General features: G+C 65.9%; 55 protein-coding genes, 1 tRNA gene and 1 pseudogene (2 of these 57 only partly in view). 28 read left to right on the top strand and 29 right to left on the bottom strand.

Annotation, left to right across the window (positions count from 1 at the left end):
• Window positions 1-717 carry the 3' portion of a helix-turn-helix domain-containing protein gene (locus BFL28_RS16590; protein WP_069321618.1) on the top strand. The gene continues 666 nt to the left of window position 1, outside the view, so 717 of the gene's 1,383 nt are visible here — the last part of the coding sequence; its start codon lies beyond the left edge, outside the window; the stop codon is at window positions 715-717.
• 271 nt (window positions 718-988) lie between these two features.
• On the top strand, window positions 989-1,228 hold the full coding sequence (locus tag BFL28_RS21195; RefSeq protein WP_119184632.1) for a hypothetical protein: 240 nt from the start codon (window positions 989-991) through the stop codon (window positions 1,226-1,228).
• A gap of 50 nt (window positions 1,229-1,278) precedes the next feature.
• Here the strand turns inward: BFL28_RS21195 and BFL28_RS16585 are convergent, their stop codons facing one another.
• From BFL28_RS16585 to BFL28_RS16580, 3 genes are read right to left on the bottom strand one after another with little or no spacing between them, the layout of a single operon-like run.
• Window positions 1,279-2,214: an aldo/keto reductase gene (locus tag BFL28_RS16585; RefSeq protein WP_069321660.1), complete on the bottom strand. Its 936-nt coding sequence runs from the start codon at window positions 2,212-2,214 to the stop codon at window positions 1,279-1,281.
• Between the two features lie 2 nt (window positions 2,215-2,216).
• Window positions 2,217-2,375 (bottom strand): hypothetical protein, encoded by a 159-nt coding sequence (locus BFL28_RS21005; protein WP_158011671.1) that lies wholly within the window; start codon window positions 2,373-2,375, stop codon window positions 2,217-2,219.
• A gap of 45 nt (window positions 2,376-2,420) precedes the next feature.
• Window positions 2,421-2,729, bottom strand: a complete 309-nt coding sequence (locus tag BFL28_RS16580; protein ID WP_069321617.1) for a hypothetical protein — start codon at window positions 2,727-2,729, stop codon at window positions 2,421-2,423.
• A gap of 140 nt (window positions 2,730-2,869) precedes the next feature.
• On the opposite strand from BFL28_RS16580, the gene BFL28_RS16575 reads away from it, so the two are divergent.
• From BFL28_RS16575 to BFL28_RS16550, 6 genes are all read left to right on the top strand, one after another.
• Entirely contained in the window at window positions 2,870-3,826 is a 957-nt protein-coding gene (locus BFL28_RS16575; protein WP_069321616.1) for an ArsR/SmtB family transcription factor, read from the top strand.
• A complete protein-coding gene (gene metF, locus BFL28_RS16570; RefSeq protein ID WP_069321615.1) occupies window positions 3,823-4,740 on the top strand; it encodes a methylenetetrahydrofolate reductase in 918 nt (305 codons plus the stop codon). Before BFL28_RS16575 ends, metF begins: the two co-directional genes overlap by 4 nt.
• 129 nt (window positions 4,741-4,869) lie before the next feature.
• On the top strand, window positions 4,870-5,916 hold the full coding sequence (locus BFL28_RS16565) for a homocysteine S-methyltransferase family protein (protein WP_069321614.1): 1,047 nt from the start codon (window positions 4,870-4,872) through the stop codon (window positions 5,914-5,916).
• Window positions 5,917-5,992: 76 nt separating this feature from the next.
• Window positions 5,993-8,623 (top strand): methionine synthase, encoded by a 2,631-nt coding sequence (gene metH / locus BFL28_RS16560; RefSeq protein ID WP_277621012.1) that lies wholly within the window; start codon window positions 5,993-5,995, stop codon window positions 8,621-8,623.
• Window positions 8,624-8,729: 106 nt separating this feature from the next.
• Window positions 8,730-9,167 carry a hypothetical protein gene (locus BFL28_RS16555; RefSeq protein ID WP_069321613.1) on the top strand — a complete coding sequence of 146 codons (438 nt, stop codon included), beginning with the start codon at window positions 8,730-8,732 and terminating at the stop codon, window positions 9,165-9,167.
• 7 nt (window positions 9,168-9,174) lie between these two features.
• Window positions 9,175-9,900, top strand: a complete 726-nt coding sequence (locus BFL28_RS16550; RefSeq protein WP_206599137.1) for a TorF family putative porin — start codon at window positions 9,175-9,177, stop codon at window positions 9,898-9,900.
• On the opposite strand, the gene BFL28_RS16545 is transcribed toward BFL28_RS16550, so the two are convergent.
• Window positions 9,890-11,530 (bottom strand): NAD(P)/FAD-dependent oxidoreductase, encoded by a 1,641-nt coding sequence (locus BFL28_RS16545; protein ID WP_069321611.1) that lies wholly within the window; start codon window positions 11,528-11,530, stop codon window positions 9,890-9,892. The genes BFL28_RS16550 and BFL28_RS16545 overlap by 11 nt on opposite strands.
• A 229-nt stretch (window positions 11,531-11,759) precedes the next feature.
• Between BFL28_RS16545 and BFL28_RS16540 the strand changes: the two genes are divergently transcribed.
• The 3 genes from BFL28_RS16540 (at window position 11,760) to BFL28_RS16530 (ending at window position 14,888) form a co-directional block, all read left to right on the top strand.
• Window positions 11,760-13,307, top strand: coding sequence for an MFS transporter (locus tag BFL28_RS16540; RefSeq protein ID WP_069321658.1), 1,548 nt, complete (start codon window positions 11,760-11,762; stop codon window positions 13,305-13,307).
• 35 nt (window positions 13,308-13,342) lie between these two features.
• Complete coding sequence (locus tag BFL28_RS16535; protein WP_069321610.1) at window positions 13,343-14,377, top strand: alanine racemase; 1,035 nt, start codon at window positions 13,343-13,345, stop codon at window positions 14,375-14,377.
• An 85-nt stretch (window positions 14,378-14,462) separates the two neighbouring features.
• Window positions 14,463-14,888 (top strand): hypothetical protein, encoded by a 426-nt coding sequence (locus BFL28_RS16530; protein WP_069321609.1) that lies wholly within the window; start codon window positions 14,463-14,465, stop codon window positions 14,886-14,888.
• Window positions 14,889-15,030: 142 nt separating this feature from the next.
• Here BFL28_RS16530 and BFL28_RS16525 read toward each other — a convergent pair whose 3' ends face one another.
• From BFL28_RS16525 to BFL28_RS16515, 3 genes are all read right to left on the bottom strand, one after another.
• Window positions 15,031-18,285 (bottom strand): TonB-dependent receptor domain-containing protein, encoded by a 3,255-nt coding sequence (locus tag BFL28_RS16525; protein ID WP_079247224.1) that lies wholly within the window; start codon window positions 18,283-18,285, stop codon window positions 15,031-15,033.
• 207 nt (window positions 18,286-18,492) lie between these two features.
• A complete protein-coding gene (locus tag BFL28_RS16520; RefSeq protein WP_069321608.1) occupies window positions 18,493-19,665 on the bottom strand; it encodes an acetyl-CoA C-acetyltransferase in 1,173 nt (390 codons plus the stop codon).
• A gap of 28 nt (window positions 19,666-19,693) precedes the next feature.
• The gene (locus BFL28_RS16515) at window positions 19,694-20,740 is read right to left on the bottom strand and encodes an alpha/beta hydrolase (protein ID WP_069321607.1); all 1,047 of its coding nucleotides are present in this window, start codon (window positions 20,738-20,740) and stop codon (window positions 19,694-19,696) included.
• A gap of 42 nt (window positions 20,741-20,782) precedes the next feature.
• Here BFL28_RS16515 and phaR point away from each other — a divergent pair, with 42 nt between their 5' ends.
• A complete protein-coding gene (phaR, locus tag BFL28_RS16510; RefSeq protein WP_069321606.1) occupies window positions 20,783-21,343 on the top strand; it encodes a polyhydroxyalkanoate synthesis repressor PhaR in 561 nt (186 codons plus the stop codon).
• Window positions 21,344-21,380: 37 nt separating this feature from the next.
• Window positions 21,381-22,676, top strand: coding sequence for a metal-dependent hydrolase family protein (locus tag BFL28_RS16505; protein WP_069321605.1), 1,296 nt, complete (start codon window positions 21,381-21,383; stop codon window positions 22,674-22,676).
• 37 nt (window positions 22,677-22,713) lie between these two features.
• Here BFL28_RS16505 and BFL28_RS16500 read toward each other — a convergent pair whose 3' ends face one another.
• Window positions 22,714-23,526 carry a class I SAM-dependent methyltransferase gene (locus tag BFL28_RS16500; RefSeq protein ID WP_069321604.1) on the bottom strand — a complete coding sequence of 271 codons (813 nt, stop codon included), beginning with the start codon at window positions 23,524-23,526 and terminating at the stop codon, window positions 22,714-22,716.
• Window positions 23,527-23,575: 49 nt separating this feature from the next.
• On the opposite strand from BFL28_RS16500, the gene BFL28_RS16495 reads away from it, so the two are divergent.
• Window positions 23,576-23,761, top strand: coding sequence for a hypothetical protein (locus tag BFL28_RS16495; RefSeq protein ID WP_069321656.1), 186 nt, complete (start codon window positions 23,576-23,578; stop codon window positions 23,759-23,761).
• Between the two features lie 18 nt (window positions 23,762-23,779).
• On the opposite strand, the gene BFL28_RS16490 is transcribed toward BFL28_RS16495, so the two are convergent.
• From BFL28_RS16490 to BFL28_RS16420, 15 genes are all read right to left on the bottom strand, one after another.
• On the bottom strand, window positions 23,780-24,952 hold the full coding sequence (locus BFL28_RS16490) for an aspartyl protease family protein (protein WP_069321603.1): 1,173 nt from the start codon (window positions 24,950-24,952) through the stop codon (window positions 23,780-23,782).
• Window positions 24,953-25,027: 75 nt separating this feature from the next.
• Entirely contained in the window at window positions 25,028-26,575 is a 1,548-nt protein-coding gene (locus BFL28_RS16485) for a TadA family conjugal transfer-associated ATPase (RefSeq protein WP_173655782.1), read from the bottom strand.
• Between the two features lie 255 nt (window positions 26,576-26,830).
• Window positions 26,831-27,088, bottom strand: coding sequence for an ATP synthase F1 subunit epsilon (locus tag BFL28_RS16480; RefSeq protein WP_069321601.1), 258 nt, complete (start codon window positions 27,086-27,088; stop codon window positions 26,831-26,833).
• A 48-nt stretch (window positions 27,089-27,136) separates the two neighbouring features.
• Complete coding sequence (gene atpD / locus BFL28_RS16475) at window positions 27,137-28,663, bottom strand: F0F1 ATP synthase subunit beta (RefSeq protein ID WP_241527367.1); 1,527 nt, start codon at window positions 28,661-28,663, stop codon at window positions 27,137-27,139.
• A gap of 18 nt (window positions 28,664-28,681) precedes the next feature.
• On the bottom strand, window positions 28,682-29,245 hold the full coding sequence (locus BFL28_RS16470) for a hypothetical protein (protein ID WP_069321600.1): 564 nt from the start codon (window positions 29,243-29,245) through the stop codon (window positions 28,682-28,684).
• Between the two features lie 3 nt (window positions 29,246-29,248).
• Complete coding sequence (locus BFL28_RS16465) at window positions 29,249-30,130, bottom strand: F0F1 ATP synthase subunit gamma (RefSeq protein ID WP_069321599.1); 882 nt, start codon at window positions 30,128-30,130, stop codon at window positions 29,249-29,251.
• 96 nt (window positions 30,131-30,226) lie between these two features.
• Entirely contained in the window at window positions 30,227-31,756 is a 1,530-nt protein-coding gene (gene atpA, locus BFL28_RS16460) for a F0F1 ATP synthase subunit alpha (RefSeq protein WP_069321598.1), read from the bottom strand.
• Between the two features lie 11 nt (window positions 31,757-31,767).
• Window positions 31,768-32,322: a F0F1 ATP synthase subunit delta gene (locus BFL28_RS16455; RefSeq protein WP_069321597.1), complete on the bottom strand. Its 555-nt coding sequence runs from the start codon at window positions 32,320-32,322 to the stop codon at window positions 31,768-31,770.
• Between the two features lie 247 nt (window positions 32,323-32,569).
• Window positions 32,570-33,106: a transcription termination/antitermination protein NusG gene (gene nusG, locus BFL28_RS16450; protein ID WP_069321596.1), complete on the bottom strand. Its 537-nt coding sequence runs from the start codon at window positions 33,104-33,106 to the stop codon at window positions 32,570-32,572.
• A 16-nt stretch (window positions 33,107-33,122) separates the two neighbouring features.
• Window positions 33,123-33,320: a preprotein translocase subunit SecE gene (gene secE, locus BFL28_RS16445; protein WP_069321595.1), complete on the bottom strand. Its 198-nt coding sequence runs from the start codon at window positions 33,318-33,320 to the stop codon at window positions 33,123-33,125.
• 261 nt (window positions 33,321-33,581) lie between these two features.
• Complete coding sequence (locus BFL28_RS16440) at window positions 33,582-33,812, bottom strand: hypothetical protein (RefSeq protein WP_069321594.1); 231 nt, start codon at window positions 33,810-33,812, stop codon at window positions 33,582-33,584.
• Window positions 33,813-33,981: 169 nt separating this feature from the next.
• Complete coding sequence (locus BFL28_RS16435; RefSeq protein WP_069321593.1) at window positions 33,982-34,554, bottom strand: YqaA family protein; 573 nt, start codon at window positions 34,552-34,554, stop codon at window positions 33,982-33,984.
• 25 nt (window positions 34,555-34,579) lie between these two features.
• Window positions 34,580-34,656 (bottom strand) — tRNA-Trp (locus BFL28_RS16430).
• 140 nt (window positions 34,657-34,796) lie between these two features.
• Window positions 34,797-37,157: a putative bifunctional diguanylate cyclase/phosphodiesterase gene (locus BFL28_RS16425; RefSeq protein ID WP_069321592.1), complete on the bottom strand. Its 2,361-nt coding sequence runs from the start codon at window positions 37,155-37,157 to the stop codon at window positions 34,797-34,799.
• Window positions 37,158-37,251: 94 nt separating this feature from the next.
• A complete protein-coding gene (locus BFL28_RS16420) occupies window positions 37,252-39,021 on the bottom strand; it encodes a fatty acyl-AMP ligase (protein WP_420911778.1) in 1,770 nt (589 codons plus the stop codon).
• Window positions 39,022-39,149: 128 nt separating this feature from the next.
• Between BFL28_RS16420 and BFL28_RS16415 the strand changes: the two genes are divergently transcribed.
• The 6 genes and pseudogenes from BFL28_RS16415 to BFL28_RS20335 form a co-directional block, all read left to right on the top strand.
• Entirely contained in the window at window positions 39,150-39,719 is a 570-nt protein-coding gene (locus tag BFL28_RS16415; protein ID WP_069321590.1) for a regulatory protein RecX, read from the top strand.
• Between the two features lie 60 nt (window positions 39,720-39,779).
• Complete coding sequence (locus tag BFL28_RS16410; protein WP_079247222.1) at window positions 39,780-40,364, top strand: cold shock domain-containing protein; 585 nt, start codon at window positions 39,780-39,782, stop codon at window positions 40,362-40,364.
• A complete protein-coding gene (locus BFL28_RS16405; protein ID WP_079247221.1) occupies window positions 40,279-40,842 on the top strand; it encodes a DUF192 domain-containing protein in 564 nt (187 codons plus the stop codon). The genes BFL28_RS16410 and BFL28_RS16405 overlap by 86 nt, the downstream gene beginning before the upstream one ends.
• Window positions 40,843-40,849: 7 nt before the next feature.
• Window positions 40,850-41,593: a sulfite exporter TauE/SafE family protein gene (locus BFL28_RS16400; protein WP_069321589.1), complete on the top strand. Its 744-nt coding sequence runs from the start codon at window positions 40,850-40,852 to the stop codon at window positions 41,591-41,593.
• A 53-nt stretch (window positions 41,594-41,646) separates the two neighbouring features.
• Window positions 41,647-42,039, top strand: a complete 393-nt coding sequence (locus BFL28_RS16395; protein WP_069321588.1) for an NADH:ubiquinone oxidoreductase subunit NDUFA12 — start codon at window positions 41,647-41,649, stop codon at window positions 42,037-42,039.
• Window positions 42,040-42,236: 197 nt separating this feature from the next.
• Window positions 42,237-42,470: pseudogene (locus BFL28_RS20335) on the top strand (DUF2155 domain-containing protein); the annotation flags it as partial.
• 35 nt (window positions 42,471-42,505) lie between these two features.
• Here BFL28_RS20335 and aat read toward each other — a convergent pair.
• Window positions 42,506-43,249: a leucyl/phenylalanyl-tRNA--protein transferase gene (aat, locus tag BFL28_RS20330; protein WP_079247229.1), complete on the bottom strand. Its 744-nt coding sequence runs from the start codon at window positions 43,247-43,249 to the stop codon at window positions 42,506-42,508.
• 225 nt (window positions 43,250-43,474) lie between these two features.
• Here aat and BFL28_RS16385 point away from each other — a divergent pair, with 225 nt between their 5' ends.
• A complete protein-coding gene (locus BFL28_RS16385; RefSeq protein WP_069321587.1) occupies window positions 43,475-45,628 on the top strand; it encodes a M3 family metallopeptidase in 2,154 nt (717 codons plus the stop codon).
• Between the two features lie 59 nt (window positions 45,629-45,687).
• Here the strand turns inward: BFL28_RS16385 and BFL28_RS16380 are convergent, their stop codons facing one another.
• The 5 genes from BFL28_RS16380 to BFL28_RS16360 form a co-directional block, all read right to left on the bottom strand.
• Complete coding sequence (locus tag BFL28_RS16380) at window positions 45,688-46,068, bottom strand: hypothetical protein (protein WP_069321651.1); 381 nt, start codon at window positions 46,066-46,068, stop codon at window positions 45,688-45,690.
• 103 nt (window positions 46,069-46,171) lie between these two features.
• A complete protein-coding gene (locus BFL28_RS16375; protein WP_069321586.1) occupies window positions 46,172-47,476 on the bottom strand; it encodes a DNA polymerase Y family protein in 1,305 nt (434 codons plus the stop codon).
• Between the two features lie 156 nt (window positions 47,477-47,632).
• On the bottom strand, window positions 47,633-48,646 hold the full coding sequence (locus BFL28_RS16370; protein WP_069321585.1) for an inorganic phosphate transporter: 1,014 nt from the start codon (window positions 48,644-48,646) through the stop codon (window positions 47,633-47,635).
• A gap of 180 nt (window positions 48,647-48,826) precedes the next feature.
• Window positions 48,827-49,954: a DUF47 family protein gene (locus BFL28_RS16365; RefSeq protein WP_079247228.1), complete on the bottom strand. Its 1,128-nt coding sequence runs from the start codon at window positions 49,952-49,954 to the stop codon at window positions 48,827-48,829.
• Between the two features lie 64 nt (window positions 49,955-50,018).
• Complete coding sequence (locus BFL28_RS16360; protein WP_069321584.1) at window positions 50,019-50,522, bottom strand: DNA-deoxyinosine glycosylase; 504 nt, start codon at window positions 50,520-50,522, stop codon at window positions 50,019-50,021.
• 22 nt (window positions 50,523-50,544) lie between these two features.
• Between BFL28_RS16360 and BFL28_RS16355 the strand changes: the two genes are divergently transcribed.
• The 7 genes from BFL28_RS16355 to BFL28_RS16325 all read left to right on the top strand — a co-directional run.
• Window positions 50,545-50,874 (top strand): Mpo1-like protein, encoded by a 330-nt coding sequence (locus BFL28_RS16355; RefSeq protein ID WP_069321583.1) that lies wholly within the window; start codon window positions 50,545-50,547, stop codon window positions 50,872-50,874.
• 46 nt (window positions 50,875-50,920) lie between these two features.
• A complete protein-coding gene (locus tag BFL28_RS16350) occupies window positions 50,921-51,910 on the top strand; it encodes a cysteine synthase A (RefSeq protein WP_069321582.1) in 990 nt (329 codons plus the stop codon).
• A 57-nt stretch (window positions 51,911-51,967) separates the two neighbouring features.
• Window positions 51,968-52,261, top strand: coding sequence for a hypothetical protein (locus BFL28_RS16345; protein ID WP_241527366.1), 294 nt, complete (start codon window positions 51,968-51,970; stop codon window positions 52,259-52,261).
• Window positions 52,262-52,569: 308 nt separating this feature from the next.
• Window positions 52,570-53,079 (top strand): division/cell wall cluster transcriptional repressor MraZ, encoded by a 510-nt coding sequence (locus BFL28_RS20595; protein WP_131818673.1) that lies wholly within the window; start codon window positions 52,570-52,572, stop codon window positions 53,077-53,079.
• Window positions 53,076-54,026 carry a 16S rRNA (cytosine(1402)-N(4))-methyltransferase RsmH gene (gene rsmH, locus BFL28_RS20590; protein ID WP_069321580.1) on the top strand — a complete coding sequence of 317 codons (951 nt, stop codon included), beginning with the start codon at window positions 53,076-53,078 and terminating at the stop codon, window positions 54,024-54,026. The genes BFL28_RS20595 and rsmH overlap by 4 nt, the downstream gene beginning before the upstream one ends.
• Window positions 54,027-54,036: 10 nt before the next feature.
• Complete coding sequence (locus BFL28_RS16330) at window positions 54,037-54,675, top strand: hypothetical protein (protein WP_069321579.1); 639 nt, start codon at window positions 54,037-54,039, stop codon at window positions 54,673-54,675.
• Window positions 54,672-55,363, top strand: the 5' portion of a protein-coding gene (locus BFL28_RS16325) for a peptidoglycan D,D-transpeptidase FtsI family protein (RefSeq protein ID WP_069321578.1). 1,063 nt of this gene lie beyond the right edge of the window; the window shows 692 of its 1,755 coding nt (coding positions 1-692); its start codon is at window positions 54,672-54,674; its stop codon lies off the right edge, out of view. The genes BFL28_RS16330 and BFL28_RS16325 overlap by 4 nt, the downstream gene beginning before the upstream one ends.

Below are 55,363 nucleotides of genomic sequence, written 5' to 3'. Positions count from 1 at the left end.
CAGTTGGGCGGCGAGGCGAGGGCGGAGATCGACGCGCTGGTGCGCGGGGCGGGCTTTGCCGATCGCGTCGCCGAGCGGCTGTATCGGCGGCACCTGACCGGCTATTTCGCCGCGGCGGGGATGATGCCCTATGCCCGCTTTCTGCGCGCGTGCGAGGCAACCGGCTATGACCTGGAACTGCTGCGCCGCCGCTTCGGCGCGAGTGCCGAGCAGGTTGCGCACCGTTTGACCACGCTGCAGCGGGTCGGCGCGCGGGGGCTGCCGTTCTTCATGCTGCGCACCGATCGAGCGGGGCAGGTGTCGAAGCGTTTTGCCGGCGCGAGCGGGTCTCCCCTGGTGGAATCGGCCGTGCCCTGTCCGTTGCTGGACGCCTATGCGGCGTTCGCGCGCCCTGACGAGCGGATCGTGCAGTTGGTCGAACTGGAGGACGGGAGCCGCTGGTTCACCTCGTCGCGCTGCGTCGCGCCGCCGGGCGGATGGGCTGGCGCGGTGCGGGCGCGGTTCGTCGTGACGCTGGGCCTGGCGGCGAGCGCCGCCAAGGGTTTGACCGCGGCGCGGGGGCTGGATTTCGGCGGCGAGGCGGTGCCGGTGGGCCTGGGTTGCCGCGCCTGCACGCGAGCCGATTGCCCGCAGCGCAGCGCGCCGCCGGCGGGACGGGCGATGCTGGTCAACGAGCGCGAGGCGGGCGCCTCGCCATTCGGGTTTGCGGTGGATTAGGGGGGGGGCATGTCATCCGGGCGATGTGCCGGGATCCACCTGGGCGGCGAGCCATGCGCTTTTTTTACGACGAATTTGTGCGCGGAGCGGTGGATCCCGGCACAAGGCCGGGATGGCGCGGAAAGCGGACTGGCGGCTTACGACCCCATTGCTGACTGAAGAAATGCGCTAGACGGATCGGCAGAGGTGTATTAGGCGACCGATACAGCGAGGCCAGAGGGTTCATAATGCACGTTTATGTTTTCAGCGATGGCGATTATTTGCTGTCGTAATGCTCACTGCGCTGGTTGCCGGGACGGTATCTCGCTTTTGGACGTTACGTAGGATTCGCAAGGCAGATCGAAAAGCGGCGCATATCTCCGCGAGCCAAACAGCATCGGTTGAGCATGAAAACGCTGAACTGCGGGCGCTGGTTGAGCGGCAGGAAAGCCGCATCAGATCGCTCGAGACGATAGCGACCGATCCGGCGGAAAGGACAGCACGAGAGATTGAGATGCTTCGAGATCGCTAATCGCTGTTCGCAGCGGGCGTCAGCTAACCACCCAACAGCAGTCTAGCGCCTTAAACCCCGGCGGCGGTCAGGCGATCGAGCTGCTCCGGCGTTAGCGCCAGTTCCCAGCCGGCGATCAGTTCGTCCAATTGCGCCAGGCTTGTCGCGCTGGCGATCGGGGCGGTGACGCCGGGCTGGGCGGCGAGCCAGGCGAGGGCGATTTGCGATAAGGTGGCGCCGGTTTCCTCGGCGACGCCGTCCATCGCTGCCAGCACCGCCGCGCCCTTTCCGGCGAGCAGTTCGCCCATCTGGCGGCCACGCACACTTTTGCCCAGGTCAGCTTCGCTGCGGTACTTGCCCGTGAGGAAGCCCGAGGCGAGGCCGAAATAAGGCAGCACGCCGAGATTGTGCGTGACACACAGATCCTGAAGCTCCCCCTCGAACGGGTGGCGGCTGACCAGATTATATTCGGGCTGAAGCGCGCGATAATGCGGCAGGCCGCTGCGCGCAGCGATGTCGAGCGCGGATTTGAGGCGCAGCGCGGAGAAGTTGGAGGCCGCGATATGGCGGACCTTGCCCGCATCGATCAGCGTCTGGAAGGCGCCCAGCACGTCTTCCTGCGGCACGTCGGGGTCGTCCTGATGCGCGTAATAGAGATCGATCGTCTCGACGCCGAGCCGCTTGAGCGAGGCGTCGCATGCGGCAGCGATGCGGGCGGGAGCGAGTTTCGCTCCACCCTCACCGGGCAGCATGCCGACCTTCGTGGCGACGCCGATGCGCTTGCCTGACGAGCCAAGCCATTCGCCGATCAGCATTTCGGACTCCCCGCCACGATGGCCGGGGACCCAGGCGGAGTAGGCATCGGCGGTGTCGACCAGCGTGCCGCCGGCATCGGCGAAGCGATCGAGCAAGGCAAAGCTGGTATCGCGGTCGGCGGTCCAGCCGAACACGTTGCCGCCCAGCACCATCGGCGGGGTTTCGAGGTCGGTCGCGCCGATCCTGCGCATGATCACTCCTTCGCCGGCGCGTCGGGTTCGGCCGCGTTGAGGTCGAGCGTTTCGGCAGCGGCGTTCAACCGAGCGGCTTCCTCCTGGCTGACGCCGGTGGAATCGTCGGTCGAGTTGCAGGCTGCGATCAGCAGCAGCGGGGTCAGCAGCAGCGGGCGCATCTTGGCTCCAGGTCGCGGGGCCGCCTGTACGGCGGCCCCGTCAACTCACTTCCTGAGTTCGTCGCCGGCCGCGTCGGCGGCGTTGTCCACGCGGTCAGCGCCACGCTCGACCGCTGCGCCGGTGCGGTCGGCCGTGCCTTCGATCGCTGCGCCAGCCCGGTCGGCGGCGTTCTCGGCGGAATCGATGGCGCCTTCCGTGGCGGCGGACACGTCGTCGGCGGCTTCGCTCATCGTCGCGTTCGCATCGGCGGCGATGGCATTGCCGGCCTCGGCCGTCTCGTTCTGCGCGTTGTTGCTGCAGGCGGCGAGGCCGAGCGCTGCGACGGTGGCCAGCGGAAGCAGAAACTTCTTCATTCAATCATCCCCTCTAAAGGTGGCGAACATCGCGCACATTAGTGCCGCAGCGTAACGGTCTCAACGGCAATGGGTTGCGTTGACCTCATATAAAGATATCTTTATATCATTCGCGAAGCTGTTGGATTAGCCGTTCGCCCATGAAGATCGCCCTCGACATTTTCCGCGCCCTGGCGGACTCGACGCGGCTGCGCATCCTGGCGCTGTTGCGGTCGATGGAGCTGTCGGTCGGCGAACTGGCGCAGGTGCTGGGGCAAAGCCAGCCGCGCGTCAGCCGGCACGTCAAGATCCTGTGCGATGCGGGGCTTGCCGAGCGGCGCAAGGAAGGCAGCTGGGTGTTCGTCGCGCTGGGCGAGGCGGGGCGCGTCGCGCCGATCACCGCCGCGCTGGACGCTTGGGGTGGGCAGGGCGATCACTGGACGGTTGCCGACACGGCGCGGCTGGCCGCGGTGCGCGCGGACCGCGCGGCGGCGGCGGCGGAGTGGTTCGAAGGCCATGCCGGCGAATGGGACGCGATCCGTTCGCTCCATGTCGCCGAGGAACAGGTCGAAGCCGCGATCAGCGCGGCATTGGGCGATGCGCCGGTTCGGCGGCTGATCGACATCGGCACCGGCACCGGCCGCATGCTCGAACTGTTCGCGCCGCGCGCCACCAGCGCGCTGGGGATCGACCGGTCGTCCGAGATGCTGCGGCTGGCGCGGGCGAAGCTGTCCGGGCAGGGGCTGGCGAATACCGAACTGCGTCAGGCCGACCTCTATGCGCTGCCGATGGCGGATGGCGATGCGGACGCAGCGATCCTGCATCACGTCCTGCACTTCGCACAGCAACCCGGCGCGGCGATCCGCGAGGCGGCACGCGTGCTGGGCAGTGGCGGGCGGCTGCTGATCGCGGACTTCGCGCTGCACGACCGCGAGGAACTGCGCAGCCGCGAAGGGCATGCGCGCCTTGGTTTTTCGGACGAGCAGATGCTCGGCTGGTTCGAAGCGGCGGGGCTGGCGCCGGTCCAGACCGATACGCTGGAGGGCGGGGCGCTAACGGTGAAATTGTGGCTGGCGCGCAAGGCCGGCGAAGCATTGAGTAAGGTGAAGGCAGCATGAGTATTGTTCTCGACCCGCAGGCGCCGTTGTTCGCGGACGTGGCGGGCGATATCGACGTGTCGTTCGAATTCTTTCCGCCCAAGACGGAAAAGATGGAAGCGACGCTGTGGGAGTCGATCCAGACGCTCTCGCCGCTTGGGCCCCGCTTCGTCAGCGTGACCTATGGCGCGGGCGGCACGACGCGCGAGCGCACGCACAACACGGTTGCCCGCATCGCGCGCGAGACGCCGATCGCCGCCGCCGCGCACCTGACCTGCGTCGAGGCGACGCGCGAGGAGATCGATGCCGTCGCAAATGAATATTGGGCGGCGGGCGTGCGGCATATCGTGGCCCTGCGCGGCGATCCGCCGACGGCAGGCACGAAGTTTCAGTCGCCGGTCGGCGGATACCAGAATGCAGCCGCGCTGGTCGCGGGGCTGCGCCGTCTGCACCCGTTCGAGATTTCGGTCGCCGCCTATCCCGAATGCCACCCGGACTCGCCCGATGCGGCGCACGATCTGGACAATCTGAAGCGCAAGATCGATGCCGGCGCGAACCGGGCGATCACGCAGTTCTTTTTCGAACCCGACACCTTCTTCCGCTTTCGCGACAAGGCGGCGAAGGCGGGCATCGATGCCGAGATCGTACCCGGCATCATGCCGGTGATGAGCTTTGCGGCCGTGCAGAAGATGTCGGCAATGTGCGGGACCGACGTGCCGGCCTGGATGGCGCGATTGTTCGAGGGCCTGGACGATCGGCCCGCCGCGCGGCAGCTGGTCGCTGCGACGCTGGCGGCCGAATTGTGCCGCAAGCTGTATGCCGGCGGGGTGCGCCAGTTCCACTTCTATACGCTGAACCGGGCGGAGTTAAGTTACGCGATCTGCCATTTGCTGGGCGTGCGGCCGACCGGGGCGGCGCGAGTCGTGGCAGCGTGACCGTCATGCCGGCGGTCTGCGGGGATTGCCGCGCCGCCGGGTGATGGTGGTGATGTTCGTGAACAAAGGGCGAGTTCGACGCTCGCTGCACAGTGGACCCCGGCACAGAGCCGGGGTGACGAGGTAGAAATGACACCACGCGAGAAACTGCTGGCCGAGGCGGCCAAGCGCATCCTGATTACCGACGGCGCGTTCGGGACCGAAATCCAGAACTGGAAGCTGGACGAGGCGGACTATGCCGGGTCGTTGGGGCTCAGCCACGACCAGAAGGGCAATAACGACATCCTCGCGCTGACCAGGCCGGAGGTGCCGTCGAGCATCCACCGCGCCTATTTCGAGGCGGGGGCGGATATCGCAGAGACCAACACGTTCAGCGCCAACCGCATCAGCCAGGCGGACTATGGCGCGGAACATCTGGTGCGCGATATCAATGTCGAGAGTGCGAAGATGGCACGCGCCATCGCCGACGAGTTCGAGGCGAAGGATGGTCGCCCCCGCTTCGTCGCGGGCGCGCTGGGGCCGACCAACAAGACGCTGTCATTGTCGCCCGACGTCAACGATCCGGGCTATCGCGAGATCGATTTCGACACGTTGAAGGACGTGTATCGCGAACAGATCGACGCGCTGGTCGAAGGCGGGATCGATTTCGTGTTGATCGAGACGGTGTTCGACACGCTGAACGCCAAGGCGGCGGTGATGGCGTCGATCGAGGCGGGCGAGGCGCTGGGCCGCGACTTGCCGATCATGCTGTCGATGACGCTGACCGACCTGTCGGGGCGCAACCTGTCGGGCCATACGGTCGAGGCGTTCTGGCACGCGATCCGGCACGCCAAGCCAGTGACGATCGGGCTCAACTGCTCGTTCGGAGCCGAGCAGTTGCGGCCGCATGTGAAGACGATGAGCGCGCTCTGCGACACACTCATCATGGTCTATCCCAATGCCGGGCTGCCTAATGAGCTGGGCGCCTATGACGAGGCGCCGGCGACGACCGCTGCGCTGGTCCGGGAATGGGCCGATCAGGGCCAGGTCAATGTGCTGGGCGGGTGCTGCGGTTCGACGCCCGAGCATATCCGCGCGATTGTCGAGGCGGTGAAGGACCTGCCCCCGCGTGCGATCCCGACGCCGGAGGTGCGCACGCGGCTGGCGGGCCTCGAGCCGTTCGTGATGGCGGCATAGCCCTAGCCCCGGCGAACGCCGGGTCTTGCAGTTTCAGAGCGTGCGATTGCGGCACGAGATCCCGGCTGTCGTCGGGATGACGAGGATCAAGATGACGACCACTTCCACCTCCACCGCCTTCGTCAATATCGGCGAGCGCACGAACGTCACCGGGTCGGCGGCGTTCAAGAAGCTGATCATGGCCGGCGACTATGCCAAGGCGGTCGAGGTCGCGCGGCAACAGGTCGAGAATGGCGCGCAGGTGATCGACGTCAACATGGACGAAGGCCTGCTCGACGCGCACGAGGCGATGACCACGTTCCTGAAGCTGATCGCCGCCGAGCCGGACATCGCGCGCGTGCCGGTGATGATCGATTCATCGAAGTGGGATGTCATCGAGGCGGGGCTGAAATGCGTGTCCGGCAAGCCGATCGTCAACTCGATCAGCATGAAGGAGGGCGTGCCGCAGTTCCTGGAGCATGCCAGGAAATGCATGGCCTATGGCGCGGCAGTGGTCGTCATGGCGTTCGACGAGGTCGGGCAGGCTGACACCAAGGAACGCAAGATCGAGATCTGCGAACGCGCCTACAAGGAACTGATGGGCATCGGCTTTCCGCCCGAGGACATCATCTTCGACCCCAATGTCTTTGCCGTCGCGACGGGCATCGAGGAGCATAACAATTACGGCGTCGACTTCATCGAGGCGGTGAAGGTCATCAAGCAGCGCTGCCCGCATGTGCATTTTTCGGGCGGGCTGTCGAACCTGTCGTTCAGCTTTCGCGGGAATGAGCCGGTGCGCCGCGCGATGCATTCGGTGTTCCTCTATCACGCGATCCCCGCCGGGCTCGACATGGCGATCGTCAATGCGGGGCAGCTGGACGTTTACGACACGATCGACCCCGAGCTGCGCACCGCGTGCGAGGACGTGATCCTCAACCGCGATTCCGAGGCCGGCGATCGCCTCGTCGCGCTGGCCGAGAAGTTTCGCGGCACCGACGCGGTGGCGGAAAAGCAGGCGGCGGAGTGGCGCGGCTGGGCGGTCGAGAAGCGGCTGGAACATGCGCTGGTCAAGGGCATCGACCAGCATGTGGTCGAGGACACCGAGGAATGCCGGCTGAAGGCGGACAAGCCGATCGAGGTGATCGAAGGCCCGCTGATGGACGGCATGAACGTGGTCGGCGACCTGTTCGGGTCCGGCAAGATGTTCCTGCCGCAAGTGGTGAAGAGCGCGCGCGTGATGAAGAAGGCCGTCGCGCACCTGCTGCCTTATATCGAAGCGGCCAAGGAGGCCGACGGTCTCTCTGGCGCGAAGGGCAAGGGCAAGATCATCATGGCGACCGTGAAGGGCGACGTGCATGACATCGGCAAGAACATCGTCGGCGTGGTGTTGCAGTGCAACGGGTTCGAGGTGGTCGACCTGGGCGTGATGGTGCCGTGGTCGAAGATACTGGAAGCGGCGAACGAGAATGATGCCGACATGATCGGGCTGTCGGGGCTGATCACGCCGTCGCTGGACGAGATGGTGACGGTCGCCGAAGAGATGAAGCGCGCGAACATGTCGATGCCGCTGCTGATCGGCGGCGCGACGACGAGCAAGGTGCATACCGCGCTGCGCATTGCGCCGGCTTACGATGGACCGGTGGTGCATGTGCTCGACGCCAGCCGCGCCGTCGGAGTGGCGACGACGCTGGTGAGCGACACGATCCGCGACGATTATGTCGCCAAGGTCGCAGCGGAATATGAAGCGGTGCGGGTCGCGCGCGCGAACAAGGGGCAGAGCGAGTTGCTGCCGATCGAGACGGCGCGCGACAATGCGTTCGAGGCGGACATGAGCCTGAAGCCAGGCAAGCCGCGCATGCCGGGGGTCCACACCTTTCCCGACTGGGATCTGAAGGATCTGCGGCAATATATCGACTGGACGCCGTTCTTCCGCGCATGGGAACTAGCCGGCAATTATCCCGCGATTCTGGAGGACAAGGTGGTCGGCGAGAGCGCGACCAGCCTGTTCGCCGACGCGCAGAAGATGCTCGACAAGCTCATCGACGAGAAATGGCTGAAGGCGCGGGGCGTGGTGGGGCTGTGGCCGTGCCGGCGCAAGGGCGACGACATCATCGTGCATGTCGAGGATGAAAAGCACGTCACCCTGCCCATGCTGCGCCAGCAGATCGCCAAGCGGGAAGGGCGCGCGAACATGTGCCTGGCCGATTTCATCGACCGCGATGGCGACTGGATCGGCGGCTTTGCGGTGTCGATCCACGGCATCGAGCCGCATCTGGCGCGGTTCAAGAATGCGATCGACGATTATTCCGACATCCTGCTGAAGGCGCTGGCCGACCGGCTGGCCGAAGCGTTCGCCGAGCGGCTGCACCATTTCGTGCGGACCGCTTTGTGGGGCTATGCCGAGGGCGAGCAGTTGACCAACGAGGCGCTGATCAAGGAACAGTATCGCGGCATCCGCCCGGCGCCGGGCTATCCGGCGTGCCCGGAGCACAGCCTGAAGCCGATCCTGTTCGACATGCTGAATGCGCACAAGAATACCGGCGTGTCGCTGACCGAAAGCTTTGCGATGCTGCCGACCGCGGCGGTCAGCGGCTTTTACTTCGGGCATCCGCAGGCCGAGTATTTCGGTGTCGCGCGGGTGGGGCGCGACCAGCTGGAGGACTATGCGGCGCGGCGCGGGGTGAGCGTTGAGCAGGCGGGGCGGTGGCTGCGGCCCAACCTGGACTGACGAAGCGAGACTGGCGCGCGATGGGCCGTTCTGGACATCGCTGCCGCATTCCCCGATCTCCCCGGCATCTGCTGGACCTTGGGCCGGCGTTTGGAGAGGAGGACGAATGTTCACGGTGTTTGCGGCCGGGTTGGGCCTGATCATGGCGGGTGCTGTAGCGGGCGAAGGGCTGGTCCATGAGGCCGAAGTCGATCATCGCGGCGAAGCGATGACCGTTCGCTATCTCGCTGACCCCGTGGTGACGCTGCGCGACATCGGCGCGCGGACGCCCAACCGCCCCTCGGCAGCGCGCTGCGTGTGGACTGCGCGGCTGGACGTGCGTCGCGAAGTAGCCGGCGCAGCGGGCACGGTCGCGGCATTTGACAAGACGTTCGAGGGCGGCGAGACCCTCGAAGGCTCGCGTCCGGGAAGCTGCATGACGCTGCGCCGCGCGATTACGGCGGATGCGATGACGCGGCTGGATTCGCCGGGCCGGCTGGCGGCTGCGGCTGCGGCCGACAAGACGCGACTGACCGCCGAACTCGACAGCGTGGGATCGCGCTGAGATGCGGGTGGCGATCGCCGCGCTGACGCTGATCGCCGCCACGCCGGCCTGGGCTCAGCTGGGAGTGGAGACCGACGCGAGCGTCGAGCTGACCACCGACTTGCGCGAGCGAGGGCTGAGCCAGAGCGGTGGCGAAGCGAGCGGTGCGGCGTCGCTGACCGTCAATAGTGGTGCGATCGGCGGCGAGCTGCGGGCGACCGCGCTGCGCGGATCGGCGCGGCATGGCGGGGCGGATGCCGGGGCTGCGGCGTCGCTATGGTATCGCATCGGCAGCGGCGGCTGGCAGTTCGAGGCGGGCGGCACGTATCGCGCGTTCATCGATGGCGCGGGCGAGCTGGACTATGCCGAAGTCCATGGCACCGCGAACTATCTGATCGGGCCGCTGGATGTCGGTGTCGGCGCATATTACGCGCCCGACCAGCGCGCGATCGGTGGCGACAATCTGTATCTGCGCGCGCGGGCGCGGGCGAGCCTGCCGGGCATGCCATGGACGCTGGCGGCGCATGTCGGACGGTCGAGCGGCGCGGTGGACGACTTCGCGAAGGCGGCGCGGCTGCGGCCGGCTGGCAACTATACCGACTGGTCGCTGGGCGTCGAATGGGCGCGCGGGCCGCTTTACGCCGCGGTGCGCTATACCGACACCGATATCGCGCGCGGCGTGACGCTGTCGCCCTTTGCCGATCGCTCCAACAGCGGCGCGCGCGTGATCGGCGCAGTCGGGCTCAGCTTCTAGGCACAGGCGCCGACAGGATCCGCGCCGCCACGGCCTCCGCCGCCTCGATCCCGTCGATCGCGGCGGAGAGGATGCCGCCGGCATAGCCTGCGCCTTCGCCCGCCGGGAAGAGGCCGGGCGTGTCGAGGCTCTGGAAATCCTTGCCGCGCGTGATGCGGACGGGGGAGGAGGTGCGAGTCTCGACCCCGGTCATCATCGCATCGGGATGATCGTATCTCGCGATTTTGCGGCCGAAGACGGGCAATGCCTCACGAAACGCCTCGATCACGAAGCCGGGCAGGCAGCGGGAAAGATCGGTGGGCGTGACGCCTGGCTTGTAGCTGGGGATGACTTCGCCGATCGCGGTCGAGGCGCGACCGGCGAGCAGGTCGCCGACGCGTTGGCCCGGGGCGTGATAGTTCGAGCCGCCGGCGACGAAGGCGGCATCTTCCCACTGCCGCTGGAAGGCGATGCCCGCGAGCGGCCCGCCGGGATAGTCGCGCGCCGGGTCGATCGCGACGACGAGGCCGGAATTGGCGTTGAACTCGGCGCGCGAATATTGGCTCATGCCGTTGGTGACGACGCGGCCCTCCTCGCTGGTTGCCGCCACCACCCGGCCGCCGGGGCACATGCAGAAGCTGTAGACGGTGCGCCCGTTCGAGCAATGATGCGCAAGGCTGTACGCCGCCGCGCCGAGATCGGGATGCTTCGCGCAATTGCCGAAGCGCGCCTGGTCGATCCATCCCTGCGGATGTTCGATGCGAACGCCGATCGAGAAGGGCTTGGCCTCCATGTAGACGCCCCGCGCGTGCAGCATCTCGAACGTTGGGCGGGCACTGTGGCCGACCGCGAGAACGACGTGATCGGTTTCAAGGAAGCTGTCGGTGCCGGTCGCGAGGTCGTGAAGGTGCAGTCCGCGAACATTACGATCGGAGTCGAGTTCGACATCGTCGACGCGCGTCTGCCAACGATATTCCCCGCCCAGTTCCTCGATCGTCGCGCGCAGGCTTTCGACCATTGTGACGAGGCGGAAGGTGCCGATATGCGGATGCGCTTCCCACAGGATGTCGTCGGGCGCGCCGGCCTTCACGAACTCCTCCAGCACCTTGCGGCCGAGGAAGCGCGGATCCTTGACCCGGCAATAGAGCTTGCCATCGGAAAAGGTGCCCGCGCCGCCTTCGCCGAACTGGACGTTGCTGTCCGGGTTCAGCTCGGCGCGTCGCCACAAGCCCCAGGTGTCCTTCGTGCGCTGTCGCACCACCTTGCCGCGATCGAGGATGATCGGGCGAAAGCCCATCTGGGCGAGGATCAGGCCGGCAAACAGCCCGCACGGGCCCGCGCCGATCACGACCGGGCGTTTGCCGGCGAACGCCGGCGGCGCCGCGAACGGGGGGCGGTAGGTCATGTCCGGGGTCGGGCGCACGTCCTTGTCGCCGGCGAACCGGTCCCGGACGGCGGCCTCGTCCCGCACCTCGACATCGAAGGTATAGACCAGCTGGATCGCGTTGCGGCGGCGCGCATCGTTGCCACGACGATAGAGCGTGTAGCCGATGAGGTCGTGCGGTTCGATCCCGAGCCGGCGGCAGATCGCGGGGGCAATCGCGTCGGCAGGATGGTCGAGCGGAAGGTTGAGGCCGGAGAGGCGGAGCATGGCGCGCGATCTAGTCGCAAACCTGCCGTTTTCCAATCGCCCTCACCCTTCCGGCGCTTCGCGCCTCCCTCCCCTCTCCCGGTGGGAGAGGGAGGGGGGGAAGGGCGTGATCGGCCTATTGCCGGTCGCAGGATTGCCGCTACACCTTCTTCCCGACGGGGTTGGGGGATTCTGGGTGGCAGGCTTAGCGGACGAGACGGGCGCGGTGCGCGAGCCGACCAGGCACGAGATGCGGCAAGTGGTGACCGCTTCGTCGCTGGGTACCATCTTCGAATGGTACGACTTTTTCATCTATGGCACGCTCGCGGCGTCGGGGATCATCGGGCGCACCTTCTTCGCGACCGGCAACCCGGTGATGGAGACGCTTTACGCCTGGGCCGGCTTTGCGGTCGGCTTCGGCTTTCGCCCGCTGGGCGCGGTCCTGTTCGGCTATCTCGGCGACAAGCTTGGGCGCAAATACACGTTCCTGGTCACCATCACGCTGATGGGCGTGGCCACGGCCGGGGTGGGTTTCGTGCCATCCTATGCCTCGATCGGCGCCGCCGCCCCGATCATCGTGATCGGGCTGCGCATCCTTCAAGGCCTGGCGCTGGGCGGCGAATATGGCGGGGCGGCGATCTATGTCGCCGAACATGCGCCCAAGGGGCAGGCCGGCTATCACACCAGCTTCATCCAGGCATCGGTATCGGCCGGATTCATCCTGAGCCTGGCGGTGGTGCTGATCTGCCGCTTTGCCGTGCCTGCCGATGCCTGGGACGAATGGGGCTGGCGCCTGCCGTTCCTGTTCTCGATCGCGCTGCTCGCCATCTCTTTGTGGATGCGCGTCAAACTGTCGGAAAGCCCGGTGTTCAAGGCGATGAAGGCCGCGGGTGAACTGGCGCGCAACCCGCTGAAGGAGACATTCACCTATCCCGGCAATGCACGCCGGCTGTTCGTCGCGCTGTTCGGGATCGCCGCCGGATTGACGGTGATCTGGTACACCGCGACCTTTTCAGTCCTGTCGTTCCTGCAGGGGACAATGCGGGTGGAACCGGTGGCGGCGCAGCTGCTTGCCGCCGGCGGCGCGTTGGCGGGCATCTTCTGGTTCACGCTGTTCGGCAAACTGTCCGACCGCATCGGGCGCAAGAAGCCGGTGGTTCTCGGCTATGCCTTCACCCTGCTGATGCTGTTCCCGCTGTTCTGGGCGATGGGCTTCGCCGCCAATCCGGATCTGGCGCAAGCCGCGCGCAAGGCGCCGGTGGTCGTGTCGGGTCCGGCGTGCAGTTATGACCCTGCGGCCAAGCAGCAGGCCGAAAGCTGCGGCCAGCTGATCGATTACCTGTCCAAGAAGGGCATCCCCTATACCACCGTCGTGACGCCATCGGCGTCGGTTTCGGTGGGCGGCATGCCGGTGGTATCGAACATGCCGGCGGATATCGACCGCGCGCTGTCGGATGCGGGCTACAAGCTCGACAAGGTAGTACCGACGATCGACAACATCGTGCTGATCCTGATCGCGATCGTTGCACTGGCGGCGCTGTCGGGCGCGACGTTCGGACCGGTGGCAGCGCTGCTGACCGAATTGTTTCCGGCGCGCATCCGCTATAGCTCGATGTCGATCCCCTATCATATCGGCACTGGCTATTTCGGCGGATTCCTGCCGCTGATCAGCCAGTATATGGTGGCGACCAGCGGCGACCCCTATGCGGGGCTGTGGTACACCTGGGGCGTGGTGGCGATGGCGCTGGTCGTCACCCTGTTCTTCCTCAAGGAAAGCGACCTGAGGCAGGACGCATGATTGCGGGCGCGGGGGATAGCGCCTAACCGGGCGCGATGATCTCCGCTCCGCTCCGCCTGGCTCTGGATGGCGACGCGCTCGTCGCGAACTGGCGCACGCTCGATGCGATGAGCGGCGCCGCCGCGTGCGGCGCGGCGGTCAAGGCGAACGGCTATGGCCTGGGCGCGCGGGACGTGGCGGCAAGGCTGGCTGCGGCTGGGTGCCGCGACTTCTTCGTCGCGACGTGGGGCGAGGCCGCGGCGCTGAGCGAGCTGGGCGTCAGCGTATCGGTGCTGCACGGCGTGCGCGAAGAGGACCTGCCGTTCGCGTTGTCGGCGGGGTTCGCGCGGCCGGTGCTGAACACGGTGCAGCAGGTGCGGCGCTGGCGCGAGGCGGGCGGCGGCCCGTGCGACGTGATGGTCGATACCGGCATGAACCGGCTGGGCGTGACGCCGGAGGATGTGGCGAGCGGGCTGATCGACGGGCTGAACGTCGATACGCTGATGAGCCATCTGGCCAGCGCGGACGAGGATGTGCCGGCCAATGCCGCGCAGCGCGCGCGGTTCGCGGCGCTGGCGGGGCAAGGCGGGGCGCGGCGGATGAGCCTCGCCAACTCGGCCGGGATCCCGCTGGGGGCGGATTATGCGTTCGACCTGACGCGCCCCGGCATCGCCCTGTATGGCGGGGTGCAGGCGCAGGCCTTTGCCGGGCGCATCCGTCAGGTCGTGACGCCGCAAGCCCAGTTGCTGCAACGGCGGCTGGTGCCGGCGGGACAGGCGGTGGGCTATAACGCGACCTGGACCGCGAGCGTGCCGACCGAGGTGGCGATCATCAATCTGGGCTATGCCGACGGCTATCTGCGCTGCTTTTCCGGGCGTGGCATGGCGCGAGCCGGCGATCTGGCGCTGCCGGTGATCGGGCGGGTGTCTATGGACTTGGTGGCGATCGACGTGAGCGCCGCGCCTGACCTGGCGGAGGGCGACTGGGTGTCGATCGACTATGCCTTGCCGCAAACCGCGGCGCTGAGCGGCCTGTCGCAATATGAGCTGCTCACGGGGCTGGGGGCGCGGTTCGACCGGATTTGGCGTTGATCCGACGGATCGTCCGGGCGTGGTTCAGCATTGCGAAAGGGCGGCGGGCGCACCATCTTCACGATAATCGAACGTGGAGGTTCCCATGCGTGCATTGCTTACCGCAGCGTCGCTCGCACTAGTTGCGCTGCCCGGCGCGGCCCTGGCCGGCGACAAGGGCGCAGGCGACAAGCCCTATGCCAAGGGCGAGGCCGAGCTTGCCAAGATGCTGGAAGGCCGGGTGGCCGGAAAGCCGGTTCGCTGCCTGTCGAGCAGCAACATCCAGAACAGCACGGTGATCGACAAGACTGCGATTGTCTATCGCTCCGGCTCCAAGCTTTACGTCAATCGCCCGCGGACGGGCGCGACTTCGCTGGACGATGACGATATCCTGGTGACGAAGCTGTACGGATCGCAGCTGTGCAACGTCGACAAGGTGGACCTGGTCGACCGCGGCACGCGCAGCTGGAGCGGCTTTGTCGTGCTGGACGATTTCGTGCCGTATGAGCGGGTGAAGACCGCGCGGCGGTAGCGCAAAACGCTTTGAAGGGGGCAGGCGGCCGGCAGGTTGTCTGCCCTTTTTTGTGCCTGCTGCCCGGCGGCCTGACCGGCCGCTCTGACAAAAAAAAGGGCGGAGGTTTCCCCCCGCCCTTAATTCGCTGTGATCCGAAGGATCAGAAGTTCGCGCGGAAGCCTGCGTACATGTAGCGGCCACGGAACTGATAGATCGACGAACCTGCGCCCGTTGCCGTCGTGCCGAGCGGCGGATTGACGCCCGTCACGTTGTCGACGCCGAGATACAGGTTGAACTCACGACCCGTCGAACGCTTATCGCCCACGCGATAGTTGATGCGAACGTCGTGGTAGATCGTGCGCGGGTACTCGAGGATGTCGAACGCGTCCGAGTTCAGCGGCAGGCCGGTCTGGCCCGGGATACCCGCATTGTTCGGGAACAGGTTCTCGTACGTGGTGGTCAGCATCGAGCCGATGATCTGCGCCTGATAACCGAAGGTGAAACGGTCATAGGTCAGGTCAAGGTCGAAGCGAGCCTCGTCCTGCGGATCGCCCAGTTCACGCACCAGGAAGTTTTCCAGGTTGGCAAACGTCGGGTTCTCGAAGTTGCTGTTCTGGAACGTGTGCGTGTAGATCAGGCGAGTGCTGAGCGACAGGTTCTCGTTCAGATTGCCACGATACGCCGCCTCGACGTCCAGACCACGACGCTTGCGGCGTGCGAAGTTCTGCGGACCCGAGACGAGGCTGTAGTTGACGATCTGACCGTCCAGTTCGCCGCGCGTACCTGCACCACCGGCAACGCCCTGACGCGAGAAGAGCCCGCACACCGGGCTGGAGAGGCCCGGCGAGTCATAGCAGGAGTTCACGATCGTCTGCGCCGCCAACGACACGATCACATCGTTGACCGTGATGTTGTAGTAATCGGCGCTGAGCGAGAAGCCGCGCAGGAAGCTGGGTTCGAACACCACACCATAGGTGTAGGAGTCCGACTTCTCCGCGGTCAGGTTGGGGTTGCTGCCCGAGATGATCCCGAGCGAGTAGCCACCCGTCTGAAGGTTCGCACGCTGGGCCGCAGTCAACTGCGTGGTGCAGTTGGTGTTGCGGATCGCGTTGGTGCCGATCAGGTCAGGACGGCACGGGTCGTTGAACGAGTTCGCGAAGTTCTCGACCGAAGGCGAACCCGTTTCCGTGATGTTCGGAGCGCGCACCGCGCGACCATAGTTCGCACGGAAGCGAATGCCGTTGAACGGCGCCCACTGCCCACCGAAGTTGTACGCGTAGGTCGTACCGGTCGAGTTGTTGTATTCCGACACGCGACCTGCCGCGCTCAGCGTCAGGCTCTGAAGCAGGAACACATCCTTCACGAGCGGCACTTCGATTTCGCCGAACGCTTCCTTCACCGTGGTGGGATCAGGATCGAAGTCGCCCAGGAACACCGAGTTCGTCAGGCCGGTATCGGCATCGGAATCGCTGTCGTTGAACACCTTCTCACGACGATACTCGCCGCCGAGCACGAAGCGGATCGGGCCGCCGGGCAGTTCGAACAGCTGGCTCAGGTCACCCGAAACGAATGCCTGGACACCGACCTGCTCAATCCACGCCTTGTTGACGATGTTGGCACGGAAATAGTCGACCGCAGCGCGGTTGTCGGCGGCACCGAACGGGTTGTACGGCACGCAAGCCGCGATGTCCGAAGCGAGCTTTGCAGGGCTTGCTGCATCGCCGCCCAGGCCAGGTGCGCCGACTGCCGAGGCAGCCGCGAACTGCGCGCGGCACTGGATCGCGTTCGTGACCGGGTTGCGACCTGCGTCGAGCGACAGCAGGAAGCGCTGGCGATCAACGAAGCCACGCATGTCGGCGGTCTCTTCGAAGCGACCGTAGTTACCCGAGATTTCGTAGTTCCAGTCGTCGTTGAACGAGCCACGCAGACCACCGACGATGCGGTAGGTTTCACGCGTGAAATACTCGTCGCGATCGCCCGCGTCGGTCAGGGTGCGACCGAACAGGAAGCGATAGCTGCCGTCAGCGATTGCAGCAGCGCGAGTCGCCTGAGCCGCAGCGTCGCCGACCTGACAGGTGGCGGCGGTAACGGCCGTGCCAAGCGCGTACCCGCAGTTCGCAGCGGTGTAAGCAGCAGCGATCGTCGCACGAGCAGCCGGGTTCAGGAACGGGTTGTCGAGGCGCGGGTTGATGCGCGCGTCGTTGCCGAGCGAGCCGGTCGTGTTGTTGAGGAACGTCGGCCCAAGCTGGTTGCCGACCGACTTGGTCCGCACATACTTGGCTTCGACGAACGCTTCGAACGCCGGGCTGAACTCGAAACGAGCGAGCAGGTTGGCGTTGATGCGCTGGTTCGAGGGCAGGATCGAGAGGTTCGAGCCCTCACGGCCGGTGTACAGGTTGCCGCCGATCGGCGTGCCGAGCGGGCCGGTGCCGACGCGCGTCGTGGTCACGGGTGCCAGCGACCCGTCAGCGCCGAAGATGTAGCCGCACGAGAACGGCGTGCCGAGCGTGTTCGGGCCACCGGCAGTCGCCAGCGTTCCGGTGCCGCACCGCGCATTGCTTGCCTGCTGCGGAACGAACAGGATGCCGGTGTAGCTGCTGTTGCTGCGGACATCGCGCAGGAACTGAGCATCCGGCACGCCGTCGCTTGCCTGGGGAAGGCCGCCCGGATCGGTATCGGTGGTCGCGAAACCATCGACGCGACGGAACCACGGCACGTCCGAAGCATAGACGCGCTCTGCGTTGGCGTATTCGACATGCGCCGTGATGTTGCCACGGCCGTCGGCGAAGTTCTTGCCGACCATGCCCGACAGATACTGGTTGCCGCCGAAGCCGGCTTCCGAGGTCGCCGCCGAACCGCGCAGCTGAACGCCGTCGAAGTCGCGCTTCAGGATGAAGTTGACCACGCCTGCGATCGCGTCCGAGCCGTAAACGGCCGAGTTGCCGCCGGTGACGACTTCAACACGCTCGAGCAGGTCGTTCGGAATCGTCGAAACGTCGACCGACGACGCGTTGTTCAGGATGTCAGCCGCGACGTGACGACGGCCGTTGACGAGCACCAGGGTGCGCACGGTGCCGAGGCCGCGAAGATCGAGCAGGTTGAGGCCGGTGATGCCGACGCCCGCGCCCGGGTTCTGCTGCGCGAAGGTGCTGCGCAGCTGAGGCAGGTCGTTCAGCGTGTCGCCGATGTTCGTCTGACCCTGCGCGAACACGTCTTCGGACGAGATCGAGGTGACCGGAACATTCGATTCGACGTTCGGCCGGCGGATACGCGAACCGGTGACGACGATGGTTTCAGCCGTTTCGGTTTCAGCTTGCGTCGTGGGCGGCACTGCGTCCTGAGCGTGCGCAGCTTGAGGGAGGACGAACGTCGCGCTCGCAAGCGCGGTCGCCGTCAATAGGCGGCTGATTTTCATAAGGATCCCCTAAATACACTCCGGACGCAGTCCGGAATGTCGCTATTGAAACCGCCTGTTCATGCTGTGGCAAGCGAAAGGGGAGCGGAGGGGGAACTTAACCGACATGCTGTTGCAACATTGCCACAATTTCGGAGTGCACTGTGGCCGCTGCGACATAATCGGATACAGAACCCCCCGATCGCGTTATTTTCTAAACTCGAGCGTTCACCGCTCCACGCACAGCGCGATTCCCATGCCGCCGCCGATGCACAGCGTTGCCAGGCCCTTCTTCGCGTCGCGGCGCTGCATCTCGTAGAGCAACGTCGTCAGGACGCGCGCGCCGCTGGCGCCGATGGGGTGGCCGATGGCGATCGCGCCGCCGTTGACATTCACCTTGTCGGGATCGAAGCCGAGCTCCTTGCCGACCGACAGCGCCTGCGCGGCGAAGGCCTCGTTCGCTTCGATGAGGTCAAGGTCGCCGACGCTCCACCCGGCCTTTGCGAGCGCCTTCTTCGTTGCCGGGACCGGGCCGATGCCCATGATCGAGGGATCGACCCCGGCCGTCGCCCAGCTGCGGATCGTTGCCAGGATCGGGGCACCGCGCTTCTCTGCCTCCTCGCGGCTCATCACCACCAGCGCGGCGGCGCCGTCGTTGATGCCGCTGGCATTGCCGGCGGTGACGCTGCCGTCCTTTTTGAAGGCGGCACGCAGACCGGCGATGCTGTCGAGCGTGGCGCCGGCGCGGATATATTCGTCCTGGTCGACGATCGTGTCGCCCTTGCGGCCCTTGATCGTCACGGGCGCGATCTCGTCCTTGAACTTGCCATCGGCGCGCGCCTGTTCGGCGAGGTTCTGCGAGCGCACGGCGAATTCGTCCTGCTCGGCGCGGGTCACCTGATATTGTTCGGCGAGATTTTCGGCGGTGATGCCCATGTGATAGCCGTTGAAGACGTCGGTCAGGCCGTCCTTGATCATGGTATCGACCAGGCCGACATCACCCATCTTCGCGCCAGCGCGCAACGACTGGGCGTGCGCCGACAGCGACATCGATTCCTGCCCGCCGGCAACGACGATCGTGGCGTCCCCGGTCTGGATCGCCTGCGCCGCGAGCGCGACTGCGCGCAGCCCGGAGCCGCACACCTGATTGATGCCCCAGGCGGGCACTTCCTTGGGAACGCCGGCCGCCATCGATGCCTGGCGGGCCGGGTTCTGACCCTGTGCGGCGGTGAGCACCTGGCCCAGGATCACCTCGCTTACCTCCTCGCCCTTCACGCCGGCCTGTTCCAGCGCGGCCTCGATCGCCACGCGGCCGAGTTCGTGCGCGGGGGTGGTGGCGAATGCGCCGAGGAAGCTGCCGACGGGGGTACGCTTGGCGGCGGTGATGACGACTTCGGTCATGGGGTCGAACTCCGAGTGAATTTGCCGCTCATCTAATATGCGGCAGCGCAACAAGCCAGTCCGCAAGCGGTTGCCAGAGCGACTGCCGTGCCGACGAGCCGACCACCATGCCGACATGGCCCAGCCGCAGCGCGCGGTGATCCGCGAGGCCGGCGGCGCTTGCCGCAGGGACGATGCGATCGGTCAGCGATACGAATTCGACCGCCGCGCAGGGCAGGGCGGCGGGATCGGCGATCGCTCCCCCGACTTGCCAATGGCCGCGCCCGGGCAGATCGGCGCAGAACAGATCGTCGAACATCTGCCGCCCCGCCGCATAGGTGAGCGGCGCGCCGGCATTGGCCCAATCCTCCATCGCCACGAACTGCCTGGCCTGCGCGCTGTCGGGCGGCAAGCGGCCGAATCGCTCGAACTTGGCGATGGTGCGGCCTGGGTCCAACTGCCAGAACCCGGACTGAAGCACCTCCATCGGCACCAGCCCGAGCCGCTCGCACGTTGGCTGGGCGGCGTGCCAGAGCCGGTCGATCGAGCCGAGCGCTGCCGGCCCGAAGCCCGAGAAGCGCCACGGCGCAGCGATCAGCGCGAGGCCGCGCACACGATGCGCTGCAGCAGCAGCCAGCGCCATCGTGCCGCCCAGGCAATAGCCGACCAGCGCGACCGGTTCGCCGATGCTGCGCAGCAGCGGCAGCAACATCGTTTCGATATGAGCGGTCACGTCCTGGCCGCAATCGTGCGGCGTCGGATCGCCCCAATCGACCAGCAGCGGGCGCAAGCCCTGCCGCGACAACCAGCGCAGCAGCGAGCGGCCATGCGGCATATCCAGCACCACCGGCGGATTGATCAGCGAGGGGACGAACACGACCGGCGGGCCGTCACCGCCATAGTCGCGCAGGACCGCACGGCCCGCGCTCGCAATGACCGGCATGGCGCGGCGCGGGCGGGGCCGGCGGGCATCCTGATAGGCGGCAAGCCCCCTGAGCGCGGCCGCGCGCCGGTCCGGTGATGCTGCGGTTTCGTTGCGCAGCAGTTCAAGGAACAGCGGCAGGGGGCGGGGGCCGTGTTGCGGTGCGGTATCCATTGGTGTTACAGGCATGTCAGACACATCTTCCCGGGGGCCAGCATGAAGAAGACCGCAAATCCGAACGGCCCGGTCATCATCAAGAAATACGCCAACCGCCGCCTCTACAACACTGAAACCTCGTCCTACATCACGCTCGACCACCTGGCCGCGATGACGCGCGAGGGCCGCGACTTCAAGGTCGTCGATGCGAAGACCGAGGAAGACATCACGCACAATGTGCTGACGCAGATCATCATGGAAGAGGAAGCGCGCGGCCAGACGCTGCTGCCGGTCAGCTTCCTGCGCCAGCTGATCGCCCTGTACGGCGATTCGATGCAGGCGATGGTGCCGGGTTATCTGGAAGCGTCGATGGACAGTTTCCGCCGCAACCAGGAGCAGTTCAAATCGGCCGTCGAGGGTGCGTTCGCCAATTCGCCCTTTGCCGAACTGGCCAAGCGCAACATGGCGATGTTCGAGGCGGCGGCCGAAGCGTTCAAGCCGGGCGCGAATGCCGCGGCGCCTGCGCCGGCCCCGGCACCGGAACGCAGCAAGGACGACGAGATTGCGGCATTGAAGGCGCAGCTGTCCGCGCTCAAGGATCAGGTCGACAAGCTCAGTTGAGCGCCATAGTCTCACCCGGAACGAAATCGGGGGACTTATGAAGGCTCTGGCCATTACGGTTGCGCTGCTGATGTCCGGCAGCGCGCTGGCGCAAACCGCTGCACCGGCTGCCGATCACTATATCCACGCCGGCAAGCTGATCGACCGTCCGGGGCAGGCGCCGCGCGGCGCGAGCACCATCGCGATCCGCGGCGGGCGGATCGTCGGCGTGTATGACGGGCATGTCACGCCGCTCGGCGAAGCGCCGGTCATCGACTTGCGCAACAGGACCGTGCTTCCCGGGCTGATCGATGCGCATGTGCATCTGAGTTCGGACCGCGCCGGACAGGAGGGGCTGCTCGCCAGCGTGACCGACAGCGCGCAGCTGGGTGCCTATGAGACGCTGTGGAACGCGCGCAAGACGCTGCTTGCCGGGTTCACCACGGTCCGCAATCTGGGCGACGATGGCGCGACGCTCGCGCTGCGCGACGCGATCGCGCGGGGCTGGGCCGATGGGCCGCGCATCATCGATGCGGGGCGGTCGATCTCGACCACATCGGGCCATATGGATGCGCGGCTGGGCATCGACGACCACTTGCACTCGACCATCGGCACCGAGAATCTGTGCGACGGCCCGGAGGCGTGCCGCAGGGCAGTGCGCCGCCAGATCGGGCGCGGCGTCGACGTCATCAAGATCGCGACCACGGGCGGCGTCAACAGCCGGATCGGCGCCGGACTGGGCAAGCAGATGTTCGACGATGAAGCCAAGGCGATCGTCGAGACCGCGCATCTTTATGGCAAGAAGGTCGCGGTCCATGCGCATGGCGCCGACGGCATCACCCTCGCGCTGCGCGCCGGAGCGGATTCGATCGAGCACGGCACGCTGATGGACGCCGACAGCATTGCCCTGTTCAAGAAGACCGGCGCCTATTACGTCCCCACCTTGTCCACCGTGAACGGCTATCTGGAGCGGATCGCCAAGGACCCGAACGCCTATCCGCCTGAAGTGCGGGCCAAGATCGACTGGCGCATCTCGATCACCGGCAAGGCGCTGGAAAAGGCGGTGCCGGCGGGCGTCAAGGTCGCGTTCGGCACCGATGCCGGCGTGTCGAAGCACGGCCGCAATGCCGACGAGTTCGAACTGCTCGTCAAGCACGGCATGACGCCGATGCAGGCGATCGAGGCGGCGACGACTAATGCCGCGGACCTGCTAGGGCTCGCCAAGGAAGTCGGCAGCATCGAACCGGGCAAGAGCGCCGACATCATCGCGGTGAGCGGCGACCCGCTGGCCGATGTGAAGGTGCTGAAATCGGTGGGGTTCGTGATGCGCGCCGGGGTGGTGCACAAGGATTAAGGGGCCGGGGCCGTGACCGTCACGGCCCCGCCGCCGGTCACTGCTTGGGCTTAACGAACTTCAGCGTCATGCGGTCGCTTTCGCCAATCGCGTCGTACTTCGCGCGGTCGACATCCTTTTCAGCAAAGTTCGGCGGCAACGTCCAGACGCCCTTAGGATAGTCGGCCGTGTCCTTGGGGTTGGCATTGATCTCGCTCTCTCCGGCCAAACGAAAGCCGGCGGCGGCGGCAAGCTGCTTGACGGTCGATACCTTGAGATAGCCGCTGGTCTTTTCGCGCGCACTGTCGGCGCTTTCGGGCAGGCGATGCTCGACGATGCCGAGCGTGCCGCCTGGCTTGAGCATCGCGAAGATCTGTTTGAACGCGGTTGCGGAGACGTCCTGCTGGCCCATCTTCCAGTTGTGGATGTTGCGGAAGGTCAGCACGACATCGGCGCTGTTGTCCGGGACCTTGGCCGCGGCGGGATCCAGCGCGGGAAATGCCGCGAGCTTGACCGCGCCATAGAGTGCGGCGTCCTTCGCCTGAAGCGCCTGCACGCCCTTGACCCCGTTGGGCCGGGGCGCGGCGGCCCAAAGCGCGCCACCGCCCGACTTCGTATAGGGCGCCAGAATTTCAGTGTACCAGCCGCCGCCGGGCCATAGTTCCACCACCGTGTCGCCAGGCTTCACCCCGAAAAAGGCGAGCGTTTCGGCCGGGTGGCGATAGCGGTCGCGCGCGACATTGGCGGGCGTGCGGGTCGATGCGGCGACGGCGGCCTTCAATTCGGCTGAAGGCGCCCCCATCTGGGGCGCGCCGATCGCGGCGGTGGCGATGGCGGCAGTGATGGCGACGACGGACAGGGCGTAGCGCATGGGGGCTCCTCTTGGTTCGTCCACGATGAGTGAAACGGAGCGCGGTGCGATGCAAGGACCGATGTGGATTGGGGTGGGTGCCTGGCTGACACTTGCGGCGGGCAGCGGCATCGCGGACTGGCGGCGCACGCGGCGCAGCGATCCCGATGCGGTCGGGTTCATGCCGTGGACGCTGGTCCAGATCCTGGCGATCCTGGGCGCGGTGGTGACCGCGGCGCTGGCGATCAAGGGTTAGCTTGGCGGGGAAGCGGCCCTAGTAGAAGCGGGCCAGCGTCAGGCTGCGGCGGTTGCCGTCGCACAGGTCGAGCTGCACGACGCGGCCCGGCGTCCCGACCGACCAGCCGGCGACCGCACTGGTCGCATAGGCCGAAGGGATCGCCGCACCGTCGACTGCGCAGATTTCGGCGCCCGCGGTCCAGCCGGTCGCCGCCGCCGGGCTGCCGCGCATGACATGGAGCACTTTGAGCCGTCGTCCGTCCTGAGCGGTCATCAGTCCGCTGGTCGATCGGCTGGGCTGCCATGCCGCGTCGTTCACTGCGAGGATCATCCGCCCGGCGCGTGGATCGAGCAGGACGCGATGACGGCGCAGCAGTCCACCGCCGATCCGCCCGGCGGCTCCCTTGCGCGCGGTAAAGCCGGTGTCACCCTCGATCCGAAGCTCTGCCGTTTGCGGGGGAAGGGTGCCAAGCCGCAGGTCAGGCAGCAGGACGAGATCGGTTTCGACCCGGCCCCCAGCGCCATAGGCGACGGCGCTCGTCACCGGTCCAGCCTGCGCGCCGCTGTTCCGCCAGGTCGAGCGAGTCAGGGTGAGCATGGCACCATCGCCGGTATCCACGATGACCCCGCGCTGGACCCGTACGCCGATGGCAAGTTCGGTCAGATAGAGATTGTTCGATCCGGCAAGGCGCAGCGGCATCGTCACGCCGCGAAACGGCATGCGTCCGGATGGCAGCAGGCGGAAGCGGCGCGCGGCATAGTCGATGTCGAGCGCATGGCCGGCGAGCAGGTCGCCACCCACGAACAGGTCCACCGCATCCGGACCCGTTGCGCGCGGATCTGCGGTGATGATCGCGATGCGGCCGCCGGTGCGAACGAGGCCGCCGATCTCGACGCGGCCAAGGCCCGTCCAGGCGAGCGGGATCGCGCCGCCGATCGCATCGGCATGCGCCTGAACCAGCGGCTTCATCCCCGCCGCGCGCGCGAAGCTGGCGGAGACGGCGGTGTCGCTGAGGCCGGTGTCGAGCATTGCATCGACCCAGCGGCCGTCCATGAGCGCACGGAAGCGGATCTGGTTGCCGGTCGTCAGCTGGAACGGCACCCAGCGCGCCTCGCTGTCCGCCGCCAGCGTATCCGCCGCGGGGCTGGCAGCCAGCGGCATGCTGGCGAACGCGAGCAGCAACAGCAGCAGGATGCGCAGCGGCCTCATGCGGCCATATTAGATGGCCGATCCGGCTGTGCGACCCCTACCAGACGCGGTTAATGTCCGATCGGCGACGGCGCGTCAGAGACACGCCTCGAGCAGCGCCTGGTCGAAGCCGAATGCGCGCGCCTTTTCCAGCGTATAGGGGCGCAGGCCCATCGAGCGATATTCGCCGATGATCTTGCCGTCGGCGGTCTCGTCGAGATATTCGAACTTGAACAGTTCCTGCGTGACGATGACCGGACCTTCCATGCCGATCACTTCGGTGATGTTGGTCACGCGACGGCTGCCGTCGCGCAGGCGCTTGACCTGAACGATCAGGTCGACCGAGTCGGCGATCTGCCGGCTGATGGCTTCCTTCGGGATCTTGATGTCGCCCATCATGACCATGTTCTCCATACGCCCCAGGCATTCGCGCGGGGAGTTGGAGTGAAGCGTACACATGGACCCGTCATGGCCGGTGTTCATCGCGGACAGGAGGTCGAAACACTCGCTGCCACGAATTTCGCCCAGGATGATGCGGTCCGGGCGCATACGTAGCGCGTTCTTGACGAGGTCGCGGATCGTGATCTCGCCTTGCCCCTCCAGGTTCGGCGGGCGCGTTTCCAGCGGCAGCCAGTGCGGCTGTTGCAGGCGCAGTTCGGCCGCGTCCTCGATCGTCAGCACGCGTTCGCCCGGGTCGATCATCTTCGACAGCGCGTTGAGCATCGTCGTCTTGCCCGAGCCGGTACCGCCCGAGATGACGATGTTGAAGCGGCTGGCGCCGGCGACCTTCAGCATCGTGCACATCTGCTGCGACATCGAACCGAAGCCGACATACATGTCGAGCGTGATCGGCTTGTCCGAGAACTTACGGATCGAGATCGCCGTGCCCTTGAGGCTGAGCGGCGGCACGATCACGTTGACGCGGGAGCCGTCCTTGAGGCGCGCGTCGGCGAGCGGGGTGGTCTGGTCGACGCGGCGGCCGACCGAGTTGCAGATGCGCTGGGCGATCTGGAACAGATGTTCTTCGTCGCGGAACTGAATGTTGGCGAGTTCGAGCTTGCCCTTGCGCTCGACGAAGGTCTGATCGGGACCGTTGACCATGATGTCGCTGATCGCGCTGTCGGACAGCAGCTCCTCAAGCGGGCCGAGGCCCAGGAGCTCGTCGACCAGCACCTTTTCGAGCGCGAACTGTTCGCGGCGATTGAGCGTCAACTTCAGTTCGGCGAGCACTTCGCCGATGATCGGGCGGAATTCCTCGGCCAGCTCGTCCTTGTTCAGCGTCGCGGCGGCTTCGGGATCGACTCGCTCGAGCAGGCGAGGGAGCACCTGTTCCTTGATGCGGTGGATCGACGCTTCGAAGCCCTCGACGCGCGAGGACCCGGCGTCGCCGGACTGGTTCTGGCGATCGGTCAGCCGCGCCATCGCCTCGCCGACCGACTGGCTGCCCATGCTGGCGCCCGGATCGGCCGTATCGGCCGACGCCTGGCTGGCGCCGGGCAGCGGCACGTCATGCAGCGGCGGGAACTGGTCGCCGCCCGTCTGGTCGGAGGGGCGGGACGGGCCACCCTGCATCGGCCGCGCGACGCCGAAGGCCGGCCGGCCAGGCGTCGCCCCAGGTCCGCTTCGACGTCCGAATGCGCTCACGCCAACTCCCCGCGTTAATCCAATGCGGAGGGATTAGGGCACAAGGTTTTACAAGTTCCTAACCATGCGGTGCGCCGATGCGCCCAAGGCCTAGCCGGCGCTACGGGCGGGCGGATCGCCCTCACCCTTCCGCCGACTAAGTCGGCTCCCTCCCTCTCCCGGCGGGAGAGGGGTTGGGGCAGTGCCCTGCTCGATGTCATGCAAAAGGCCGCGGAATCGCATCCGCGGCCTTTGTCCCGATCCTTGATCCGGATTTTACTCGGCGCGTTCGGCCAGCACGGTCAGGCCGCGCTCATTCACCTCGGCAAAGCCGCCTTCGATGCGGATCGTTTCCGCCGCGTTGCCGCCGGCGGTCTTGTAGATTTCGAGGTTGCCGTCGCGGATCGTGCTCATGAGCGGGGCATGCCCCTCGAGCACGCCGAAGTCGCCTTCGGTGCCGGGGACGACCACCATGTGCACCTCTTCCGAGCGGACGAGGCGTTCCGGGGTCACGAGTTCGAAATGCAGTGCCATTTTTTTGTCCTTAGTCCCTCCCCATGCGGGGAGGGGCTAGAGTGGAGCTTACGCTTCGTCGGCCATCTTCTTGGCCTTGGCGACCGCGTCGTCGATCCCGCCGACCATGTAGAAGGCCGACTCCGGCAGGTGGTCGTACTCGCCGTTCACGACCGCCTTGAACGACTTGATCGTGTCTTCGATCTGAACGAACGCGCCCGGAATGCCGGTGAACACCTCGGCGACGTGGAACGGCTGGCTGAGGAAGCGCTGGATCTTGCGAGCGCGCGCCACGGTCAGCTTATCTTCTTCGCTCAGTTCGTCCATGCCGAGGATGGCGATGATGTCCTGCAGCGACTTGTACTTCTGCAGGATCGACTGAACCGCGCGAGCCGTTTCGTAGTGCTCCTGACCGACGATGCGCGGCTCAAGCACGCGCGAGGTCGAGTCGAGCGGGTCGACCGCCGGGTAGATGCCCAGTTCCGAGATCGCACGGTTGAGAACCGTGGTCGCGTCGAGGTGGGCGAACGAGGTTGCAGGCGCCGGGTCGGTAAGGTCGTCCGCGGGAACGTAGACGGCCTGAACCGAGGTGATCGAGCCCTTGTTGGTCGAGGTGATGCGTTCCTGCAGCGCGCCCATGTCGGTCGACAGGGTCGGCTGATAGCCCACGGCCGACGGAATACGGCCGAGCAGTGCCGACACTTCTGCGCCCGCCTGGGTGAAGCGGAAGATGTTGTCGACGAAGAACAGCACGTCCTGGCCTTCGACATCGCGGAAATATTCAGCGATCGTCAGACCCGAGAGTGCCACGCGTGCGCGGGCGCCCGGCGGCTCGTTCATCTGGCCATAGACCAGCGCAACCTTCGAACCTTCGCTGATCGCATTGCCATCGGCGTCCTTGGCGATGACGCCGGCATCGAGGAATTCGTGATACAGATCGTTGCCTTCGCGAGTGCGCTCACCCACGCCAGCGAACACCGAGGTGCCGCCATGGCCCTTTGCGATGTTGTTGATCAGTTCCTGGATGAGCACCGTCTTGCCGACGCCTGCGCCGCCGAACAGGCCGATCTTGCCGCCCTTTGCGTAAGGCGCGAGCAGGTCGATGACCTTGATGCCGGTGACGAGGATCGCGCTTTCGGTCGACTGATCGACGAACAGCGGGGCTTCGGCGTGGATCGGCGCGCGCAGGTCGGTCTGCACCGGGCCGCGCTCGTCGATCGGCTCGCCGACGACGTTGAGGATGCGGCCGAGCGTCGCCGGGCCGACCGGAACCTGGATCTGCGCGCCGGTATCGGTCACGGCCTGGCCGCGGGTCAGACCCTCGGTCGAGTCCATCGCGATCGTGCGGACGGTGTTCTCGCCCAGATGCTGCGCCACTTCGAGCACGAGGCGCTGGCCGTTATTGTGGGTTTCGAGCGCCGAGAGGATCTTGGGCAGGTTCCCCTCGAAGCTGACGTCGACGACCGCGCCGATCACCTGGCTGATACGGCCAGTGGCGCCGCCGGTGACCGGAGCTGCCGACGTGCTGCTGGTGACGGCCTTGGGCGCGCGGGGCTTGCGCGCTGGCTTTTCTGCGATGGGGGCTTCGGTTGCCATGATCGGTTCCTTGGGCTTTTAGTTCGTTTGTTTCGTGAAATTGATCGTCGTGCGGGCGTCCTTGCGAAGCACCGCGTAGTTCGCACCGGCAACCTTGCCGGTCGTGGGCGTGGCATCCTTGGCCAGCGCGGCCTTCACGACCGCTTCGCCGTCGAGGCCCGCGACGCGCAGCGCGGTCGAGAGCGAGTCGATCGCCCGCTTGCGCGATGCCTCGCCTTGCGCCTCATCCTCGATCACCACGTCGAACGAGACGCCGCTCAGCTGCCGCGCGTCGCCGCTGGCGTTGAACGTGAGCACGTTCTTCTTGCCTGTCGCCGTGTCGGCCAGGCTGATCGGTGCGCCGTGCGACATCATCATGCCGCCCATTTCCTCGTAAGCGCCGGGACGAAAGCTCAGCTTCTCGAAGATTGCGAGCGCGTCGTTTGCTGGCATGGCGAACAGTTCGGCCCAGCCCTTGGTCTCGGCAGCGGGGGCGGTCGCGTTCTCCACGGCAGCATTGTCCACGCCGGCGGTGTTGCCGGTCGCGGTCCCGCCACAGCCTGCCAGCGCGATGGCGGCAAGAAGGAGAGGGGCGGCGCGCATGGCCTAGAGCGCCTCCGCGCCCGAGATGATCTCGACCAGCTCGGTCGTGATCGCTGCCTGACGCTGACGGTTGTACTGGATGTTAAGCCGCTTGATGAGGTCGCCGGCGTTGCGCGTGGCATTGTCCATCGCGGTCATCTTGCTGCCCTGTTCCGACGCGGCGTTTTCACGCATGGCGCGGAACAGCTGGACCGCGACGTTGCGGCCAAGCAGGTCGTCGAGGATTTCCTCTTCGCTCGGCTCATATTCGGTGACGGCCGACACCGCCGCTTCGCCAGCGGGCACCGCGGGGATCTTGACCGGGATGATCTGCTGCTCGGTCGGCTCCTGCGTCAGGACCGACTTGAACGTGGCATAGAACAGATGCGCGACGTCGAACTCGCCGGCTTCAAACCGGGCGATCAGGTCGTCGGCATAGCCGCGGGCGTCGGCGAAGCGGAGCTTGCCGAGATCACCCGGCTCGATCCCGTGGACCATCGACGAACGGAACTGGCGGTTCAGCACGGCCTGGCCCTTGCGGCCGATCGTGTAGAACTTTACCGTCTTGCCCTGTGCGATCAACTCGTCGGCGCGACGGCGTGCGAGGCGCGCGATGTTGGTGTTGAACGCGCCGGCCAGGCCCTTGTCGCTGGTCGCCACGACGAACAGATGCACCTGGTCCTTGCCGGTGCCGGCGAGCAGCGGCGAGCTGCCCGGACCGATCGCAACCTTCGACGCGAGGCTCGCGACGACTGCTTCCAGCCGCTGGGCATAGGGGCGCCCCGCCTCCGCCGCTTCCTGCGCGCGGCGCAGCTTGGCGGCGGCGACCATCTTCATCGCCTTGGTGATCTTCTGGGTCGACTTGACCGAGTTGATCCGGACTTTGAGGGCTTTGAGACTAGCCATCGTCTTCCTTCTTGTTCCCCCGCGAAGCGGGGGCCCAGGGTATCGAATGAGCCCGCTGGTGGCTCTGGGCCCCTGCTTGCGCAGGGGATCTAGGCGTTACGCGAACGTCTTGCCGAATGCTTCGAGCGCGTCCTTGAGCTTGCCCTTGACCTCGTCGCCCAGATCCTTGGTATCACGGATCGTCGAGAGGATGTCGGCATGCTTGGAACGCATCTCGGCGAGCATCGCGGCTTCGTAGCGTGTCACGTGCTGCACCGGCACGGTGTCGATATAGCCGTTGGTACCGGCGAAGATCGACACGGTCTGCTCTTCGAACGGCAGCGGGTTGAACTGCGGCTGCTTGAGCAGCTCGGTCAGGCGCGCGCCGCGGTTCAGCAGCTTCTGCGTCGAGGCGTCGAGGTCCGAACCGAACTGCGCGAACGCAGCCATTTCGCGATACTGGGCGAGCTCGAGCTTGATCGAGCCGCTGACCTTCTTCATCGCCTTGGTCTGTGCCGAGCTACCCACGCGGCTCACCGAGAGGCCGACGTTGATCGCCGGACGGATGCCCGCGAAGAAGAGGTCGGTTTCAAGGAAGATCTGGCCGTCGGTGATCGAGATCACGTTGGTCGGAATGTAGGCCGACACGTCGCCCGCCTGCGTCTCGATGATCGGCAGCGCGGTAAGCGAGCCGTTGCCGTTCGCGTCGTTGAGCTTCGCGGCGCGCTCCAGCAGGCGGCTGTGCAGATAGAACACGTCGCCCGGATACGCTTCGCGGCCCGGCGGGCGGCGCAGCAGCAGCGACATCTGGCGATAGGCGACCGCTTGCTTTGACAGATCGTCGAACACGATCAGCGCGTGCATGCCGTTGTCGCGGAAATATTCGCCCATCGCGGTGCCGGTATAAGGCGCGAGGAACTGAAGCGGGGCGGGGTCCGACGCGGTCGCGGCGACCACGATCGAATAGTCCATCGCGCCGTTTTCTTCGAGCGTGCGGACGAGCTGCGCGACGGTCGAGCGCTTCTGACCGACTGCGACATAGACGCAGTACAGCTTCTTCGATTCATCGTCGCCGGCGTTGACCGTCTTCTGGTTGATGAAGGCGTCGATCGCGACGGCCGACTTGCCGGTCTGGCGGTCGCCGATGATCAACTCGCGCTGGCCGCGGCCGACGGGAACGAGTGCGTCGATCGCCTTCAGACCCGTTTGAACAGGCTCATGCACCGACTTGCGCGGGATGATGCCGGGCGCCTTCACTTCCACGCGCGAGCGCTGGTCGGAGACGATCGGGCCCTTGCCGTCGATCGGATTGCCGAGGCCATCGACCACGCGGCCGAGCAGACCCTTGCCGACCGGAACGTCCACGATGGTGCCGGTGCGCTTCACCGTGTCGCCCTCGCGGATCTCGGCGTCCGAGCCGAAGATCACGATACCGACATTATCGGCCTCGAGGTTGAGCGCCATGCCCTGCACGCCGTTGACGAACTCGACCATCTCGCCCGCCTGGACGTTGTCGAGGCCGTGGACGCGCGCGATGCCGTCACCGACGCTCAGCACCTGGCCGGTCTCGCTGACCTGGGCCTCGGTGCCGAAATTGGCGATCTGGTCCTTGATGACCTTCGAGATTTCTGCGGCGCGGATATCCATGGTTCTAGCCTTCAGCCTTTCATCGCATGCGCGAGAGAATTGAGACGGGTCTTGATCGAGCTGTCGATCATCTGGCTGCCGATCTTCACGACCAGGCCGCCCAGGAGCGAGGAGTCGACGCTGAGATCGACATTGACGTCGCGGCCGACGCGCTGGCGCAGCTGCGTCTTGAGCGCTTCGACCTGATCGTCCGAAAGCGGGTGCGCCGAAGTGACTTCGGCCGTCACTTCGCCGCGGTGATTGGCGGCCAGCGCCCGGAACGCCCTGCTGATGGCGGGCAGTTCCTTGAGCCGGCGATTTGCGGCGAGCACGCCGAGGAAGTTCGCCGTCAGCGGATCCAGCTGAAGCGCCTTCGCCGCCGCCGCCACGCCGCGCGCGGCGTCGCCCCGTGAAATCAGCGGGCTGTTGGTCAGCGTGGCGAAATCGCCCGACTCGGCCAGCGCCTGGCGGACCGTCGCCAGGCTCGATTCGACAGCGGCAATGGTGCCGCCGTCGCGTGCCAGTTCAAACAGGGCGGTCGCATAACGTCCGCTTAGGCTGGCTTGGATACCGCCGGAATTATCCACGCGATGCTGCTTCCTCTTGGGCTAACCAGAAATGGCCCCATGCAAAACAGGGGCACGCCGGTAAGGCAGCCCCGCTTGGGTTGGCGGGCGCGTAGCAAAGGGGTGCAGAATGCGCAACCCGAGTCACTGCCCGATCCGGCCAGTTCATGCTGCGCCGCATCATGCCAGCGCAGGCAAATGAAAAAGGCCGGCGCGGAGGCCGGCCTTGTACATGTCTGCGGAGCCCGCCGCGGGACCCCGTTCCGCCTTACTTGCTGCGCTCGACCTGGTCGAAGTCGAGCTCGACCGGGGTTGCGCGACCAAAGATCGAGACGCTGACCTTGACCTTCGACTTGTCGAAATCGAGCTCCTCGACCACGCCGTTGAAGCTGGCGAACGGGCCTTCCAGCACCTTGACCGCATCGCCGATCTCGTAATCGACCTTGACCTGGTGCTTGGGCGCGGCGGCAGCTTCCTCCTTGGTGTTGAGGATGCGGGCGGCCTCGGCCTCGCTGATCGGCTGCGGCTTGCCCGAAGAACCCAAGAAGCCCGTCACTTTCGGCGTGTTCTTGACGAGGTGGTAGACATCGTCGTTCATCGACAGCTTCGCGAGCACATAGCCCGGGAAGAACTTGCGTTCCGACTGCACCTTCTTGCCGCGGCGCACTTCGGTCACGGTTTCCACCGGGACTTCGACTTGCTCGACGAGCGCCTCGAGCCCCAGCCGCGTGGCGTCGGCCAGGATCTGATCCCGCACCTTGTTCTCGAAGCCCGAATAGGCGTGAATGATGTACCAGCGCGCCATTGGTGATCCCTGTTCGTTAAGCGGCGAGGCTGAGGAGGAACTTGACGATCGCGTCGAAGGCCCGGTCCACGCCGAAGAAGAAGATGCCCAGCAGCGAAGCCATGATGAAGACCATGACCGCCGTCATGATGGTCTCCTTGCGCGTCGGCCAGACGACCTTCTTGGTCTCGGCCTGAACCTGGCGCATGAACTCGACGGGACTGGTCTTCGCCACGTGATTGCCTCGCAAAAAATTGCCCGTTCGCGGGGCAGGTTTCGCCGCCCGGCTCCGTCAAGGAACCCGGCGAAGCCCATCCACGCTGTCGGATTGGAGGCGGTATCTAGCGACTTGGGCTGAAACGGGCAAGAGGGGCGGGAAGGGCGCCAGTGGTCGCGTCGAACCTGCAGTCCTTTCCCGAACGCAATCGCGGCCGGCCGACGCAAAAATGGCGGCCGAAGCCGCCATTCCAGTCCGATCCGCGTGGGATCGAAGGACTTAGTTGCTGTCCGAATCGTCGCTGGTCAGCTCGACGATGCCCCAGACGACCAGGCCAAGGCCGATCGCGCCCAGCACCCAGGCGGCGGCGCCCAGTTGCTCGTTGCTTTCACCCACGACGGTCGCAGCGCGCGGCGCGTTCTTCAGGCTCAGCGACTGGGCCGAAGTGGCCGACGCGGTGGTGCCGACCAGCATGGTTGCGGCGGCGGCCGCTGCAAGAATCTTCTTCATCAACGTTCTCCCTCAAAAGCGCGCTGAACGGGCCATAACGCAGTACGGCACGCTTCGAGACGACGCCCGGGGCACGCTTAAACGCGCCATTCCCTACAATTTCGTTACGGACAAGCCATTTTCCCGCACGTGGGGGCAATGCTGCGGCCGGCCGAGCCGATCCGACGGATCAGAGCAGTGCGACCGCAGCGAACCCAGCGATCAATGCGGCAAGCACGATCCAGCCGATTAGGTTCAGCCGCTCCTCCAGCACCTTCTGCACCGGCTCGCCAAAGCGCTTGAGCAGATAGGCGACCAGGAAGAAGCGCGCCCCGCGCGTGATAGTGCACAGCAGGATGAACCATCCGACCGGATAGTGGGACAGGCCGCTGGCAATCGTCACCAGCTTGAACGGGATCGGCGTCAGCCCCTTGATCAGGATCAGCGCAGCGCCGTATTGCTGATAGGCGGCGGTAAAATCCTCGAACGCGCCATGGCGAAAGAATTCGAGCACCTGATGCGCGAACGCCGTCAGGAAATACCCGATCGCATAGCCGAACAGCCCGCCCAGAACCGACGCAGCGGTACAGATCGCGGCAATCCGATAAGCCTGATCGCGTTTGGCCAGCACCATCGGCACCAGCATCACGTCGGGCGGGATCGGGAAGAAGCTGCTCTCCGCGAACGACACGGCGGCAAGATAGCGTTCGGAATGGCGATGCCCAGCCAGCCTCAACGTCCAGTCGTACAGGGCGCGGAACATGCGGGAGACGCCTTATGAGCAAGGATGGCAGGGGAGCTCGGATTCGAACCGAGGGCCTTCGGTTTTGGAGACCGACGCTCTAACCAGCTGAGCTACACCCCTGTGCGGTGCAGCGCTTTAGCGGGGGCTTGCCGCGGGGGCAAGTGACTCGCTTCGCTGCCGCCAAATTGACGTCGCCTGCTGTCGCCCCTTGGCGGAGACGAATGGTGTAATGCCGCTGCATCGGTTCGGGGCAGCGAGCATCACGCCGCGACGGTCGTGCCAAAACTGTCGCGCGTCGCCAGGCCGCGCGCTTCAACGACGGGTAGTGGGCGGCCGAAATAATAGCCCTGTACCTTGCTGCAGCCGAGCGCCTGGATCATGCGATGCTCGTCCTCGGTTTCGACGCCCTCGGCCGTCGTGGCCATGCCCAGGCTGTCGGCAAGCGCGACGACCGCGCGGATGATGGCGATCGCTTCCTTGTTTCCCTTGGACGCGCCCTGAACGAAGCTGCGATCGACCTTGATCGAGGAGAAGCGCGTGCGGCTGAGATAACCGAGCGAGGAATAGCCGGTGCCAAAATCGTCGAGGCTGAGCCTGACGCCCAAGTCCAGGATCTTTTCGAGCGTCTGCACGGCTGCGGTACCCTCGCGCATGAACACGCTTTCGGTCACCTCAAGCTCAAGCCGGTCGGGGTGCAGGCCGCTTTCCCGAAGCGCGCTGGCGACGAATGCGGCAAACTCGACATTGTGGAGCTGTTCGGGGCTGACATTCACGGCAATGCGGATCGGATCGTCCCAGCGCGCCGCCTCGATACAGGCGTTGCGAAGCACCCATTCTCCGATCGGCGCGATCAGCCGGGCTTCTTCGGCCAGCGGCACGAACTTGGCCGGGGAAACATTGCCGAATTCGGGATGGGTCCAGCGCAGCAGCGCTTCGAAGCCCATCAGCGCTCCGGTGCCGGCCTGCACGACCGGCTGGTACATCAGATGGAACTCGTCCTTTTCGAGTGCGGCGCGAAGCGCCATTTCGAGCACGCGGCGTTCCTCGGCCTGAACGTGCAGTTCGGGCTCGTAGGCGTGATAGACGCCGCCGCCGGCATCCTTCGAGCGATAGAGCGCAAGATCGGCCGAGCGGATCAGCATTTCGGCGGTGCGCCCGTCGCGCGGTCCCACCGCCACGCCGACGCTCGCGCCGATGTACAAGGTGTGCTGATCGACCTCATAGGGTTGCGAAAGAACGTCGATGATCGTGTGGGCGAGGCGTTCGACCGCGCCCGAATCGGTCGCATCGCGAACCACGACGGCGAATTCGTCGCCGCCCAGCCGACCGATCATCTCCTTTGCGCTCATCAACTGACGCAGCCGTTCCGACACGCGCATCAGCAGCCTGTCGCCGACCGGATGGCCGAGCGTATCGTTGACCGCCTTGAACCGATCGAGGTCGATCATCATGAAGGCGCAGCGCGAGTTCCACTTCGCCGCCTCGCTCATCGCCATGGCCAGCGTTTCGTTGATCAGCAGCCGATTGGGCAGACCCGTGAGCGAATCATAGCGTGCCATGCGGCTGATCTTGCTCTGCGATTCGCGTGCTTCGGTGACGTCGGACATGACGCCGCGAAAACCGCAAAAGCTGCCGTCCTCGCTATAGCGGGGCGATCCGGTCATCTCCCACCAACGCTCGTCTCCGTCGACGATCACCGGCAGCAGCAGATCGCGAAACGGTTCGCGCCGCTTCAGCTTTTCGGCGATGTCGCGCAGTCCCGGCGCGAAATTGCCACTGTCCCAGGCCGGGCCGGCGAGCACCTGAAGGAACGGCATGCCGTTGATGACCATGGGATCGACGCCGAGCGACACGGCAAAGCGCGGGTTGGCGCGGCTGACGCGGCGCTGCGCGTCGATCTCCCACAGCCAGTCCGCGGCCTTGTCCTCGAACTCGCGCAGCAGCAGGCTGACCGTCTCGTCACGCTCGTTGATGGCGATCTCGTTCGCGCGGATGACGACCAGCGCCTTCCCGCGCGAGAAGCAGCCGATGATGAGCAAGGCGGTGAACAGCAGCCAGGCGGCGCCAAGCACCGGCGACAGCTTGAGCGCGCTCAGCGCTGCAGCCGACCCGCCGACCAGGGTCATGAAGATGATCGTCGCAAACGGCAGCGCCGCCATCGCGCCCGCCGAAGCGGCGATCAGCACCGCCAGCACCGCCCATAGCCCCAGCATCGCACCGGCATCGGCCTGGCTGCCGAACAGGAGCGGCGCGATCGACCAGGCGGTCCCCAGCAACACGCCATCCAGCATGGTGTCGCGCACGTCCTTCAGCGTTGCGGTGCGTTCGGTGCGATGCCGGGCGGCCAGCCTGCGAAAGGCGACCATCAGCCCGGCGGCGGCGACCAGCGCGCTCCACCCGGCAAGCTGCCAGTGCGGAACGAGCTGGGCGAAGTTGAGCGTGATCAGTGCCGCGCCCACCAGATTGGCGGCGAGCATGAACATCGCCAGCTGGCTGCCGGCATTCAGCTGCGCGGCGCGAATCGGACCCCAGTCGGTCGTGTCCGCGGGATCGTACAGGCCAAGCAGGGCCCGCACGTCGATGCGCGGCTTCGCGAATTGGGAAGTCGTCTGGCTCGTCACGCCATCTGGTTAGGCGCGGTCAGGTTAGCGAGTAGTTAGAGACGGCCGCGGGACGAACGTTTTTTTCGTCCGGGTCCCGCGACTTGCTGCCCGATCAGGCGGCGATGCTGTAGGGCTTGATCTCGCCGTTCAGATATTGATTGCGCGCCTTGGCCCGGCTGAGCTTGCCCGAACTGGTGCGCGGCAGCGTGCGCGGCGGCACCAGCTCGATCACGCAGTTCATGCCGGTAACGGTGCGGACTCGCTCGCGAATCTCTTCGCGCAGGCGCACCCGCTCTTCCTCGTCCGACGTGCGGCACTGCACCAGCACGGCGGGCGTTTCCTCTCCGCCCGGCGTAGTGATGGCGAAGGCGGCGACGTCGCCCTGCTTGAACGCGGGCAATTGCTCGACCGCCCATTCGATGTCCTGCGGCCAGTGATTCTTGCCGTTGACGATGATCATGTCCTTCGCCCGGCCGACGATGTAGATATAGCCATCGGACATATAGCCCATGTCGCCGGTGTCGAGCCAACCGTCGACCAGGCACGCGGCGGTCGATTCGGGGTCACGGAAATAGCCGACCATGACGCTGGGGCCGCGACACCACACCTTGCCGATCGCGCGTTCGGGCAGCGGGGTGCCGTCCTCCTCGCGGATTTCGATTTCCATGTCGCGCGCAGGCTTTCCGCAGTTGACGATGGCGCGGAAGCGCTGCGGGCGGTCGCGGCCATGCTCACCTCCGGACAACTGCGTCTCCTCGACCAGCTCGACCACGATGCCTTCGCCCGGCGGCATGATCGATACCGCCAGCGTCGCTTCAGCAAGGCCGTAGCTGGGCAGGAAGGCGCTGGCCTTGAACCCGGCATCGGCGAACGCGTCGACGAAGTTCTGCATCACGTCGGGCCGGATCATGTCGGCGCCGTTACCCGCGACGCGCCAGCGCGACAGGTCGAACCGCTCGCTCGCCTTGGTCTGGCTGGACATGCGCCGGGCGCAGATATCGTAGCCGAAGGTCGGCGAATAGGAGAGGGTATTGCCCTGATTGCGGCTGATGAGGTCGAGCCACGCCAGCGGACGCCGCGCGAAATCCTCGGTCTTGAGGTAATCGGTCGACACCTGATTGGCGACGATCGACAGGAAGCAGCCGACCAGCCCCATGTCGTGATACCAAGGCAGCCAGGAAACGCAGCGGTCGCCATCGGTCACGTTCATTCCGTGGCTGTGCGCCGCCAGGTTGTTGAGCAGCGCATGGTGCGTGATCGCCACGCCGTGCGGGAAGCGAGTCGATCCGCTGGAATATTGCAGATAGGCGATGTCGTTGGTGTCAGCCTTGGGCAGCGTGACTTCGGGCGCCGCGCGCGTCTCGAACTCGGCCCAATCGATCCCTTCAACGCCGCGGTTCGCAGCGGCTTCGGCGCACATCGCGCCGATTTCGGGCGGATAGAACAACATCGTCGGGTCACAGCTGGTGAGCTGGACCGTGAGCTGGTCGATATAGCTTTGCGCCCCGCCGAAGCTGGTCGGGAGGGGCAGCGGAACGGGCCAGGCGCCGGCATAGACCACGCCGAAGAACAGCGAGGCGAATTCCGGCCCGGTTTCGGCGATCAGCGCGATTCGATCCTGCGGCTTGACCCCCGCCGCGACCAGGCGGCGCGCCTGAGCGAGCGCATCCTCGCGCAGCTGCGAAAACGGATAAGGCCGAGTGAGCGTGCCGCGCGCGTCATGGAAATTGAGGCCGCGCACACCCTTTGCGGCATAATCCAGCGCATCGCCCAGCGTCGCGAAATCCGCCAGGATACGGGGAAGCGTGTCGTCGGTCGGGGTCGGCTGCAATGCTGCGCCGGTCGCCGCCTGGTTTGCTTCAACCTTGTCGTTCGCCTTCAACACCATTCTCTCAATCCGTGCCCCTGATCGTAGCGGCCCTCAAAAAATCGGCCTCACATCAGAATGCGGGCGGCTCTGCTATGCACTATCGTTCAAAATCGGTTGCAACTGTGGCACGATCAAGGCGCATGAAGCGCACCGGCCGTCCCATCCCCCCACTTGACACCGCCTCGCTCGAACGGCTGGCGCTGCGCTATGTCGAGCGATTTGCGACGACCCGCGGAAAGCTGGCGGCCTATCTTGCGCGCAAGATCAGGGAACGCGGATGGGACGGGGCACCAGCCGACCCTGCTTCCGTGGCCGAGCGATTTGCCGAGCTTGGCTACGTCAACGACCGCCTGTTCGCCGAGGCCAAGGCGTCGTCTATGGCGCGTCGCGGGCTGGGTGCGCGGCGCGTGAATCAGGCGCTGCGCCATGCCGGCGTCATCGGCGAGGATGCAGATGCGGTCGCCCCGCAGGTCGAGGCGCGGCGCGGCGAGACGGCCGTGGCCTTTGCCCGCCGCAGGCGCATAGGCCCCTTTGCCGCCGTCGCCGCCGACCGGCCCAAGCAGGCGAAGCACGTCGCCGCGATGGTCCGGGCCGGCCATTCGCCCGACCTTGCCTGGCGCATCGCCCGCATGGCGCCCGGCGAAAGCACGGCCGCCATTGCCGAAGAGGAACATTATTGCGTTGATCCGTTTCAGGAAAGCGATGGCTAACAAAGGATTCGCCTCGCTGCGAAAGGCTGTGTTAATGCTGAAGATTAGGGGGGAATCTTCATGCGCGTGGAGCCGCAGGGAGTGTCGGATGATGTTAACGCCGTGCCGGCGCACGCGGCGCTGTCGGCGCTGACTGGCGATGAGCGGCGCTATACTGGCGTCGTCAAATGGTTCGACGTCACGCGTGGGTTCGGCTTCATCGTCGCCGACGATGAAAGCGTGGGCGATATTTTGATCCACTTTTCCGTGCTGCAACCGCATGGGCGACGCAGCCTTCCCGAAGGTGCGCGCGTCGAGTGTACCGTGGTGCGGCGTGAGCGGGGATTCCAGGCAAGCGAAATTTTCGACGTCGATCTCACTCATGCGGTCGAGCCGGTAAGGCCGCGTTCCACCGCAGCCGACCGGCCGGACCGCCTGCACCTGATCGAATCGGCGGGGCCTTACGAACCGGTCACGGTCAAGTGGTTCAATCGCCTCAAAGGCTATGGTTTTCTGGTGCGAAACGGCGATGGCGCGGATATCTTCGTGCACATGGAAACACTGCGCCAGGCGGAGATTTATGACGTCGAACCCGATCAGCCGCTTCGCGCCCGCATCGTCGAAGGGGACAAAGGGCCGCTCGCGGTCGTGGTGGAACGGCCCTGATCTGGCGCATGGCGTGGCGCTGGCGCTTGCCGGCGCCTTGCTGTTGCCGGGTTGCCAGTCGAGCGATGCCGGCAATGCCTCGGCCGCGCAGGGGCAGGCGCAGGCCGTCGTCACCATCCAAAGCGGCGGCAAGAGCCATGTCTTCAGGGTCGATGTGGCGCGGACGCCCGCGGAGCAGCAGCACGGGCTGATGTTTCGCACCGGCATTCCGGCCGATGGCGGCATGCTGTTTGCGCCTTATCCGGCCGAGGGCGGTGGGCCCAGGGAGGCGAGTTTCTGGATGAAGGATACGCCGAGCCCGCTCGATATCATCTTCATCCGCGGCGACGGCACGATCGCGCATATCGCGGAGAATACCGTGCCGTTCTCGACCGATCAGGTGCGCTCCGGCGAGCCGGTGGCCGCAGTGCTCGAGATCAATGGCGGTCGCTCGGCCGAGCTTGGCATATCGGTCGGCGACAAGGTGAGCTGGAAGTAGCCGCGACATGCCGTTCGAGGCGATCGACTGGGCGCTGGCGGTCTGCCTGCTGATCGGTGCGGCGCTTTATTCGAGCGTCGGTCATGCCGGGGCATCGGCCTATATCGCGCTGATGGCGCTGTTCGGCCTGCCGGCGGCAGTGATGCGGCCGACCGCACTGGTGCTCAACGTTATCGTCGCGTCTTTTGCCTCGTTCCGCTTCTGGCGCGCCGGCATGTTCCGGTGGCGCACGTTATGGCCATTCCTGATCGGCGCGATGCCGTTCGCGTTTCTGGGGGGCGGGATCAAGCTGCCCGGAGACTTCTACCGCCCCATGGTGGGCGGCATCCTGTTCCTGTCCGCCATCCGCCTGCTGTGGCCCACGCCGATCAAGGCGCTGGAGGCATGGCGCGATCCCCCGATCTGGCTGGCGATCCTGCTTGGCATGGGGATCGGCCTGTTGTCGGGGCTTACCGGCACGGGCGGCGGCATCTTCCTCTCGCCGCTGCTGCTGTTCCTCGCCTGGTCCGCGCCCAAGCCCGCATCGGGCGTCGCCGCCATATTCATCCTGTGCAACTCGATTTCCGGTCTGCTCGGCAATTTTTCCGCCATCGGGTCGTTGCCCCCGGCACTGCCGCTGTTCGGTGGCGCAGTACTGATCGGCGGGCTGATCGGCACGACGCTGGGCGTGCGGCTGTCGGCGCCGATCATCCTCAAGGCGCTGGGCGTCGTGCTGCTCGTCGCGAGCGCCAAGCTGGTCGGCGTTTACTGAAGACGCGTCAAACCCGATTGCCGCCGCCGCATGGGTTTCGTAAAGCGCGGGCCATGGGTATCCTCGCGAACATCTTCACCTGGTGGAACGGCGCCACCTTTGGCACCTGGCTCGGCTTGCGCGGCAAGGACGCGGTGGGCGAGGACAGCTTGGGCAACCGCTATTTCCAAGGCGGACGCGACACTGCCGGCAATCCGCGCCGCTGGGTGATCTATAACGGATCGAACGACGCCAGCCGGGTGCCGCCGGAATGGTTCAGCTGGCTGCACCACCAGATCGAGGACGTGCCCTCGCGCGCCTTGCCCCCGGTGCGCCAGTGGGAGCAGCCGCCGCTTGCCAATCTGACGGGCACGCCGGCCGCCTGGAAGCCGTCGGGCGCGCTCGACAAGGGTGGACAGCGGCATGGCGCCGCCGGCGACTATGAAGCGTGGACCCCGGGCGCTTGAGCGAGCGCGCCCGTTTTGCGGCAACGCTGCTGGCCGTGCTGACGCTGGCAGGTTGTGACTGGGTGAAGGGGCCGCCGCCCGCGCCCAAGAAGACGGCGGCCGACAAGGTCGACGTTGCCCCGGCGGGCAAGGCGGGCGAGGAGATCGTGACCGTCGATGCCGGCGGACCGGCGACGGCCGTTGCCGGCACGACGCCGATGGCGGAGCGGGTTGCGACGCTGGGCCTGCTCAACAAGCGCAATGGCGCGACGCGCGACGTTCAGCTGAAACCCGGGCAGGCGATGCGGATCGGTGATGTCATCATCCGCCTGCGCGCATGCGACAAGACCGCGCCGTTCGAGAGCGAGCAATATACCGGCGCCTTCGCCCAGGTGGACGTGCACGGCACGGACGGCAAATGGTCGCGCGCCTTTTCGGGGTGGCTCTACAAGGAACGGCCTGCACTGAACGTGGTGCAGCACCCGATCTATGACGTCTGGGTCAAGAATTGCGCGATGACCTTTCCCGACACCGGCGGTGAAGCGGTTGGCGACGAGGAAGCACCGGCCAGGCGGTCAAGTGCGCCGAAGTCTGCCGCCACGCCCGCGCCGCCGCCGGCAAGCCCCGCCGAACCTTCGCCGAGCGCAACCGACAACAGCGACAGGTAAAGTTCGCGCGCCACTTCAATCGCGCCGAGCGTCGCGAGATGATCGGTCATGAACTGGCAATCGAGCAGTTCGAACCCGCCCGCGCGCAGTCGCGCCACCAGGGTTGCGATCGCCACCTTCGAAGCGTCGCGCGCGCGGCTGACCATCGATTCGCCGAAAAAGGCGCGGCCCAGCGCCAGGCCGTAAAGCCCGCCGACCAGCCGCTCGCCATCCCAGCATTCGACCGAATGCGCCAAGCCGCGCTGGTGCAGTTCAATGAAGACGCGTTCGATCGCGGGGTTGATCCAGGTATCGGGCCGGCCCTCGACCGGCTCGGCACAGAGCGCGATGATCCGGTCGAAGGCAGTGTCTGCCGTGACCCGATAGCGATCCGAAACCAGCGTCTTGCGCAGCGAGCGGGAGAGGTGGAATCCGTTGAGCGGGAGGATTGCACGCTGCCGCGGCTCAACCCAGAAGACGCTGGGATCGTCGCGGTGTTCGGCCATCGGGAACACACCCATGGCATAAGCGCGCAGCACCAGATCGGGGTCGAGATCCTGCGCCCGTGGCGATCGGCGTGTCATGCCATCGCCGCCGCGGGCCATGCGAGCCTGCCAACCGGACTGTAGACCACGATCTTCGCCAACCTTCCGTCTCCAGGATGCAGCGTGACACAAGCCGGCATCCGATGACACTTGTTTCCTGCGGTGGGAAAGATCGGGCTGTCATAGGTCAATGACACACGGGGTTGCCATCCCGGGGTGACAAGGTATCCTTTGCGACCTTCCTCCACCCGCCCGGGAACCCAGATGAAACTCGCTTTCGGCCTGTTGGCCACCACGCTTTTGTCCTCCACCAGCTTTGCCGGCACGATGCAGCAGACCACCCCCGCACCCGCCACGACGAGCGCGCCCGATCCAGCACCGATGGTCGACAAGTGGCCGGGGCCGTATGACGGCGCGCCGCAGTGGGACAAGGTGAGCCCGGCGATGTTCCCGGCCGCGTTCGAGCGGGGCATGGCCGAGGCGCGCGCGCAATTCGCCAAGGTGCGCGACAATCCACAGGCGCCGACCTTTGCCAACACGATCGAGGCGCAACAGAAGGCGACCACTGCGCTCACCCGCATCTTCCCGGTATGGGGCGTCTATACCAGCAACCTCGCCTCGCCCGAGGTGCAGAAGATCGCCGCCGAGTGGAGCCCGAAGCTCAGCGCCTTTTCGACCGAGCTTAGCCTCGACCCCAAGATGTTCCAGCGGGTCAAGACGCTGTACGACAAGCGCCAGACCCTGGGCCTCAATGCGCAGCAGATGCGGCTCCTTGAGCGCAGCTATCGCGACTATGTGACCTCGGGCGCGTTGCTCGACGCTGCGCAGAAGGCGCAGATCAAGCGGATCAACGGTGAACTGGCGGTCGCCTATACCGAGTTCAGCAAGCGCGTGCTGGCGGACGAGGAAACCGCGATCTTCATCGACAAGGAGTCCGATCTCGCCGGGCTGCCCGACAGCTTCAAGGCGAGCCTGGCCGAGGAAGCCCAGGCGCGCGGGCAGGCGGGCAAGTGGGCGGTCAAGAACACCCGATCGTCGATGCAGCCGTTCCTGATGTATGCCAGCAACCGCCCGCTGCGCGAGAAGGTCTACAAGACGTATATCAACCGCGGCGACAATGGCCACGCGAACGATACCAATGCGGTAATCGCGAACATCCTGAAGCTGCGGCAGGAGCGTGCGGCGATCCTCGGCTTCAAGACGCACGCCGACTATCGCATGGACGATACGATGGCGGAAACGCCCGCCAATGCCATGAAGCTGATGATGTCGGTCTGGCCGGCTGCGCGTGCGCGGGTGATCGAGGAAGTCGCCGACATGCAGAAGCTGGCCGACGTGGAGGCCGCAGCCGGCAAGGGCCCCAGGATCAAGATCGAGGGCTGGGACTATCGCTATTACGCCGAGAAGGTGCGCAAGGCGAAGTACGACCTGGATGAGAGCGAGGTGAAGCCGTATCTCGAGCTCAACAACATGGTCGACGCCATGTTCTATGCGGCCGGGCGGCTCTACGACCTTCAGTTCACGGAGAATACGGGCAAGGTGCCGGTGTTCCACCCGGACGTGCGCACGTTCGAGGTCACCCGTAATGGCCAGGTCGCCGGGGTCTTCTACCTCGACAACTTCGCGCGCGCGGGCAAGCGGTCGGGCGCCTGGGCGACCAGCTATCGCAGCCGCTCGGGCCTGCGCGGCGACAACATCGTGCTTGCGTCGAACAACAACAACTTCACCAAGGGCGGTGCGGGTGCGCCGACGCTGATCAGCATCGATGACGCATCGACGCTGTTCCACGAGTTCGGCCACGCGCTGCACAGCCTGCTCGGCAAGCCCTATTATCCGGGCCTCGCCGGCACGCCGCGCGACTTTGTCGAGTATCCGAGCCAGGTGAACGAGAACTGGCTGCTGACCCCCGACGTGCTCAGCCGTTTCGCCAAACATTATCAGACCGGCGCACCGATCCCGGCCGCATTGGTGGCGAAGATCAAGAAGGCGGACACGTTCAACCAGGGCTTTGACACGGTCGAGTACCTGTCGTCGGCGATCGTCGATATGAAGCTGCATGATCGCACGACGCCGGTGACCGACCCGGATGCGTTCGAGCGTCAAGCGCTCGCCGAATTGCAGATGCCGAACGAGATCGTGATGCGGCACCGCCTGCCGCAGTTCAATCACCTGTTCTCGTCCGACGCCTATTCGGCGGGCTATTACAGCTATCTGTGGTCGGAGACGATGGACGCTGACACCTGGGCAGCGTTCGAGGAGACGGGCAATGTCTGGGACAAGGCGACCGCCGACAAGTTCCGCACGATCCTGCTGGAGACCGGCAACGAGACCGACCGCAAGGCGGCCTACAAGGCATTCCGCGGTCGCGATCCGGACGTGAAGGCGCTGTTCAAGCGCCGCGGTTTTCCGAGCCAGTGATACAAAAAGGGCCGGTGGAGCGATCCACCGGCCCTTGTTTTAAGCGGTGACAGGCGAAATCAGCCCTTGCAGGTGAGCTTGCCCTTGCCCGGCAGTTCGACGGTCGCGTTCTTCGAATCGCCGGTGAGCGAATAGCCACCCTCGGCCGTGAACGGCTGGCCAGCCTCGGCTGCCTTGAGGTCGGTTGCCGGGCCGTTCTGTTCGGTGCGCAGCTTGACCAGCTTGTCGCCCTCGAAGAACTCGGCGAAGACGAGCGCGTTACCGGGCTGGCACCGCATCGAGACGCTGGCCTTGATCGCCGGCGGCAGTTCGACCTTCGGCGCGTTCTTCAGCTGTTCGGCCAGCGGATCGGGGGCCTTGTCGCTGACGACTTCGGGTTCTTGGTTACAAGCGGAAAGCGCCAGGAGCGCAACCGCAGCGGCGGGGAAAAGGGGGCGCATGTTCATAGCGAGCGATGCTTTTGCGCACGCAGCATAGACCGTCAAGCGATACGTTATACCGGGCACCAAATGGTTATTGCATTGCAAAACTGAACCCCGCCGTTCACTCGTGAAACTCGTCGAGGTCGGGGATGCGGCCAAAGGCGATCTTGGTCCCGACGCGATCGGTGCGGCTGCCATCCATCGGCCCTACCGAGACGGCGTGGCGGCCGAACTTCTCGTTGATCCGGTCCATCGCCTTGCTGAGCGAGAGCGTCCGCGTCTCGCGCGCCAGTGCATCGTCGGGATCGAGCATCGCGAACAGCGATTGCTGCTCGCCCTGCAATGCCGCGATCTCCGCAAGCGTCACGCCCACCATGCGGATCTGGAACCCGCCGGGCCGGGCGCGGCCTGCTTCTTTCAGGCGCGGGAAGATCGCGTCGAGCGCGGCAAGCACGGTGAAGCTGTCCTGGGTCGAGGGGAGCTTGATCGATGTTCGCCAGACCGACTTGTCGTCCTCGAACCGGGCATGGAGCACCAGCAGGCGGCTGACATAGCCCTTGCGCCGAAGCCGGCTGGCGGCCTTTAGCGCAAGCCGCCGCGCGGTCAGCCGAACGGGTTCGTATCCGCGCTTTCTTGGGCTGAGCACATGGCTGTGCCCGATGGTGCGGCTCTGCGTCGGCTTTTCGGGCAGGTCGAAGCCGTGGAGCAGATACCAGAGCCGGTCGCCATTGACGCCGCCCCAAGCCGATCCGGCATCGCGCGGCCGGCGCGCGCAAAGCTGGCCGATGTCGAGGATGCCCTGCTGTGCAAGCCGCCTCTCCATCTTGGCGCCGATGCCGGTGATGTCACGCAGCGGCATGGGGAACAGGCGGTGCGGCAGTTCGTCCTCGCTCAGCACGACCAGGCCATCGGGCTTCTGCATGTCGCTGGCGAGCTTGGCGAGCAGGCGGTTGGGGGCGATCCCGACAGAGGAGGTGAGGCATTCGCCGACATTGGCGCGGATGCCGGCCTTGATCCGATTGGCCAGTGCGATTGCGGTGTCGCGGTCGTTTTCGCTGTCGAGCAGGCGGCAGGCGACCTCGTCGATCGAACACACCTTGTCGACCGGGATATGCTTCCAGATCTCGGCGACGATCGCCTCATGGAATTCGACATATTTCTGGTGGCTGCCCGGCGCGACGATGATGTCCGGACAACGCTGCTTCGCCTCCCAGACGGGCGTGCCGGTGCGGATGCCGTATTTCTTGGCCTCGACCGAGGCGGCAATGGCGACGGTTGTGTCTGAACTGACCGGCGCGACGATGATCGGACGCCCACGCAGATCGGGGTTCAACTGCTGCTCGACCGAAGCGAAATAGCTGTTGAGGTCCAGATAAAGCCAGCGCAGCGGGCGCGAGGGGAGGTCGAGACTCGCCGTCTGGGGCATGGGTGGAACGTTACAGGAACATCGCGAGGGTGTCACGGGGCGCGGGAGGACCGAATCCCGCTGGGGTCAGCATGGCCACCCGTTTCCGCGGCCGCAGGTGCGACGGAGATGTTTGCAGATGACGCCAGCATCATCGGACTGGCGTCTATACGCCCGTCAGAATAGTCTCGTCAGCATATAGAATAGCGCACCGACCGCTGCCGATGCCGGGATGGTAATCACCCAGGCGGCGATGACGTTCTGTGCCACGCCCCAGCGTACGGCGCTGGCCCGCCGCGCGGTGCCGGCGCCGATGATGCTGCCGGTGATCGTGTGGGTGGTGCTGACCGGGATGCCGAGCAGCGAAGCGGTAAAGACCATGACCGAGCCGCCCGTCGAGGCGCTGAAGCCCTGGTGCTGGGACAGTTTGGTGATGCGCGTGCCCATCGTTTCGATGATCTTCCACCCGCCACTGAGCGTGCCGAGCGCGATCGCGATGTAGCAGGAGATGGCGACCCAGTGCGGCACGTGGAATTCGCCGGAAAGATAGCCGGTCGAGTAGAGCAGCACGGTGATGATGCCCATCGTCTTTTGCGCATCGTTGAGGCCGTGCGCGGTCGAATAGGCGGCGGAGGACAGCAGGTGGAGGTAGCGGAAGCTCTTTTCCGCATTGCGGTTGCTCACGCGATGCAGCGCCCAGCTGGACAACAGCATGACCAGCATCGCGAGCAACATGCCAAGCAGCGGCGAGAGGACGATGGCGATCAGTGTCTTGTTGAGGCCGCTCCACTGAATGCCGGTGAAGCCGGCATGCGCGACCCCCGCGCCGATGATGCCGCCGACCAGCGCGTGGCTGGAAGACGAGGGAATGCCCTTCCACCACGTCACCACGTTCCAGAACATGGCCCCGATCAGAGCGCCGAAAACCACGGACGGCGTAACCAGATCCTTGTCGATCAGGCCCGAGCCGATGGTCTGCGCAACCTTGTGCAGTTCGGGCCATGCCAGGGTGAGAAAATAGGCGGCAAAGTTGAAGAAGGCGGCAAAACCGACCGCCTGGACCGGCCCGAGCAGCCGAGTCGCGACGACCGTGGCGATCGAGTTCGCCGCGTCGTGCAGGCCGTTCAGGAAGTCGAACGCCAGCGCCAGGAGGATCAGGCCGACGAGGAGGGGGAAGGCGAGTTCGTGCATGTCAGCGGCCGGCCTGAGCTTGTTCGGCGCGGTCCCGCATGCCGCTAGCCGTCACCCCCGCCTCGTGCCGGGGGCCACCCTGCCGCACGCGATGCGATCGAGCTTCAACGGCAGCGTTTGCCGCGCGGTGGACCCCGGCACCAGGCCAAGGTGACGGGTTCATATCAAGGGTCACCCGCATCACGCGTGATCGATCACGATGCCGTCGATCTCGTTCGCGACGTCCTCCAGCGCGTCGGTGATGCGCTCGAGATGCTTGTAGATCTCGCGTGCGACGACGAACTTCAGCGTGTCGCTTTCGCCATAGGCCTTGAACGCGCGCTTGATGCCCGCGTCGTGGATCTCGTCGGCATGGCCCTCCATGCGCACGAGGCGCTCGGTTAGCTCGTGCAGGCGCGCGCCGTTCCTGGCGACGTCGCGCAGCAGCGGCATCGCTTCGGCGGTGAGGCGGGCGGCATCGACGATGATCGCGGCCATGTCGCGCATCTCGGGCTCGAACTCGGTCACTTCGTAGAGATCGACCGCGGCTGCGGCGGCCTGCATCTCGTCCACCGCATCGTCCATCGCGCCGATCAGGCTGGTGATCGCGCTGCGGTCAAAGGGGGTGAGGAAGGTTTTCCGCACGGTCTGAAGCACTTCGCGGATGATGTTGTCGGCGTCGTGCTCACGCTCCATGATCTCGCGGATATGATCGGCGGTGGCACCGCCGTTCGCCTGGAACAGCCGGGCGAGCGCATCGGCGGCGGCGGTGATCGTCGCGGCATGCGCCTCGAACAGCTCGAAGAAGTTGCCAGTCTTGGGCAACAGGCGCTGGAACCAGGCGAACATGTGCGGAATCCTTGATTTTTCGGCGACGGCGGCGAGCATGGTGGTGCGGCGCGTCGCGGCCTTGAACGCGGTGGCATCGAACGAGCGGATGAGGTCGCGAAGGTCGGATTCCTCAACCGCGTCGGCGGCCTCGGCCAGCGTGAACCAGCGGCGCTCGCGCTGATGCTGTTCCTTCCACGTGGCCAATTCCGTCGTGACGGCGAGCGGGAACACCTGAACGTCCGCCATCAGTGACGCGCCGTTGCCGCGCCGCTTGCGATAGCGATAGCTGCCGAGCGGAGTGGGGCATGCCGCGCCGATTACGCCCGCCTCTTCCTCCGCCTCGCTCGCGGCGGCATCGTGAAGCGACATGCCGGATGGGACATTGCCCTTGGGTATCACCCAGCGACCGGTCCCGCGGGAGGTGACCAGCAGGACTCGCACGGGCGCATCGATGGCGGAGCCTTCGGTGCGATAGGGCAGGGCGGCAATCTGACGCATGAGCAGGCGCGCGATGCCCGATTGCATCGATTGTTACAATGACATGACGCGAGATTATGGTGGATTAGCGGGCGATGTGATCGCGCAGGGCGAGCCAGGCGGGCAGTTTCGCGACGATGCCGATCGTGTGAAGCGGGCTGCTGGACGGGAGCGAGATCAGCGTTGCCGGGCTGCGATCGAGCTGCCGTGCGCCATGTTTGAACGCGGTGGCGCCATTGAAGGCGACGGCGCGCAGATGGGGAAGCGTGGCCGCAAGTGCGGCAAGGTCGTTGGGCGCGATGTCGGCCAAGGCGGCGTCGGTGCTGCCTTTCCGGCGCGCGGTCGCGACGACATCCCACAAGCCGACGCGCGCCTCCAGCAGTGCGTCCAGGCGATTTGCATAGGGCAGCGGGACGAGGTCGCGCCCGATCACGTTCGAGATCAACGGCCAGAACTGATTTTGCGGATGCGCATAATATTGCCGGTGGGCAAGGCTGCGCTCGCCCGGCAAGCTGCCGCAGATCAGCAGGCGCGTGTCGCCGTTCACGACCGGCGGGAAGCTGGATTTGAGAGGCGTTGATCCCGGCACCGCGACGTCCTAGCATCCTGAAATGGCGCACGCGATCACCCGTTATGCCGACTTCTGGCCGCATTATCTGCGCGAACATGCCAGGCCGCGGACCCGTGCGCTGCACTATGCGGGAACGGCGCTGACCTTCGTCGCCCTCGCCGCCGGGCTGTGGCTGGACAGCCTGTGGTTCCTGGCCATTCCGCTGGCGGGGTACGGCTTTGCGTGGGGCGCGCACTTCCTGGTCGAGAAGAACCGTCCCGCGACCTTCACCTATCCGCTGTGGAGCCTGGTCAGCGACTATCGCATGTTCTTCCTGTGGCTGACCGGACGACTGGGACCGCACCTCAAGGCGGCACGCGTGGCGGCATAGTTTCGCTTGCTTGAAGCGGGCGTGCAGCCGTGCCTATCTGTACGACATGGTAGCAAAAGATACGTTGGCGCTGATCGGCAACACGCCGCTGGTACGCCTGGCCGGTCCGAGCGAGGCTGCGGGCTGCGACATCTTCGCCAAGTGCGAGTTCGCCAATCCGGGCGCAAGCGTGAAGGACCGCGCGGCCCTGTTCATCGTCGAGGATGCCGAGGCCAAGGGGCTGATCCAGCCGGGCGGCACGATCGTCGAGGGCACGGCCGGCAATACCGGCATCGGCCTGGCGCTGGTCGCCAATGCCAAGGGGTACAAGACGATCATCGTCATGCCCGAGACGCAGAGCCGCGAAAAGATGGATACGCTGCGCGCGCTGGGCGCGGAACTGGTGCTGGTACCCGCCGCGGCCTATTCGAACCCAGGCCACTTTGTGCATACCAGCCGCCGCATCGCCGAAGAGACGCCGAACGCGATCTGGGCGAACCAGTTCGACAATATCGCCAACCGCAAGGCGCACATCCAGGGCACGGCCGAAGAGATCTGGGCGCAGATGGACGGGCGGATCGACGGTTTTACCTGCGCAGCCGGAACGGGCGGGACGTTGGCCGGCGTCGGGCTGGGTCTCAAGGAAAAGGACGAACGCGTCACCATCGCGCTGAGCGACCCTCACGGCGCGGCGCTGTACGAATATTATGCGAATGGCGAGCTGAAGGCCGAAGGGTCGTCCGTCGCCGAAGGCATCGGGCAGGGGCGCATCACCGCCAATCTGGAAGGCGCGCCGATCGACGCGCAATATCGAATTGCGGACGAAGAGGGGCTGGAGTGGGTTCGCCGTCTGATGGCCGAGGAGGGGCTGTGCCTGGGCCTTTCGTCCGGCATCAACGTCGCCGGCGCGGTGCGGCTGGGACGCGATTTGGGTCCGGGCAAGCGGGTGGTGACGCTGCTGTGCGACACCGGATTTCGCTATCTGTCGACGCTCTATAATGCCGCGTGGTTGCGGGCGAAGGGACTGCCGGTCTTCCCCTGGCTCGACGACGCCTGACGACGAAGCGACGCAGGGGTTCGACAAACGCCGTTTCAGGCGTTACATTTATATCACATGAAGTCGCTTCCGACCGATCCAAGACAAAGCATGCAGCGGGTGCGCGTGGGCCTGACCGGGCTCGCGACCGTGCTGTTGCTGATCGGTGTCGCAAGTGCGATCTTCTCCTCCGCCGACAAGGAGATGCCGGTCCTGGCCGACGGCGCGTCGCGGCCTGACGTCGTCGCGAACATGACCGACGGCAACAGTTCGGCCGGCAAGGACGAGCCGATCGCCGAGCTTGGCATCGCGCCGCGCACGGCCGAAACGCCGGCCCCGGCGATTAGTCCTTACCCCATTCCAGCGCGCTGATCCCACTAGGCTTATAAGTCTCGGTAGCAATGGCCTGTTCAAGGTCGTGTCGATCTAGAACAAATCAAGAACTAATGGTACGCGATCGCCCGCCTCACCCATGATTGATCCATGCTTTGCCGCCAACTGGGCAAGTTGTGGGGCAATTTACCGTGAAATCCCCGGCTGAGGCATTGAAAGGGGCGGTAAGTTCGGTTACGCCATCAAGTTAACAGGGCAGTCTTATCGTCAGCCGGCAATCGGTCCGGGGCGCGCGAATATGTGCGCTTCGGAAGACGGGAGAGGCTTGTCCGCAACCAGGGGCGGGCGTGGCGCGAAGCGGGTATCGAGGCGTGGGGCTGCAGATGGTGGACGACAAGGGTCGTGTCGCCATCCCCGCAGCGCTGCGCGCGACGCTCGAGAAGAACAGTGGCGCACCCGAGGGCAGCAAGGAGGCGCGGGTCGCCGTCCTGACCAGTCACGAGAAGGATCCGTGCCTGGTCGCTTACGACGCGCCCTATTTCGACAGCCTGATGGAGCGGCTGGAAGCGCGCGAGCAGGCGTTCACGGACGAGCGCGGCGGCGGCGATTCGAACATCTGGCGCGAAGGTGTCGGCGTCAGCGAGGATGTGGCGTTCGACGCGTCGGGCCGCTTCATCGTGCCGGGCGCGCAGGCCGAGCATGCCGAGATCGCAAAGCCGGGCTATGCCTATTTCCTAGGTGTCGGCAAGCAGATCGAAATCTGGAATCCGGCGACGCTGCTGGCGCATCCGACGATGCCCGAGCAGATCAAGAAAGCCTGCCGCTATCACCTTGCCGAAAAGAAGGTGACGCTGTGAGCGGCGCTTCACCCCATGTCCCCGTCCTGCTGAACGAAGTGATCGACGGCCTGGCGCTCCAGCCCGGCGAGCGGCACGTCGATGCGACGTTCGGTGCGGGCGGATATACCCGGGCGTTCCTCGAGCGGGGCGTCGAGGTGGCCGCTTTCGATCGCGATCCTGCCGCGATCGGAGGCGGCCAAGCACTCGTCGCGGCGAGCGACGGCAAGCTGACCCTGATCGAGGCGCCGTTCTCGTCGCTCGACAGCGAACTGGAAACGCGCGGGCTGACGCCGGTCGACGGCGTGACGATGGACATCGGTGTCTCGTCGATGCAGCTCGACCAGGCCGAGCGCGGCTTCAGCTTTCAGGGCGACGGCCCGCTCGACATGCGCATGGCCGGCGAGGGGATGACGGCCGCCGAGTTCGTCAACGAAGCGGACGAGGCCGAGATCGCCGACGTGCTGTTCCATTATGGCGAGGAGCCGCGATCGCGCCGCGTTGCCAGGGCGATCGTCGCGGCGCGGCCGCTGACCCGCACCGGTGAGCTGGCAAACGTCGTGCGCAAGGCGCTGGGCCACAAGCCGCACGACAAGAAGGACCCGGCGACGCGTACCTTCCAGGCGATCCGCATCCATGTGAACCGCGAACTGGACGAGCTGGCGCAGGGGTTGGCCGCGGCGGAACGCGTGCTGAAGCCGGGCGGGCGACTGGCGATCGTGACGTTCCACAGCCTGGAAGACCGGATGGTCAAGAAATTCCTGCGCGAGCGCAGCGGCAGCGAGCCGGCCGGTTCCCGCCATCTGCCTGCCGCCGCTGCGGCCCGAGCACCGAGTTTCGAGAAGCCCGCCAAGGCCGTGCGGCCGAGCGAGGCGGAGATTGCGGCAAATCCGCGCGCCCGGTCCGCGACGCTTCGCGTCGCGCGGCGCAGCGCGGCGGCGGCCTGGTCCGACCGGGCAGGGGACTGAGGAGGGCGGAATGGCGATCAAGGCGTTGAATGGATTCGGGTGGTTTCTGACGGGGGTGGTCGTTGCTCCCGGCTGCTACCTCGTATCCTCGCAGGTCGCGTCCGAGCGCGCGCGGGTCGAGCAGCTTGAGCGCGCGATTGCCAAGGCGCACAAGGATATCCGCGGCCTGGAGACCGAATTCGATACGCGCGCGAACCTGGCTCAGCTCGAACGCTGGAATGGCGACGTGATGCGCTATACCGCGCCGACACCGGCGCAGTTCCTGCCGGGCGATACGGCGCTGGCGCAACTGCGACCGCTGGAGGGCGATGGTCTGGCCCAGCGCTATGCCGCCATGGTGGTGCCGGAAGGCGTGCCCGAGATCGTGGCAGGCGCCAGGACGGCGAGCGACGCGGTACCCGCCGTGGCGGGCAAGCCGGCTGCTGCTGCTGCTGTCAAAGCGATCGCGCCCTCCAAGCCGGTCGCCGTCGCCGCGACGTCGCCGATCAAGCCTGCGACGATCGCCGCAGCCGTGGCCAAGCCGATAAAGGCGGTGCCCGTCAAGGCGAAGGATCAGGCGGTCGCGGCGTTGGACAGCAAGCTGTTGAAGGACAGCTCGTTCGGTGATCTGATGCAGGGCGTTCGTGCGGAGGCGAAGAAAATCCGGTGACCGTCCTTGTCGCCCCCGCGCTGCGCGATCGCCCCCGGTCGGGTTCCCGGCATATGGGGATCGCGGTCGCGCATGTGCGGCTGATGATCCTCGCGCTGCTGTTTGCGGCGGGGATTGCGGTGATCATCGGCCGGCTGGCACTGCTCGCGCTGTTCGCCGAGCCGGCAAGCGCGCCAAGCATCAACGCCATGCTGGTGCCGCTGCGCGGCGATCTGGTCGACCGTAACGGCGCACCGCTTGCCCGGACGATTGATGCATGGTCGATCGGCGTGTTCCCGGGGAAGGTGATCGGCGATAAGAACGAGCTGGCGCGGATGCTGGCGGCGACGCTGCCGGGCAAGAGCGCGAGCGAATATCGCGCGCTGTTGAACAGCGGCTCGAAATTCACCTATCTCAAGCGCCGCGCAGTGCCCGAGCTGGTGGCAGCGGTGCACGCGCTTGGCGAACCGGGGATCGAGTTCGCGCGCGAGCCGCAGCGGCTGTATCCACAGGCGGCGCTGGCCGCCCACACGCTCGGCTATGTCGATTTTGACGGCAAGGGCGCATTCGGCATGGAGCTGGCGCTCGACAAGCAGCTGACCGACCCGGCCGCGCGCGGCAAGCCTGTGGCGCTGTCGCTCGACCTGCGGGCGCAGGCCGCGCTGGAAAGCGAGCTGGGCCAGGCAATGACCAGCTTTCGGGCGCGCGG

This window comes from Sphingomonas turrisvirgatae (assembly GCF_001721295.1).
In the GTDB taxonomy this organism is placed as follows: domain Bacteria; phylum Pseudomonadota; class Alphaproteobacteria; order Sphingomonadales; family Sphingomonadaceae; genus Sphingomonas; species Sphingomonas turrisvirgatae.
Note: the sequence above shows the minus strand (reverse complement) of the source record. Positions and strands in the feature narration are given on the sequence as shown.

What these genes read in the sequence shown, in the direction of transcription:
- BFL28_RS16365 (WP_079247228.1), bottom strand. Translation starts at nt 49,954, where the DNA reads ATGCGTCAGATTGCCGCCCTGCCCTATCGCACCGAAGGCTCCGCCATC.
- nusG (WP_069321596.1), bottom strand. Translation starts at nt 33,106, where the DNA reads ATGGCGCGCTGGTACATCATTCACGCCTATTCGGGCTTCGAGAACAAG.
- BFL28_RS21195 (WP_119184632.1), top strand. Translation starts at nt 989, where the DNA reads ATGCTCACTGCGCTGGTTGCCGGGACGGTATCTCGCTTTTGGACGTTA.
- BFL28_RS16350 (WP_069321582.1), top strand. Translation starts at nt 50,921, where the DNA reads ATGGTAGCAAAAGATACGTTGGCGCTGATCGGCAACACGCCGCTGGTA.
- BFL28_RS16505 (WP_069321605.1), top strand. Translation starts at nt 21,381, where the DNA reads ATGAAGGCTCTGGCCATTACGGTTGCGCTGCTGATGTCCGGCAGCGCG.
- BFL28_RS16495 (WP_069321656.1), top strand. Translation starts at nt 23,576, where the DNA reads ATGCAAGGACCGATGTGGATTGGGGTGGGTGCCTGGCTGACACTTGCG.
- BFL28_RS16405 (WP_079247221.1), top strand. Translation starts at nt 40,279, where the DNA reads ATGACGTCGAACCCGATCAGCCGCTTCGCGCCCGCATCGTCGAAGGGG.
- BFL28_RS16380 (WP_069321651.1), bottom strand. Translation starts at nt 46,068, where the DNA reads ATGCGCCCCCTTTTCCCCGCCGCTGCGGTTGCGCTCCTGGCGCTTTCC.
- BFL28_RS16415 (WP_069321590.1), top strand. Translation starts at nt 39,150, where the DNA reads ATGAAGCGCACCGGCCGTCCCATCCCCCCACTTGACACCGCCTCGCTC.
- BFL28_RS16480 (WP_069321601.1), bottom strand. Translation starts at nt 27,088, where the DNA reads ATGGCACTGCATTTCGAACTCGTGACCCCGGAACGCCTCGTCCGCTCG.
- BFL28_RS16585 (WP_069321660.1), bottom strand. Translation starts at nt 2,214, where the DNA reads ATGCGCAGGATCGGCGCGACCGACCTCGAAACCCCGCCGATGGTGCTG.
- BFL28_RS16330 (WP_069321579.1), top strand. Translation starts at nt 54,037, where the DNA reads ATGGCGATCAAGGCGTTGAATGGATTCGGGTGGTTTCTGACGGGGGTG.
- BFL28_RS16370 (WP_069321585.1), bottom strand. Translation starts at nt 48,646, where the DNA reads ATGCACGAACTCGCCTTCCCCCTCCTCGTCGGCCTGATCCTCCTGGCG.
- BFL28_RS16435 (WP_069321593.1), bottom strand. Translation starts at nt 34,554, where the DNA reads ATGTTCCGCGCCCTGTACGACTGGACGTTGAGGCTGGCTGGGCATCGC.
- atpD (WP_241527367.1), bottom strand. Translation starts at nt 28,663, where the DNA reads ATGGCAACCGAAGCCCCCATCGCAGAAAAGCCAGCGCGCAAGCCCCGC.
- BFL28_RS16540 (WP_069321658.1), top strand. Translation starts at nt 11,760, where the DNA reads ATGCGGCAAGTGGTGACCGCTTCGTCGCTGGGTACCATCTTCGAATGG.
- BFL28_RS16395 (WP_069321588.1), top strand. Translation starts at nt 41,647, where the DNA reads ATGGGTATCCTCGCGAACATCTTCACCTGGTGGAACGGCGCCACCTTT.
- atpA (WP_069321598.1), bottom strand. Translation starts at nt 31,756, where the DNA reads ATGGATATCCGCGCCGCAGAAATCTCGAAGGTCATCAAGGACCAGATC.
- BFL28_RS16410 (WP_079247222.1), top strand. Translation starts at nt 39,780, where the DNA reads ATGCGCGTGGAGCCGCAGGGAGTGTCGGATGATGTTAACGCCGTGCCG.
- BFL28_RS16470 (WP_069321600.1), bottom strand. Translation starts at nt 29,245, where the DNA reads ATGCGCGCCGCCCCTCTCCTTCTTGCCGCCATCGCGCTGGCAGGCTGT.
- BFL28_RS16555 (WP_069321613.1), top strand. Translation starts at nt 8,730, where the DNA reads ATGTTCACGGTGTTTGCGGCCGGGTTGGGCCTGATCATGGCGGGTGCT.
- phaR (WP_069321606.1), top strand. Translation starts at nt 20,783, where the DNA reads ATGAAGAAGACCGCAAATCCGAACGGCCCGGTCATCATCAAGAAATAC.
- BFL28_RS16580 (WP_069321617.1), bottom strand. Translation starts at nt 2,729, where the DNA reads ATGAAGAAGTTTCTGCTTCCGCTGGCCACCGTCGCAGCGCTCGGCCTC.
- BFL28_RS16500 (WP_069321604.1), bottom strand. Translation starts at nt 23,526, where the DNA reads ATGCGCTACGCCCTGTCCGTCGTCGCCATCACTGCCGCCATCGCCACC.
- BFL28_RS16440 (WP_069321594.1), bottom strand. Translation starts at nt 33,812, where the DNA reads ATGAAGAAGATTCTTGCAGCGGCCGCCGCCGCAACCATGCTGGTCGGC.
- aat (WP_079247229.1), bottom strand. Translation starts at nt 43,249, where the DNA reads ATGACACGCCGATCGCCACGGGCGCAGGATCTCGACCCCGATCTGGTG.
- BFL28_RS16490 (WP_069321603.1), bottom strand. Translation starts at nt 24,952, where the DNA reads ATGAGGCCGCTGCGCATCCTGCTGCTGTTGCTGCTCGCGTTCGCCAGC.
- BFL28_RS16515 (WP_069321607.1), bottom strand. Translation starts at nt 20,740, where the DNA reads ATGGATACCGCACCGCAACACGGCCCCCGCCCCCTGCCGCTGTTCCTT.
- BFL28_RS16535 (WP_069321610.1), top strand. Translation starts at nt 13,343, where the DNA reads ATGATCTCCGCTCCGCTCCGCCTGGCTCTGGATGGCGACGCGCTCGTC.
- metF (WP_069321615.1), top strand. Translation starts at nt 3,823, where the DNA reads ATGAGTATTGTTCTCGACCCGCAGGCGCCGTTGTTCGCGGACGTGGCG.
- metH (WP_277621012.1), top strand. Translation starts at nt 5,993, where the DNA reads ATGACGAGGATCAAGATGACGACCACTTCCACCTCCACCGCCTTCGTC.
- BFL28_RS16575 (WP_069321616.1), top strand. Translation starts at nt 2,870, where the DNA reads ATGAAGATCGCCCTCGACATTTTCCGCGCCCTGGCGGACTCGACGCGG.
- BFL28_RS16465 (WP_069321599.1), bottom strand. Translation starts at nt 30,130, where the DNA reads ATGGCTAGTCTCAAAGCCCTCAAAGTCCGGATCAACTCGGTCAAGTCG.
- BFL28_RS16345 (WP_241527366.1), top strand. Translation starts at nt 51,968, where the DNA reads ATGAAGTCGCTTCCGACCGATCCAAGACAAAGCATGCAGCGGGTGCGC.
- BFL28_RS21005 (WP_158011671.1), bottom strand. Translation starts at nt 2,375, where the DNA reads ATGCGCCCGCTGCTGCTGACCCCGCTGCTGCTGATCGCAGCCTGCAAC.
- BFL28_RS16375 (WP_069321586.1), bottom strand. Translation starts at nt 47,476, where the DNA reads ATGCCCCAGACGGCGAGTCTCGACCTCCCCTCGCGCCCGCTGCGCTGG.
- BFL28_RS16520 (WP_069321608.1), bottom strand. Translation starts at nt 19,665, where the DNA reads ATGACCGAAGTCGTCATCACCGCCGCCAAGCGTACCCCCGTCGGCAGC.
- BFL28_RS16355 (WP_069321583.1), top strand. Translation starts at nt 50,545, where the DNA reads ATGGCGCACGCGATCACCCGTTATGCCGACTTCTGGCCGCATTATCTG.
- BFL28_RS16400 (WP_069321589.1), top strand. Translation starts at nt 40,850, where the DNA reads ATGCCGTTCGAGGCGATCGACTGGGCGCTGGCGGTCTGCCTGCTGATC.
- BFL28_RS16525 (WP_079247224.1), bottom strand. Translation starts at nt 18,285, where the DNA reads ATGAAAATCAGCCGCCTATTGACGGCGACCGCGCTTGCGAGCGCGACG.
- BFL28_RS16385 (WP_069321587.1), top strand. Translation starts at nt 43,475, where the DNA reads ATGAAACTCGCTTTCGGCCTGTTGGCCACCACGCTTTTGTCCTCCACC.
- BFL28_RS16530 (WP_069321609.1), top strand. Translation starts at nt 14,463, where the DNA reads ATGCGTGCATTGCTTACCGCAGCGTCGCTCGCACTAGTTGCGCTGCCC.
- BFL28_RS16545 (WP_069321611.1), bottom strand. Translation starts at nt 11,530, where the DNA reads ATGCTCCGCCTCTCCGGCCTCAACCTTCCGCTCGACCATCCTGCCGAC.
- BFL28_RS16565 (WP_069321614.1), top strand. Translation starts at nt 4,870, where the DNA reads ATGACACCACGCGAGAAACTGCTGGCCGAGGCGGCCAAGCGCATCCTG.